This window comes from Pseudoduganella sp. (assembly GCF_041914865.1).
GTDB lineage: Bacteria > Pseudomonadota > Gammaproteobacteria > Burkholderiales > Burkholderiaceae_D > Rugamonas.
In genome coordinates this window covers 1-52,458 of the sequence record NZ_JAYSCO010000039.1, presented here as the reverse complement: position 1 = coordinate 52,458, position 52,458 = coordinate 1, and the positions used below count along the sequence as shown (strand labels likewise).

At 63.6% G+C, this 52,458-nt stretch carries 44 protein-coding genes; 19 read left to right on the top strand and 25 right to left on the bottom strand.

From position 1 onward, the window contains the following. The first annotated feature begins 49 nt into the window (after positions 1 to 49). Positions 50 to 1,966 carry a DUF4214 domain-containing protein gene (locus ACE3TQ_RS17790; RefSeq protein ID WP_374583625.1) on the top strand — a complete coding sequence of 639 codons (1,917 nt, stop codon included), beginning with the start codon at positions 50 to 52 and terminating at the stop codon, positions 1,964 to 1,966. Positions 1,967 to 2,025: 59 nt separating this feature from the next. Further along, complete coding sequence (locus ACE3TQ_RS17785; RefSeq protein ID WP_374583624.1) at positions 2,026 to 4,032, top strand: DUF4214 domain-containing protein; 2,007 nt, start codon at positions 2,026 to 2,028, stop codon at positions 4,030 to 4,032. Positions 4,033 to 4,044: 12 nt separating this feature from the next. On the opposite strand, the gene ACE3TQ_RS17780 is transcribed toward ACE3TQ_RS17785, so the two are convergent. Next, a complete protein-coding gene (locus ACE3TQ_RS17780) occupies positions 4,045 to 6,558 on the bottom strand; it encodes an alkaline phosphatase (protein ID WP_374583623.1) in 2,514 nt (837 codons plus the stop codon). 217 nt (positions 6,559 to 6,775) lie between these two features. Between ACE3TQ_RS17780 and ACE3TQ_RS17775 the strand changes: the two genes are divergently transcribed. From ACE3TQ_RS17775 to rng, 9 genes are all read left to right on the top strand, one after another. Continuing rightward, complete coding sequence (locus ACE3TQ_RS17775) at positions 6,776 to 7,591, top strand: DUF4214 domain-containing protein (protein WP_374583622.1); 816 nt, start codon at positions 6,776 to 6,778, stop codon at positions 7,589 to 7,591. 62 nt (positions 7,592 to 7,653) lie between these two features. Next, complete coding sequence (locus tag ACE3TQ_RS17770) at positions 7,654 to 8,379, top strand: YebC/PmpR family DNA-binding transcriptional regulator (RefSeq protein ID WP_374583621.1); 726 nt, start codon at positions 7,654 to 7,656, stop codon at positions 8,377 to 8,379. Positions 8,380 to 8,385: 6 nt separating this feature from the next. Continuing rightward, entirely contained in the window at positions 8,386 to 9,657 is a 1,272-nt protein-coding gene (purD, locus tag ACE3TQ_RS17765) for a phosphoribosylamine--glycine ligase (protein ID WP_374583620.1), read from the top strand. Positions 9,658 to 9,783: 126 nt separating this feature from the next. Continuing rightward, positions 9,784 to 10,695, top strand: coding sequence for an oxygen-dependent coproporphyrinogen oxidase (gene hemF, locus ACE3TQ_RS17760; protein WP_374583619.1), 912 nt, complete (start codon positions 9,784 to 9,786; stop codon positions 10,693 to 10,695). Beyond that, complete coding sequence (locus ACE3TQ_RS17755) at positions 10,692 to 11,339, top strand: nicotinate-nucleotide adenylyltransferase (protein WP_374583618.1); 648 nt, start codon at positions 10,692 to 10,694, stop codon at positions 11,337 to 11,339. Before hemF ends, ACE3TQ_RS17755 begins: the two co-directional genes overlap by 4 nt. Before the next feature lie 3 nt (positions 11,340 to 11,342). Then, the gene (gene rsfS, locus ACE3TQ_RS17750) at positions 11,343 to 12,047 is read left to right on the top strand and encodes a ribosome silencing factor (RefSeq protein WP_374583617.1); all 705 of its coding nucleotides are present in this window, start codon (positions 11,343 to 11,345) and stop codon (positions 12,045 to 12,047) included. A gap of 3 nt (positions 12,048 to 12,050) precedes the next feature. Continuing rightward, a complete protein-coding gene (gene rlmH / locus ACE3TQ_RS17745; RefSeq protein ID WP_374583616.1) occupies positions 12,051 to 12,521 on the top strand; it encodes a 23S rRNA (pseudouridine(1915)-N(3))-methyltransferase RlmH in 471 nt (156 codons plus the stop codon). 15 nt (positions 12,522 to 12,536) lie between these two features. Next, the gene (locus tag ACE3TQ_RS17740; protein ID WP_374583615.1) at positions 12,537 to 13,157 is read left to right on the top strand and encodes a nucleoside triphosphate pyrophosphatase; all 621 of its coding nucleotides are present in this window, start codon (positions 12,537 to 12,539) and stop codon (positions 13,155 to 13,157) included. Further along, positions 13,157 to 14,623 (top strand): ribonuclease G, encoded by a 1,467-nt coding sequence (gene rng, locus ACE3TQ_RS17735; protein ID WP_374583614.1) that lies wholly within the window; start codon positions 13,157 to 13,159, stop codon positions 14,621 to 14,623. Before ACE3TQ_RS17740 ends, rng begins: the two co-directional genes overlap by 1 nt. 70 nt (positions 14,624 to 14,693) lie before the next feature. Here the strand turns inward: rng and ACE3TQ_RS17730 are convergent, their stop codons facing one another. From ACE3TQ_RS17730 to ACE3TQ_RS17720, 3 genes are all read right to left on the bottom strand, one after another. After that, positions 14,694 to 16,535: a beta-galactosidase family protein gene (locus tag ACE3TQ_RS17730; RefSeq protein ID WP_374583613.1), complete on the bottom strand. Its 1,842-nt coding sequence runs from the start codon at positions 16,533 to 16,535 to the stop codon at positions 14,694 to 14,696. Positions 16,536 to 16,639: 104 nt separating this feature from the next. Beyond that, positions 16,640 to 18,259, bottom strand: a complete 1,620-nt coding sequence (locus tag ACE3TQ_RS17725) for a VWA domain-containing protein (RefSeq protein ID WP_374583612.1) — start codon at positions 18,257 to 18,259, stop codon at positions 16,640 to 16,642. A gap of 6 nt (positions 18,260 to 18,265) precedes the next feature. Then, on the bottom strand, positions 18,266 to 20,254 hold the full coding sequence (locus tag ACE3TQ_RS17720; protein WP_374583611.1) for an AAA family ATPase: 1,989 nt from the start codon (positions 20,252 to 20,254) through the stop codon (positions 18,266 to 18,268). 196 nt (positions 20,255 to 20,450) lie between these two features. On the opposite strand from ACE3TQ_RS17720, the gene ACE3TQ_RS17715 reads away from it, so the two are divergent. Further along, the gene (locus ACE3TQ_RS17715) at positions 20,451 to 22,022 is read left to right on the top strand and encodes a methyl-accepting chemotaxis protein (protein WP_374583610.1); all 1,572 of its coding nucleotides are present in this window, start codon (positions 20,451 to 20,453) and stop codon (positions 22,020 to 22,022) included. On the opposite strand, the gene ACE3TQ_RS17710 is transcribed toward ACE3TQ_RS17715, so the two are convergent. From ACE3TQ_RS17710 to waaF, 4 genes are read right to left on the bottom strand one after another with little or no spacing between them, the layout of a single operon-like run. Next, on the bottom strand, positions 22,023 to 22,379 hold the full coding sequence (locus ACE3TQ_RS17710) for a winged helix-turn-helix domain-containing protein (RefSeq protein ID WP_374583609.1): 357 nt from the start codon (positions 22,377 to 22,379) through the stop codon (positions 22,023 to 22,025). Between the two features lie 23 nt (positions 22,380 to 22,402). Then, positions 22,403 to 22,942, bottom strand: a complete 540-nt coding sequence (locus tag ACE3TQ_RS17705; protein ID WP_374583608.1) for a hypothetical protein — start codon at positions 22,940 to 22,942, stop codon at positions 22,403 to 22,405. Beyond that, positions 22,936 to 23,634: an alpha/beta fold hydrolase gene (locus tag ACE3TQ_RS17700; protein WP_374583607.1), complete on the bottom strand. Its 699-nt coding sequence runs from the start codon at positions 23,632 to 23,634 to the stop codon at positions 22,936 to 22,938. The genes ACE3TQ_RS17705 and ACE3TQ_RS17700 overlap by 7 nt, the downstream gene beginning before the upstream one ends. Further along, a complete protein-coding gene (waaF, locus tag ACE3TQ_RS17695) occupies positions 23,631 to 24,668 on the bottom strand; it encodes a lipopolysaccharide heptosyltransferase II (RefSeq protein WP_374583606.1) in 1,038 nt (345 codons plus the stop codon). The genes ACE3TQ_RS17700 and waaF overlap by 4 nt, the downstream gene beginning before the upstream one ends. Before the next feature lie 140 nt (positions 24,669 to 24,808). Between waaF and ACE3TQ_RS17690 the strand changes: the two genes are divergently transcribed. After that, positions 24,809 to 27,064: a glycosyltransferase family 9 protein gene (locus ACE3TQ_RS17690; RefSeq protein ID WP_374583605.1), complete on the top strand. Its 2,256-nt coding sequence runs from the start codon at positions 24,809 to 24,811 to the stop codon at positions 27,062 to 27,064. Here ACE3TQ_RS17690 and ACE3TQ_RS17685 read toward each other — a convergent pair. After that, positions 27,061 to 27,669 carry a response regulator transcription factor gene (locus tag ACE3TQ_RS17685; RefSeq protein ID WP_374583604.1) on the bottom strand — a complete coding sequence of 203 codons (609 nt, stop codon included), beginning with the start codon at positions 27,667 to 27,669 and terminating at the stop codon, positions 27,061 to 27,063. The two genes, ACE3TQ_RS17690 and ACE3TQ_RS17685, sit on opposite strands and share 4 nt — an antisense overlap. Further along, on the bottom strand, positions 27,666 to 29,225 hold the full coding sequence (locus ACE3TQ_RS17680; RefSeq protein ID WP_374583603.1) for an ATP-binding protein: 1,560 nt from the start codon (positions 29,223 to 29,225) through the stop codon (positions 27,666 to 27,668). The genes ACE3TQ_RS17685 and ACE3TQ_RS17680 overlap by 4 nt, the downstream gene beginning before the upstream one ends. Before the next feature lie 189 nt (positions 29,226 to 29,414). Between ACE3TQ_RS17680 and ACE3TQ_RS17675 the strand changes: the two genes are divergently transcribed. Both ACE3TQ_RS17675 and ACE3TQ_RS17670 read left to right on the top strand, forming a co-directional pair. Continuing rightward, positions 29,415 to 30,317 (top strand): VirK/YbjX family protein, encoded by a 903-nt coding sequence (locus tag ACE3TQ_RS17675; protein ID WP_374583602.1) that lies wholly within the window; start codon positions 29,415 to 29,417, stop codon positions 30,315 to 30,317. Between the two features lie 61 nt (positions 30,318 to 30,378). Beyond that, a complete protein-coding gene (locus ACE3TQ_RS17670) occupies positions 30,379 to 30,609 on the top strand; it encodes a DUF6139 family protein (protein WP_374583626.1) in 231 nt (76 codons plus the stop codon). A 103-nt stretch (positions 30,610 to 30,712) separates the two neighbouring features. Here the strand turns inward: ACE3TQ_RS17670 and ACE3TQ_RS17665 are convergent, their stop codons facing one another. The 4 genes from ACE3TQ_RS17665 to ACE3TQ_RS17650 all read right to left on the bottom strand — a co-directional run bounded on the left by ACE3TQ_RS17665 (position 30,713) and on the right by ACE3TQ_RS17650 (position 35,245). Then, on the bottom strand, positions 30,713 to 30,976 hold the full coding sequence (locus ACE3TQ_RS17665) for a KTSC domain-containing protein (RefSeq protein ID WP_374583601.1): 264 nt from the start codon (positions 30,974 to 30,976) through the stop codon (positions 30,713 to 30,715). Positions 30,977 to 30,986: 10 nt separating this feature from the next. Then, positions 30,987 to 34,523, bottom strand: coding sequence for a DNA polymerase III subunit alpha (gene dnaE / locus ACE3TQ_RS17660; RefSeq protein WP_374583600.1), 3,537 nt, complete (start codon positions 34,521 to 34,523; stop codon positions 30,987 to 30,989). Positions 34,524 to 34,586: 63 nt separating this feature from the next. After that, positions 34,587 to 35,006 (bottom strand): type II toxin-antitoxin system VapC family toxin, encoded by a 420-nt coding sequence (locus ACE3TQ_RS17655; protein ID WP_374583599.1) that lies wholly within the window; start codon positions 35,004 to 35,006, stop codon positions 34,587 to 34,589. Further along, a complete protein-coding gene (locus tag ACE3TQ_RS17650) occupies positions 35,003 to 35,245 on the bottom strand; it encodes a type II toxin-antitoxin system Phd/YefM family antitoxin (protein WP_374583598.1) in 243 nt (80 codons plus the stop codon). Before ACE3TQ_RS17650 ends, ACE3TQ_RS17655 begins: the two co-directional genes overlap by 4 nt. A gap of 145 nt (positions 35,246 to 35,390) precedes the next feature. Between ACE3TQ_RS17650 and ACE3TQ_RS17645 the strand changes: the two genes are divergently transcribed. Further along, positions 35,391 to 35,693, top strand: a complete 303-nt coding sequence (locus tag ACE3TQ_RS17645) for a c-type cytochrome (protein ID WP_374583597.1) — start codon at positions 35,391 to 35,393, stop codon at positions 35,691 to 35,693. A 15-nt stretch (positions 35,694 to 35,708) separates the two neighbouring features. On the opposite strand, the gene ACE3TQ_RS17640 is transcribed toward ACE3TQ_RS17645, so the two are convergent. Beyond that, positions 35,709 to 36,311, bottom strand: a complete 603-nt coding sequence (locus ACE3TQ_RS17640) for a MaoC/PaaZ C-terminal domain-containing protein (RefSeq protein ID WP_374583596.1) — start codon at positions 36,309 to 36,311, stop codon at positions 35,709 to 35,711. A gap of 491 nt (positions 36,312 to 36,802) precedes the next feature. On the opposite strand from ACE3TQ_RS17640, the gene ACE3TQ_RS17635 reads away from it, so the two are divergent. Further along, positions 36,803 to 37,261, top strand: a complete 459-nt coding sequence (locus tag ACE3TQ_RS17635; protein ID WP_374583595.1) for a RidA family protein — start codon at positions 36,803 to 36,805, stop codon at positions 37,259 to 37,261. A 224-nt stretch (positions 37,262 to 37,485) separates the two neighbouring features. Here the strand turns inward: ACE3TQ_RS17635 and ACE3TQ_RS17630 are convergent, their stop codons facing one another. Beyond that, positions 37,486 to 38,112 carry a hypothetical protein gene (locus tag ACE3TQ_RS17630; RefSeq protein WP_374583594.1) on the bottom strand — a complete coding sequence of 209 codons (627 nt, stop codon included), beginning with the start codon at positions 38,110 to 38,112 and terminating at the stop codon, positions 37,486 to 37,488. Between the two features lie 70 nt (positions 38,113 to 38,182). Next, entirely contained in the window at positions 38,183 to 38,377 is a 195-nt protein-coding gene (locus ACE3TQ_RS17625) for a hypothetical protein (RefSeq protein WP_374583593.1), read from the bottom strand. 138 nt (positions 38,378 to 38,515) lie between these two features. Between ACE3TQ_RS17625 and ACE3TQ_RS17620 the strand changes: the two genes are divergently transcribed. Then, positions 38,516 to 39,397, top strand: coding sequence for a sulfurtransferase (locus ACE3TQ_RS17620; RefSeq protein ID WP_374583592.1), 882 nt, complete (start codon positions 38,516 to 38,518; stop codon positions 39,395 to 39,397). A 40-nt stretch (positions 39,398 to 39,437) separates the two neighbouring features. On the opposite strand, the gene ACE3TQ_RS17615 is transcribed toward ACE3TQ_RS17620, so the two are convergent. From ACE3TQ_RS17615 to ACE3TQ_RS17590, 6 genes are read right to left on the bottom strand one after another with little or no spacing between them, the layout of a single operon-like run. Then, positions 39,438 to 42,032, bottom strand: coding sequence for a DEAD/DEAH box helicase (locus ACE3TQ_RS17615; protein ID WP_374583591.1), 2,595 nt, complete (start codon positions 42,030 to 42,032; stop codon positions 39,438 to 39,440). Further along, entirely contained in the window at positions 42,029 to 44,011 is a 1,983-nt protein-coding gene (locus ACE3TQ_RS17610) for a hypothetical protein (RefSeq protein ID WP_374583590.1), read from the bottom strand. The genes ACE3TQ_RS17615 and ACE3TQ_RS17610 overlap by 4 nt, the downstream gene beginning before the upstream one ends. Beyond that, positions 44,004 to 45,293 (bottom strand): hypothetical protein, encoded by a 1,290-nt coding sequence (locus ACE3TQ_RS17605; protein ID WP_374583589.1) that lies wholly within the window; start codon positions 45,291 to 45,293, stop codon positions 44,004 to 44,006. Before ACE3TQ_RS17605 ends, ACE3TQ_RS17610 begins: the two co-directional genes overlap by 8 nt. 23 nt (positions 45,294 to 45,316) lie before the next feature. Further along, on the bottom strand, positions 45,317 to 47,023 hold the full coding sequence (locus ACE3TQ_RS17600) for a LeoA/HP0731 family dynamin-like GTPase (protein ID WP_374583588.1): 1,707 nt from the start codon (positions 47,021 to 47,023) through the stop codon (positions 45,317 to 45,319). Further along, positions 47,023 to 49,218 (bottom strand): hypothetical protein, encoded by a 2,196-nt coding sequence (locus tag ACE3TQ_RS17595; RefSeq protein ID WP_374583587.1) that lies wholly within the window; start codon positions 49,216 to 49,218, stop codon positions 47,023 to 47,025. Before ACE3TQ_RS17595 ends, ACE3TQ_RS17600 begins: the two co-directional genes overlap by 1 nt. A gap of 25 nt (positions 49,219 to 49,243) precedes the next feature. Further along, positions 49,244 to 49,939 carry a hypothetical protein gene (locus ACE3TQ_RS17590; protein WP_374583586.1) on the bottom strand — a complete coding sequence of 232 codons (696 nt, stop codon included), beginning with the start codon at positions 49,937 to 49,939 and terminating at the stop codon, positions 49,244 to 49,246. A 213-nt stretch (positions 49,940 to 50,152) separates the two neighbouring features. On the opposite strand from ACE3TQ_RS17590, the gene ACE3TQ_RS17585 reads away from it, so the two are divergent. Then, positions 50,153 to 51,151, top strand: coding sequence for a DUF4214 domain-containing protein (locus ACE3TQ_RS17585; protein WP_374583585.1), 999 nt, complete (start codon positions 50,153 to 50,155; stop codon positions 51,149 to 51,151). 60 nt (positions 51,152 to 51,211) lie between these two features. On the opposite strand, the gene ACE3TQ_RS17580 is transcribed toward ACE3TQ_RS17585, so the two are convergent. Together ACE3TQ_RS17580 and ACE3TQ_RS17575 are read right to left on the bottom strand one after the other, a co-directional pair. Then, positions 51,212 to 51,721 carry a hypothetical protein gene (locus ACE3TQ_RS17580; RefSeq protein WP_374583584.1) on the bottom strand — a complete coding sequence of 170 codons (510 nt, stop codon included), beginning with the start codon at positions 51,719 to 51,721 and terminating at the stop codon, positions 51,212 to 51,214. A gap of 20 nt (positions 51,722 to 51,741) precedes the next feature. Next, positions 51,742 to 52,017, bottom strand: coding sequence for a hypothetical protein (locus tag ACE3TQ_RS17575; protein WP_374583583.1), 276 nt, complete (start codon positions 52,015 to 52,017; stop codon positions 51,742 to 51,744). Between the last annotated feature and the right edge of the window lie 441 nt (positions 52,018 to 52,458).

Sequence of the window (52,458 nt, the reverse complement as noted above, 5' to 3'; positions counted from 1 at the left end):
CTCCTTCCACTCCCCGCCCTGAAGGACGGGGTTTCTCGGAGCACATCTGATGAAGCAGCACATCGGCACCAAACAACGGCCGCAGCAGGGCACCAGCGGCAACGACATCCTGCAGGGCACCAGCGACAACGATTTCCTGTACGGCGCGGGCGGCAACGATGAAATTTACGGCGGCGACGGCAATGATTCGGTGCGCGCCGGCATGCTGTGGAATGGCAGCGCCTGGGTCGACGACCCGCTCGGCGACAAGCTGTTCGGCGGCAACGGCGACGATTACCTGGAAGGCGGCGCCGGCGACGATGTGCTGGACGGCGGTGCCGGACACGACGAGCTGTACGGCGGCGCCGGCAACGACCACTACATCATCCGCGACCGCTTCGACCTGGTGCGCGACTGGCGCGGCAGCAATACCGGCACCATCCTGGCCGACTGGGTCAAGCCGGCCAGCAACGTCAGCTGGACCTGGGGCGACGGCGTGCAAAAGCTGCCCTACTGGATCGACGCGCTCGGCTTCAATGCCCTCGGCTATATCGGCGGCGCGCTGGGCGGCACGCCCACCGTCCCGTACACTTTTGCGCAGCAGCCCACGGCCTGGTTCTCGGCCGAGGACAAGAACAAGTTCACGCCCTTCAATACGGCGCAGCAGGGCGTGCTGAAACAGGTGATGGGCTACATCAGTTCCGTCGTCAATGTGCAGTTCGTGCAGGTCAGCGACCCGGAAACGCCGTACGCCATCGTGTTCGGCAACAACGAGCAAACCAATTCCGGCGGCTACGCCTCGCCCATCGACTCCGACCATGGCTCGGTGCTGCTGCTCGACTACTACCGCAGCTACCAGGACCCGGGGCGCGACGGCGGCACGGCGCTGACCCAGGTGCTGCTGCATGAGATCGGCCACAGCCTGCACCTGAAGCACCCGTTCGGCCACGGCGACGCCGATGGCAATGTGGGCGACGGCCCCTTCCTCACCGATGCCGAAGACATGAAGTCGGTCTCGGTCATGAGCTACACGCGCGACGCCGCCTCCACCGGCTTCACCAGCTATTCGCCGTTCGACCTGGCCGCGCTGCACTATGCTTATGGCGTGGCGCCCACGGCGCGCGCCGGCAACGACAGCTATGTGCTCGACCCGCTGGCGATGAACATGCTGTGGGACGGCAATGGCATCGACACCGTGGACGGCGCGGCGCTGGCGCAGGACCTGGTGCTCGACCTGCGCCCCGGCTACTGGAGCCATATCGGCAGCAAGGCCGGGCTGATCACCGCCGCCGGCCAGGTCACCATCAACTTCGGCACCCGGCTGGAAAACGCGCTGGGCGGCCAGGGCCATGACCGGCTGACCGGCAACGAGGCGGCCAACACCCTGTCCGGCGGCGCCGGCAACGACGTGCTGGCCGGCCGCGAGGGCGACGACACGCTCGATGGCGGCAGCGGCATCGACACCGCCGTGTACAGCGGCAAGCGGGCCGACTACAGCATCACGCGCGGCCATGGCAGCGCCAGCGTCGGCAGCGCCGCCGAAGGCAAGGATGTGCTGGCCGGCGTGGAGCGCCTGCAGTTCGCCGACACCGCCGTGGCGCTCGACGTAGACGGCATCAACGGCCAGCTGTTCCGCCTGTACCAGGCCGCCTTCGACCGCAAGCCCGACGCCAGTGGCCTGGGCTACTGGATCGCCGCCGCCGACCAGGGCTTCAGCCTGGGCCAGATCGCCTCGGCCTTCATCGCCAGCCCGGAGTTCAAGCAGAAGTACGGCGCCAACAGCGACGACAGCACCTTCCTGACCCACCTGTACACCAATGTGCTGCACCGCCAGTACGACCAGGACGGCTTCAACTACTGGATGAAAACGCTGCAGGACGGCTATTCGCGCGAACTGGTCCTGGCCAACTTTGCCGACAGCAAGGAGAACATCGACAACGTCGCCAGCCTGATCGCCAACGGCTTCGACTACACACCGTTTGTTTAAATAGTTCAGGTAAATATGGTAACTTTGTAAAGTTATCATTTTTACATCGAAACTATTCAATGGCTATCCAGCGCATCGGCACCCCCGACAAGCCGCAGCAGGGCACCAGCGGCAACGACATCATGCACGGCACGGCAGGCGACGATTACCTGTACGGTGCCGGCGGCAAAGACGAACTGTATGGCGGCGACGGCAACGACGAGCTGACCGCCGGCATGATCTACGCCGGCGGCACCTGGCGCGACGATGCCAACGGCGACAAGCTCGATGGCGGCGCCGGCGACGACAAGCTGCGCGGCGGCGCCGGCAACGACCTGCTGCTGGGCGGCGACGGCAACGACACCCTGAACGGCGACTTCGGCCACGATACGCTGGAGGGCGGCGCCGGCAACGACCTGCTGTACGGCGGCGAAGGCGATGACCGCCTCGATGGCGGCACCGGCTACGACCAGTTGTTCGGCGGCGCCGGCAACGACATCTACACGGTGCGCGACCGCAATACCGTGATCGAGGACCGGCAGGGCATGAACAGCGGCACCATCCTGGCCGACTTCGTCAAGCCGGCAGCGGGCGTGGCCTGGACCTGGGCTCCCGGCGTGCAACAACTGCCCTACTGGATCGACGCCCTCGGCTACAACACGCTGGGCGCCATCGGCAGCATGCTGGGGCCGCGCCATACCGTCTATTACAGTTTCGCGCAGCAGCCGGCCAGCTGGTTCAGTGAGCTGGACCGCAAGCAATTCTCGCCGTTCAACGCCGCGCAGCAGGAGCTCACGCGCAAGCTGCTGGCCTATGTCAGCTCGGTGGCAAACATCGAGTTCGTGCAGACCAGTAACCCGGAGCAGGCCTACTCCATCGTGTTCGGTAACAACGAGCAGGCCGGCTCGGCCGGCTACGCCACCGCCGTCCACGCCGCGCACGGCGCGCCGCTGATGCTCGATTACGAGGCGCGCCTGCAGGACCCCGGCCGCGACGATGGCCTGGCCTTCAGCGGCATCGTGCTGCACGAGCTGGGCCACGCGCTGCAGCTGAAGCATCCGTTCCGCCATGCCGACGCCGGCGGTGACCAGGGCGACGGCCCCTTCCTGCCGGCCGCCGAAGACGTGAAATCGCTCTCGCTCATGAGCTACAACGCCGAACCCGGCGCGCGCGGCTACAGCAGCTACGCGCCGTTCGACCTGGCCGCCCTGCACTACGCCTACGGCGTGGCGCCGAGCGCGCGCGCCGGCAACGATACCTATGTGCTCGATGAAACCAGCATGAACATGCTGTGGGACGGCGCCGGGCGCGACACGATCGACGGCGCGGCGCTCACGCGCGACCTGGTGCTGGACCTGCGCCCCGGCTACTGGAGCTATATCGGCGCGCAGGCCGGGCAGATCAGCGCGGCCGGGCAAATCACCATCAACTTCGGCAGCGTGTTCGAGGCGGCCATCGGCGGCAGCGGCAACGACCGCCTGACCGGCAACGACGCCGACAACAGCCTGACCGGCGGCGCCGGCAACGACACCCTGTCCGGGGGCGCCGGCCGCGACACTGCGCTGTACAGCGGCAAGCGCGCCGACTACGTGGTCGCGCGCAGCGGCGCCAGTGCGACCGTCACGGCCGGCTCCAGCGGCGAAGGCAAGGACAGCCTGGAGGGCGTGGAGCGCCTGCGGTTCGCCGACGGCGCGCTGGCGCTCGATGTGGACGGGGCGATTGGCCAGGTGTTCCGCCTGTACCAGGCCGCCTTCGACCGCAAGCCCGACCTGGAGGGCCTGGGCTACTGGATCCACGCGGTGGATGGCGGCACCACGCTGCAGCAGGTGGCGGCCGCGTTCACCGGCAGCACGGAATTCAAGGGACTGTATGGCGCCGCGCCGAGCAATGAAACCTTCCTCACGGCGCTGTACCACAATGTGCTGCACCGCCCCTACGACCAGGACGGCTACAACTTCTGGCTGGGGGCGCTGCAGGCCGGCTTCAGCCGCGAGCATGTGCTGCTCGAGTTCGCCGACAGCAAGGAAAACGTGGCCAATGTGGCCACGCTGATCGCGAACGGCATCGACTACCTGCCGTTCGCGTAGGCCGGGCGCCGCTTAGCTGATGGCCACGGCCACCTGGCCGGCGGTCACGGTGGCGGTGGTGATCTTGGCGATCACATTCACCGGCGCCGTGCTGCCGACCAGCTTGTTCACCTGCTTGAACTGCGCCACCAGCGAGCCCGGGGTCAGCGTCACCACCGTGTAGCCTTGCGCGTCGGTGTTGGCATGGCGCAGCCACGGGTTGCTGTTCAGGCCAGCCAGCTGCTGCGCCAGGCCGACCAGCTGGCCGAACTCCGGGCTGGCCTTGATCAGGCCCAGCATGCTCTCCACCGGCAGGTCGATCGCGTTTTCCGGCACGCCCAGCGCCGCCAGCTGGCCGCGCATCTGCACCGCCAGCGTCGCCACCAGGGAGTCGGCGGTCGGCGCCGCCTTGCCCAGCGTGTAGTCGAGCAGGTTCACGTTCAGCTTGGCCGTGCCCAGGCCCGGCACCGGTACCGGCAGCGGCACCGACACCAGGTTGGACAGGTCGCCCAGCTTGCCCGCCTCTTCGCGCAGGTAGGTGAAGAAGGAATCGGAGCTGACGCCGGCCGACACCAGGTCCACCATCACCGGCGTGCCGCCGCCGGCGGCGTCGTAGTTGTCGTGCACGGTGCCGGCGAAGAAGGCGTGGATGTCGCCGGTCAGCGCCACCACATTGCCCACCTTGTTGGCTTTCAGGTGTTCCATCAGGGCCTTGCGCTCGGCATTGAAGCCGTCCCATTGGTCGCAGTTGACCAGGAACTTGCGGAAGTACGGCGCCAGCGCCGCGGCCTTGCCGGAAGCGACCACGAACGGCGACTCCACCTTCTTGGCGATGATGTCCGGCTTGACGTAGCCGATGGCGATGGCCTGCGCCGCCGCCGTCGCCTGCGCCGTGGCGTTGCCGCCGGCCTTGGCCGAGGCTTCCGCCTGGCTGAAGGCCGCAGCCGCCACGCCGGCCTGGGTCGCGCTCAGGCCGGCCGTCACGCCGGCCGTCACGCGCGCCGTCATGTCGCCGCCGGTGGCGGCCGCCGTGGCGATCGCCACCGCGCCGGCCTGGGCCAGCTGGGGCGCCGCGCCGGCGGTGACCGCGCCGACGATGGCGCCGGCCAGCGGCACCTGGCCGCCGGCCTGGGCCGCGGTGCTGCCGATATTGGTGGCCAGGGTGGCGACCGCCTGCAGCGCCACCAGGGTGGCGATGGCGTCGGTGCCGTTCAGGCCCATGCGCAGCAGCGAGACTTCATTGCCCCACAGCTTCCAGGTGGCCTTGGAATCCTTCATGGTGTTTTTCCACCAGTCGCGCTGGGTGGCGCCCAGCACGCTGACGGCGGTCAGCGGGTCGGCGCCGGCCGCGGTGGCCGCGGCGATCTTCTGCTGCTCGATGAAGGTGTGCATTTCCTGCGCCACCAGGTAGCGCGAGCCGATGCTGCCGAACGGCACGCCGGTGGCCGGGTTCGGCGTGGTTTCCGGCACCACGTGGTCGGCGCGGTACAGGCGCTCGTCGGTCATCACCAGCTGCATCAGGTTGCCGAACTTGAAGTCGCGGTAGATCTTGATGTTCTGGAAGCCGGTGGCATTGGCGTCGAACGTGACGTCGGCCGGCATGTATTCGAACCAGGCCTGGTTGGCGTTGCGACGGCGCCCCGTGTCCTTCTTCTCGCCGTCGGAATAGGTCTGGGTGTCGCCCCAGGAATCGTCGCTGAACTCGTGGTCGTCCCAGATCGCGATGAAGGCGAAGCGCTCGTGCACCGCCTGCAGGCGGCTGTCGGTGCGGTATTTCTTGTACAGGTAGCGGTAGTCGGCCAGGGTGGTGGCGTACTTGGCGCCCGCGTTGCCGCTCTTGAAGGCGCCGTTCGGCAGCGCCAGCGGGCCGTGGCGCGACTCCACGCTGCCGACCTGGAAGGCTTCGCCCACGGTCTCGTAAATGTAGTCGCCCAGGTGCACGATGAAGTCCAGCTTCTCGTTGTTGGCGATGTGGTCCAGCGCGCCCCAGTGGTTGATGCTCCAGTCCTGGCAGGTCAGGTAGGCAAACTGCAGCTGCGACACGCTGGCGTCGGCCGTCGGCGCGGTCTTGAAGCGGCCCACGTTGGAGCGCACGTCGCCGGCCGTGAACTGGTAGAAGTAGGTCTGGCCGGCCTGCAGGCCGGTGACCTTGTGGCGGATGGTGTTGTCGAAATCGGGATTGAGCGTGATCTGGGCATCGACCACGGTGGCCCCTTCCAGCGCCTTGTTGCTGCCCAGCGCGCCGGCATTGTCGGCCAGGGTCACCTGCAGGCGCACTGATACTTCGGCCTTGCCGCTGGCCAGCGCCACATCGTCCAGCGACGACGGCACCACGCGCGTCCACAGCATGATGCTGTCGGCGCGCGGATCGCCCGAGGCCACGCTTTGCGGGAATTTCCAGTTGGCGCCGGTGGCCGGCGGCAAGGTGCTGCCGCCCGGGCTCGGGGTCGGCGGCGTGTAATCGCTGCCGCCGCAACCGGCCAGGCCGCCGCTGGCGACCGACACGGTGATGAAGCCACCGAGCTTGATAAATTGACGACGATCCATAAGTCTCCTTGGGTCTAAAAGTTATTGTTTTAGGATATTAACTTTACAAGCCGATGAATTTTCTTGAGATTCCCCGAGGAAAGCTTCTAATTCGCCGTTTTCGGCCCGCCAATCGTGCGCGGTCGCACGATTGGTCGCGCTGGCGCGACATTTCCTGTGCTTGGGCGTACCTTTCCCCTACCGGACAAAACCATTCACTTTGGAAGGGGGGATCATCATGGCAGGCATCATTCTTGGTGGCACGGCAGGCGATAACTTCCTCAACGGCACCGGGTCGGACGACTCGATTTACGGCAACGGCGGCGCCGACATCCTCAACGGTCTGGAAGGCGACGACACCATTTCCAGCGGCTCGGTGTACGACGCATCGAGCGGCGCCAACCTGCCGGACACGGTGGGCGACCTGCTGGATGGCGGCCCGGGCAACGACCGCCTGCTGGGCGGGCATGGCCACGACCGCCTGTTCGCCGGCCCCGGCAACGACACCATGGATGGCGGCCCCGGCATGGACACGGCCTATATCCAGGTCGCCAGCACCAGCGCCACCATCACCCGCAGCGGCAACACCGTCACCATCCAGAGCAGCCTGGGCACGGACACCCTGCAGAACGTGGAACGGGTGGTGTTCAACGACAGCGCCATGGCCTGGGACATCGACGGCAATGCCGGCATGGTGTACCGCCTGTACCAGGCCGCCTTCGACCGCAAGCCCGACGCCGAAGGGCTGGGCTTCTGGATCGACGCGGCCGACCATGGCTTCAGCGGCGTCGCCATCGCCGGCGGCTTCACCAACAGCGCCGAGTTCGCGCAGCGCTACGGCGCCAATTCCAGCAACGACGTCTTCCTGACCGCCCTCTACAACAACACCCTGCACCGGGCGCCGGACGCGGAGGGTTACCAGTACTGGATCGACGTGCTGAACAGCGGCTATTCGCGCGAAATCGTACTGCTCGGATTCTCCGAAAGCGCGGAGAACAAGGCACAGGTGATTGGCGCCATCCAGAACGGCTTCAGCTACGATCCCTGGGGGTAAGCCAGAGGGACGGTATGCTAGAATATCGCCCTCGATTGCATACCGTCTAAGGAAGATTGAACATGGCTGGACACAGCAAATGGGCCAATATTAAGCACAAAAAAGCTGCAACAGACGCGAAACGCGGCAAAATCTGGACTCGCCTGATCAAGGAAATCACCGTGGCGGCGCGCATGGGCGGCGGCGACATCGCCTCCAACCCGCGCCTGCGCCTGGCAATCGACAAGGCGGCCGACGCCAACATGCCGAAGGACAATGTGAACCGCGCCATCCTGCGCGGCACCGGCGGCGGCGACGGCGCCAACTATGAAGAAGTCCGCTACGAAGGCTACGGCATCGGCGGCGCGGCGATCATCGTCGACTGCATGACCGACAACCGCGTACGCACCGTGGCCGAAGTGCGCCATGCTTTCAACAAGTACGGCGGCAATATGGGCACCGAGGGCTCGGTGGCCTTCATGTTCCAGCACACCGGCCAGTTCCTGTTCGCGCCGGGCACCGATGAAGCCAAGCTGATGGACGCCGCGCTGGAAGCCGGCGCCGAAGACGTGGTGACCGACGAGGAAGGCGGCATTGAAGTACTGTGCGGCCCGCATGATTTCGCCAGCGTGAAAGACGCGCTGGAAGCGGCCGGCTTCAAGGCCGAAGTGGCGGAAGTGATCATGAAGCCAGCCACCGAAACCGTATTCACCGGTGAAGACGCGGCCAAGATGCAAAAGCTGCTGGATGCACTGGAAAACCTGGACGACGTCCAGGAAATCTATACCAACGCTGTCATCGAAGAATAATCCCTTATGAAGATCCTGGTAGTCGGCTCGGGCGGCCGTGAACACGCTTTGGCTTGGAAACTGGCGCAGTCGGAGCGCGTGCAGATGGTCTATGTTGCGCCTGGCAACGGCGGCACTGCGCGCGACGTGCGCCTGCAGAACGTGCCGATCACCGACCTGGAGCAGCTGGCCAGCTTCGTCGAGCAGGAAGGCATCGCGCTGACCGTGGTCGGCCCGGAAGTGCCGCTGGCTGCCGGTATCGTCAACCTGTTCCGCGCACGCGGCCTGAAAGTATTCGGCCCGACCCGCGAGGCGGCGCAGCTCGAGTCGTCCAAGGACTTCGCCAAGGCCTTCATGAAGCGCCACGGCATCCCGACCGCCGAATACGAAACCTTCGCCGACGCCAAGGCGGCGCACGCCTTCGTCGACAAGATGGGCGCGCCGATCGTGATCAAGGCCGACGGCCTGGCGGCCGGCAAGGGCGTGGTGGTCGCCATGTCGCTGGAAGAAGCGCATGGCGCGGTCGACCACATGCTGTCCGACAACGCCTTTGGCGACGCCGGCGCGCGCATCGTGATCGAAGAATTCCTGGCCGGCGAGGAAGCGTCCTTCATCGTCATGTGCGACGGCAAGAACGTGCTGCCGTTGGCCACCTCGCAGGACCACAAGCGCCTGCTGGACAACGACCAGGGCCCGAACACCGGCGGCATGGGCGCCTACTCCCCGGCCCCGATCGTGACCCCGGCCATGCATGCGCGCGTGATGCGCGAGATCATCATGCCTACCATCCAGGGCATGGCCAAGGACGGCATCCAGTTCACCGGCTTCCTGTACGCCGGCCTGATGATCGACGCCGCCGGCAACCCGAAGACGCTGGAATTCAACTGCCGCATGGGCGATCCGGAGACGCAGCCGATCATGTCGCGCCTGAAGACCGACCTGGTGAGCGTGATGGAACATGCCGTCAACGGCACCCTGGACCAGGTGGAACTGGAATGGGACCGCCGCACCGCCGTAGGCGTGGTGCTGGCCGCCGCCGGTTACCCGGATGCGCCGGTCAAAGGCGCGCATATCCACGGCATCCCGGCCGAAACCAGCGACTCGGTGACCTTCCATGCCGGCACCGCCGACGATGCGGACGGCAAGCTGGTCACCTCCGGCGGCCGCGTGCTGTGCGTGGTGGGCCTGGGCGACAACATCAAGATGGCGCAAAAACAGGCATACGAAGCGGTCGACAAGATCGGCTTTGAAGGCGTGCAGTTCCGCCGCGACATCGGCTGGCGGGGATTGAAGCACTAACCCCGGCAAAGCGGGTCCGACCCAAGGGTCAGACCCCAGGCATGCCGAAGCCGCAGACCGCCGGACAGACAGGGTCTGACCCTTGGGTCAGACCCAGGTTTACCGGGTTTAAAGAAGAAAGAACAAATGACCGCCCCTAACCCACAAGACGTCAAAGCCTGGCTGCTTGGCCTGCAGGACCGCATCATCTCCGCCCTGGAGAATGCGGACGGCAAGCCCTTCCTGCGCGACGCCTGGGAACGCCCGGAAGGCGGCGGCGGCATTTCCCGCCTGATCGAAGAAGGCAACGTCTTCGAGCGCGGCGGCTGCAACTTCAGCCACGTCACCGGCGCCAAGCTGCCCCCCTCCGCCTCCGCCCACCGCCCCGAGGTAGCCGGCCAGGCCTGGGAAGCCATGGGCGTCAGCCTGGTACTGCACCCGCGCAACCCCTACGCACCCACGGTGCACATGAACGTACGCTTCTTCAGCACCAGCAGCAAAGACGGCACCCCGGTCTGGTGGTTCGGCGGCGGCATGGACCTGACGCCCTACTACGGCAACCAAGAAGACGCGCGCCACTTCCACCGCACCTGCCGCGACGCCCTGGCGCCGTACGGCGCGGAGCTGCACCCGAAATTCAAGGCCTGGTGCGACGACTACTTCTACCTGAAGCACCGCAAGGAAGCGCGCGGCGTCGGCGGCATTTTCTTCGACGACTTCAACGCGCTCGGCTTCGAGCAGAGTTTTGCCATGACCCGCAGCGTGGGCGACGCCTTCCTGGCGGCCTACCTGCCGATCCTGCAAGCGCGCAAAGACACCCCGTACGGCGAGCGCGAACGCGACTTCCAGTCCTACCGCCGCGGGCGCTACGTCGAATTCAACCTGGTATTCGACCGCGGCACCCTGTTCGGCCTGCAGTCCGGCGGCCGCACGGAAGCGATCCTGATGTCGATGCCGCCGCTCGTCAAATGGCGCTACGACTGGCATCCGGAAGACGGCAGCGCCGAAGCGGCGCTGTACAGCGACTTCCTCCCGCACCGCGACTGGCTGGCCGAGTGAAACGCTGCATCGCACTGCTGGGAGGCAGTTTCGATCCGGTACACAACGGCCACATCGCGCTCGGCAAGCTGTTTGCCGGCAAGCTGCAGGCCGACGCGTTACTGGTGATCCCCGCCCTGCCCTGGCAAAAGGGCGCGCTGGTGGCCACGCCCCAGCAAAGGGTGGACATGCTGACCCTGGCCTTCCAGGGCCTTTCCTGCCCGGTCACGATCGACTGGCAGGAACTGGCGCGCGGCAGCGCCACGTATACGATCGAAACGCTGCGGGCGATCCGCGCCGATGTGGGGCCCGACGTGTCGCTGGCCTTCCTGATGGGCGCCGACCAGCTGCAGCGGCTGAACACCTGGCACGAATGGCGTTCCCTGTTCGACCTGGCCCACATCTGCGTGGCGGCCAGGCCCGGCTTCGAGCTGGACGACGCCCACGTGCCGGCCGAGGTGGCTGCTGAATTCCAGCGCCGCCTGGCCACGCCGGATCAGGTCAGGAACACCCCGGCGGGCAGGACCATGCTGGCGGCCGAAATGGCCGTCGACATCTCGGCCACTGCCATTCGTGCTGCATTACAACGGGGGGACGGGGCGCACTCGCTTATCCCCCCGGTAGTGCTAGACTATATTGAACAACATAATTTGTATAAGAACTAAATAATGGATATCAAAAAACTGCAATCCCTCGTCGTGGACGCCCTGGAAGACGTGAAGGGCCAGGAAATCGTCCTGTTCGACACCACCGGCCTGACCAGCCTCTTCGACCGCATCTGCATCGCTTCCGGTACCTCCAACCGCCAGACCAAGGCCCTGGCGGCTTCGGTGCGCGACAAGGTGAAGGAAGCCGGCGGCGACGTGATCGGCATCGAAGGTGAAGACACCGGCGAATGGGTGCTGGTGGACCTGGGCGACATGATCGTGCACATCATGCAGGCCCCGATCCGCGCCTACTACCGCCTGGAAGAAATCTGGGGCGAAAAGCCGGTGAAACTGGGCGCCGCCAAGCGCAAGTCGACCGCCGAAGGCAAGGCCGCCGCCGAGAAGGAAGCCGCGCCGAAGAAATCCGGCCACCTGGCCGCCACCAAGGCCGCCAAAGCCGCCGAAGCCGTGGTCGAGAAGAAGCCGGCCGCCAAGAAGCCGGGCACCGCCAAGGCCACCGCCGCCGCCGGCGCCGTCGCCAAGAAAGCCGCCGCCAAGAAAGCCGCACCAAAAGTCGTGGCGCCGGAAGGCAAGAAAGTGAAGGTCGCTTCCACCAAGACCGCCGAGGCATCCGCCAAGGCCGCCAAGGAGAAGAAAGCCGCCGCTGCCGCCGCAGCACCGGCCAAGACCGTCATCAAGCGTATCAAGAAGCCTGCGGCTGAGTAATCAGTGCAGCTGATTATCGCTGCGGTCGGCCACAAAATGCCGGCCTGGATCGAAAGCGGCTTCACCGAATACGTGAAGCGCATGCCGCCGGAACTGCGCATCGTGCTGAAGGAAATCAAGCCCGTTGAGCGCTCCGGCAGCAAGACCGCCGCCACCGCCATGGCCCTGGAACGGGAACGCATCGAGGCGGCGCTGCCCAAATCGGTGCGCATCATCGCGCTCGACGAACGCGGCAAGGACCTCACCAGCGTTGGGCTATCCCAGCAGCTGGAAGCGTGGCAGCAGGACGGGCGCGATACCGCCTTCCTGATCGGCGGCGCCGACGGCCTCGATCCCGGCCTGAAGGCCAGGGCGGAAGGCATGATCCGCCTGTCCAGCCTGACCCTGCCGCACGGCATGGTACGCGTGATGCTGGCGGAACAGTTGTACCGGGCGTGGACAATTACACAAAACCACCCTTATCATCGGGTCTAAACCATAAGGCTGACGATGAAACTGGTCGACAAAAAGATCTACCTCGCTTCCAAGAGCCCGCGCCGGCGCGAATTGCTGCGCCAGATCGGCGTGGACTTCGAACTGCTGCTGCTGCGCAGCGACGGCCCGCGCGGGCCGGACGTCAGCGAAGAAGTGCTGCCCGGCGAAGAGCCGCTGGCCTACGTCGGCCGCGTGGCCCAGGAAAAAGCCGATTTCGCCTGGGACATCATCCAGAAACGGCGCCTGATCCTGCGCCCCGTGCTGTGCGCCGACACCACCGTCACCATCGACGGCGAAATCCTCGGCAAGCCGGCCAATATGAACGAAGCGGTGACCATGCTGCACAAGCTCTCCGGCCGCACGCACCAGGTGCTGACCTCCGTCGCCGTGCATGCGCAGGACTTCTCCGGCCACATCACCCAGGTGTCCGACGTCCGCTTCGGCAAATTGAGCGAAGCCGAGATCAAAGCCTATTGCGCCACCACCGAGCCTTACGACAAGGCCGGCGGCTACGGCATCCAGGGCCTGGCCGCCCTGTTTGTAGAACACATCGAAGGCAGTCATTCCGGCATCATGGGCCTGCCGCTGTATGAAACGGCGCAGCTGCTGCGCCAGGCAGGATTGAAACTCCCCTGATGAACGAAGACATCCTCATTAATATCACCCCGCAGGAAACCCGCGTCGCCCTGGTAGTGCAAGGCGCCGTGCAGGAACTGCACATCGAACGCACCCTGACGCGCGGCCTGGCCGGCAACGTCTACTCCGGCAAGGTGGTGCGCGTGCTGCCCGGCATGCAGTCGGCCTTCATCGACATCGGCCTGGAACGCGCCGCCTTCCTGCACGTGGCCGACATCTGGGAAGCGCGCCCGCACGACGGCAACCAGAACGCCACCCCGACCCCGATCGAAAAGCTGCTGTTCGACGGCCAGGTGCTGACCGTACAGGTCATCAAAGACCCGATCGGCACCAAGGGCGCGCGCCTGTCGACCCAGATTTCGATCGCCGGCCGCATGCTGGTCTACCTGCCGCAGGACGGCCACATCGGCATCTCGCAGAAGATCGAAAAAGAGTCCGACCGCGAAGCCCTGCGCGCGCGCATGCAAAGCCTGCTGCCGCCCGAGGAAAAAGGCGGCTACATCGTGCGCACGCAGGCGGAAGAAGCCTCCGACGCCGACCTGCAGGCCGACATCGAATACCTGCGCAAAACCTGGGGCGCCATCTGCCACGGCGCGCGCACCCTGCCGCCGACCTCCCTGCTGCACCAGGACTTGAACCTGGCGCAGCGCGTGCTGCGCGACTTCGTGCACGACGAGACCGCCACCATCCAGGTCGACTCGCGCGAGAACTTCGTCGCCCTGACCGAGTTCGGCAGCGTGTACACCCCGTCCGTCCTGCCACGCCTGGCGCACTACACCGGCGAGCGCCCGCTGTTCGACCTGTACGGCGTGGAGGAAGAAATCCACCGCGCGCTGGGCCGCCGCGTCGACTTGAAGTCCGGCGGCTACCTGATCGTCGACCAGACCGAGGCCATGACCACGATCGACGTCAACACCGGCGGCTTCGTGGGCGGACGCAATTTCGCCGACACCATCTTCAAGACCAACCTGGAAGCCGCGCACGCCATCGCCCGCCAGCTGCGCCTGCGCAACCTGGGCGGCATCATCATCCTCGACTTCATCGACATGGAAAACAACGAGCACCGCAACGCCGTGCTCGCCGAATTGAAGAAAGCGCTGGCGCGCGACCGCACCAAGGTATCGGTGTCCGGCTTCTCCGCCCTGGGCCTGGTCGAGATGACGCGCAAGCGCACGCGCGAATCGCTGGCCCACATCCTGTGCGAACCCTGCCCCGCCTGCGAAGGCAAAGGCCAGGTCAAGACCTCGCGCACGATCTGCTACGAGATCCTGCGCGAGCTGCTGCGCGAAGCCAAACAGTTCAACCCGCGCGAATTCCGCATCCTCGCCTCGCAGGAAGTGGTCGACCTCTTCCTCGAAGAAGAATCGCAGCACCTCGCCATGCTGGGCGACTTCATCGGCAAGAAAATCTCCCTCCAGGTAGAAACCAGCTACCACCAGGAACAATACGACGTCATCCTGATGTAATAGAAAAAAATGGGGACGTACCCTATTTTTCCGCTCGGCGGAAAAATAGGGTACGTCCCCATTTTTTTTCTCACGGCGTAGCGAAGACCGGATCCGGCAGGCCTTGCAGGCTTGGGGCTTCGCGTGCGCCGTCCAGGTCCAGGACGATGACTTCGTTGTCGCCTTCGCGCAGCCATGGCGCCGGCAGGAACAGGCCCTGTTGCGGGCCGACGCGCCAGTAGCGGCCGAGGTGGTGGCCGTTCACCCATACGTGCCCTTTGCCCAAGCCGCGCGTATCGAGGAAGGTGCCGCCCTTGCCATCCACGCGGAAGCTGCCGCGCCAGAACGTGGGGGCGGACCGCTCGGGTACGCCGCGCCTGAAGCGCAGGCCGGACAGGTCGGCCAGCGGCAGCGTGTACACCTCCCAGTCCAGCAGCGCCTTGCCGCCAAGGCTGGCCTGGCGCACCAGGCCTTTGCGCTCGTCCGCCAGTTGCGGGCCGAAGTTGATGCGGCCCATATTCTCCACCAGCACATCGAGTACGCCGCCGGCCTTCAGGTCGATCTCGGTGCTGCTCTCATTGCGGCGGCGGTCGAGCGTGGCGACGGTGCTGCCATCGGCCAGCACATGGGCGTAGTCGCGCACCACGCCCAGCTCCAGCTTGCCCGCTGCGGCGGTAGCGAAGCGCTTGCGGTACAGGATGAAGCCGTAGCCCTGGCCATACGCCTCCATATTGCGCGTCAGGCGTGAGTGGACCGGCGCGGGCAGCGCTTCCAGCATCGGCGCCGATTCCTGCAGCGTAAAGCGCGGCACGGCAATGGTCGGCGCGCTCGCCGGCAGGTCGGGCAGACGCTCGCCGGGCGGCAAGTGGCGCGTGATGGCGGCGCGGATGGCGTGGAACTTTGCGGTCGGCCGGCCGGCTTCGTCGATGGCGGCGTCGTAGTCGTAGCTGGTGGTGTCGGGCTGGTAGGTGGTGCCGCTGCTGTTCGCGCCGGGCATCCAGCCGAAACTGGTGCCGCCGTGCGCCATATAGAGGTTGAAGGAAATGCCCTGCCCCAGCATCCAGTCCACCGCTTCCGCCGCCATGGCGGGCCTGGTGGTGTGGTGCCGCTCGCCCCAGTGGTCGAACCAGCCAGCCCAGTATTCGCCCGACATGCGCGGCACGCCTTGGCGGAAGGCGTCCAGCTGGGCAAAGGCTTCCTTCACATCGCTCACGCTGCCGGCAAAATTCACCACTGCGGTCACGCCGGGCAGCGTGCCACGGTCCAGCAGGGTGGGATCGGGGCCGTCGGAGGTGAACAGCGGCAGGTCGAAGCCGGCTTCGCGCAACTGGCGCTGGATGGCGTTCATGTAATCGCGGTCGTCGCCGTAGGAGCCGTATTCGTTCTCCACCTGCACCATCAGGATCGGGCCGCCGCGCGAGGACAGCAGCGGCGCCACTTCCTGCGCCACGCGCTTGAAGAAGCGCCCGGTCGCGCTGAGGAAGCGCGGATCCATGCTGCGCACGCGCAGGCCGGGCGTCCGCAGCAGCCAGGCCGGGAAGCCGCCGAAATCGAGCTCCGCGCACACATAGGGACCTGGCCGCAGGATCACTTTCAGCCCCACATCGCGCGCGGTGCGGATAAAGGCCGCGAGGTCGAGGTTGCCGCTGAAATCAAAGCGTCCCGGTTCCATCTCATGCTGGTTCCAGAACACATAGGTGGTGACCGTGTTGAGGCCCATGGCGCGCATTTGCTGCAGCCGCTCGCGCCACAGCTGGTGCGGGACGCGCGCGTAATGCATTTCGCCGGAACGGATGACGTAAGGTTTGCCATCCAGCTCGAAATGGTCGCCCACCGGCGCGAAATGCGGCACGGCCCTGGGTGCTGCCTGCGCGCCCATGGTTACCGCCATCAAGGCCAGCGCGGCCAGGCGCTTTACCCCTGTGTAATGCATTACGGTCTCCCCAGGTTTTCATTTATCTGGAAAGTGTAAGCAACGAAAGGTAAAACGTAAATAATTATTTCAGATACGAAAGTTGGCGACCAAGGTCCTTAGCTTTACAGCACAACGACTTCGTCACTGAAGCCATCTTCGATCCTGGCGCCGGCACAGAGCACCGAGTAGATTGCACAGCCCAGCTTTTCTTTCTCCTGCTTGAGCGTGGAGAGGAATTCCGCCGACAAGGTGCAATCGCCGTCCGAAATCATCAGGATGTCGGCTTTGAGATAATCGTTTTCCGACGCCACCACGTGCAAGGCTTTCCTGAGCGGTGTTTCGAAATCGGTGCCGCCGCCAAAGCCCTGCCGCAGGAAGCGCAGCAATCCGGCGGCATGGTTGCCAGCGTCCATCGAGAACGCCCGCACCTCGTTGGCGGCGCCGAACAGCAGCACATGCAATGAGCGATTTTCCCTGGCGAGAATGCGCGCGATCGCCAGCAGCAAGGCTTTCGCCTTCAGCATCGGCGCTCCCTGCATGCTTTGCGACGTATCGAGGCAGGCGACGACAGGGCCGGTACGCTGTTTACTCTCCTCTGCCTGCGCGACTTCAGCGGGCATCGTGCCTTTCAGCTCGTAGGACAGGAGATTCCCCTCCAGCAGGCGGGCGTAAAACAGTACTTCCAGCGTATCGTCTTCGAGGTTCAGCAGTTCGTTTGGCAGCATGCGCATCACATCGTCGCTGCGGTGCGTACCATGCACCTCGCTGCGGCATGCGGCGGGTACTCTGGACTTTTTCTTCTTCTCTTCCGATATGTAGTTGCGCCCCAGCTTGTGCACCAGGTCTTTGATCCGGTTATTGGCCTGCATGGTTTGCGCCAAACCCGTGAAATCCTCATCGCAGGCGATCAAGTCCTCATACGAAAACTGTGCGCCGGGACAGGCGGCAAGGAAGGCCTTGGCCTGATCGTATTTGGCCGAAATATCGGACAGCGTCCCGCGCAGGCTTGCAAGACGCTGGCGCACAGGGGCCGGGATGTCTTCGTCTGCAATTTCCGCCTCGTAGGCCTGCATCGCCGCCAGCTCCGAGCGGATTTGCCGGATGCTTTCCTCATTCAGCGCCTGCTTGCGGAAATGGTCTGCCTGCGCATCCCAGTCCGGTTCGGGCGCGGAGTCTTGCGCGCCGTCCCAGTCCCACAGGCGCCATTTCGTTGCGCCGAGTTTCAGGCTGGCGGTACGTTTAAGGGCAGCCATCGTTGGCTCCCACGTTTCATTCGGCAAAAGCGAAAGGGCGCGGTCGACCAGGCTATTCGTGCGGAAATCCTGTTCGCTGTAGTTCACGCATTTGGTCGCAAATGCGTGGCAATTCTTGAAGACCAGGCCATAGAAGCTCCGCTCGCCGACGTGGGTGTCGGCGCCATGCGCGACCTGGCCGCATCCTACGGCGCCATTGCTATCGCACGATACGTAAATCCGCCGCCCCAGCATACTCTTCGAGGTAAAACTCTGTGCGCTATCCAGGCATACGGAGCTCTCCGCGAAGCCGTCGACCACGATGTTCGAGATCTTGCCGTCGCCAACATAAATCCCGGAGTGTTCCGCAGCCACCCACAGGTCGCAGTACAGCACACTGCCCGGCACCGGCTGCACCTTGTCGCGGAATGTACTGTCGATGAAGTACTTGACCGCTTTGAGGCCGATGGAACTGGCCAGTTTCCCGGCCAACCAAAGTGGGTTCATCATGGTCGCTTACAGCCAGATGTTATCGGCTACCTGCTGCGCAAAAAGGCTCAGCGAATCGCCGCGCGCGACCGGTTCGGCGGCGCGGCCTTGCGACTGCATGCGCAGTGCCGGACGGTTCTCCTTCGCGTCCCATTGCCAGGTTGTGGCGAAATCCCAATGCAGTGAGTTTTCAAAGTATGACTGCTTGTACAACGCCTCATCCAGGGTCTTGCCATCGCCGCCGCCAGGTTCATCGATTCCCAAAAACTCGTTCCATGCGACGTTCTGGGCTAAGTGGTCCATGTTGCCAGCCGCGATCCGCCGGAATCTATTGTTGAGGAGGAATGCCCCGAACCTCGAGCCGGTCGACATCTCAAATTTGGCCAATGCACACTGCTTGATGGAGGAACTCCCATCCTTCTTGCCAACGCCAGCAAAATCGCCGCCCCCGCCAATATCGAAACTCAGTTCCCCGGTAACGAAACAGCGCTCGACCACGCAACCATCTTTGAGGCCGCCGGCAATCCCACCGCCGGTATCCCGCCCCGCATCTTTCGCATTCCATTTGGAGTTCAGCACAGCCAGGCAGTCGGAAATCCGGGAAGCTGCAACGTCTCCCGACAACAGGAAGGACCCGGACTGGCAGCTGGAAATCACGCAGTTGCGCACATTGCCGCGAACCAGTTCGACGTCGGTCGAGATGCGCGCAATGGATGCGCCTTCCGCCTGCCTGGTAAGACACAGGCCATGCAGGACAAGGTCGCTGATCCCGGAGTCGTCGAGGATGGCGTCGAAAAGCGCATGCGCCGCCTTCCCATTGTGGCGATAGGTAACAGCGTGCCCGCCGCCATCGTAATGCCCCCGGAAGCGGACCTTGAGCCAGACAGCGATATCGCTGCAGTCGATATCAGCGGTTTGGCGGAAGTGGAAGCCCGCGCCTCCCACATCGGCATCCGTAAGCCGCTCCAGGTCCTCGTAGGACGCGATCAAGAATGGATCCAGCTTGCTACCTGAACCAGACAAACCCTTGACCGCCAGCGCCTGGCGTGGGGACAGCGCAGCGCTATCCGCCTGGATCGCTGGCGCGAGCATATCCGCGCCCCCGCCGCCGGAAGTGGCAACGCTATGCGCCCTCAAGCGGTTAAGGATCAGTTCCGCCACCTTGCCCTTGTTATCGTGGTGGTTCCACAAGCAGTCCTTCAGCAGGAGCACATCGGAGTAATCGACACACTCGCGCCCATTGGTGGCGGCCGATACGCGCAACAGCTTGATCACCTTCCGCAGACGCCTGTCCGACAGGCTTTCGCGGTTGTCCTCCTTGAAGGTGGCCTTATGCTCGATCCAGATGCGCTGCACCAGCTCCGCGATCTCCTGCGGGATTTCGACGCGCGCACTGCGGTCCTGGATAGTCTGCAGGTCGTCGTCATTCAGCCGCACCTCGACCGGCTTGTCCACGTGCGGCGCGAACAGGCGCAGCAGGCCGTCGTCGCTGACATAGTCGACAAAGCCGCGCAGCAGGAAGCGGTCGTACAGCGCATTGAGTTCATCCTGCCCGACCGGAAGCTCGTTGGAGGCGCCGATCAGGGCGCGCAAGGGCACCTCCATGGCCTCTGTGCCGTTGTGGTAGCGGCGCTCGTTCAGGATCGTCAGCAAGGAGTTCAGGATCGAGGAACTGGCCTTGAACACCTCGTCCAGGAAGGCCAGCTTCACGGAAGGCAGGTAGCCTGCCGTATTGCGCCGGAAGCGGTCCGCTTTCAACTCGCTGATCGAGAGCGGGCCGAAGATTTCCTCGGGCGTCGAGAATTTGGTCAACAGGTATTCGAAATGGCCGCCCTCCCCGCCATCCAGGCTGGCGGCAATGCGCCGCGCGATCAAACTCTTACCGGTACCGGGTGGCCCGACCAGGATCACATTTTCGCCGGCCAGCACCGCAAGCAGGGCGAGACGAATGACACTTTCGCGCTCGACGAGTCCATCATTTAACTGGTTCAATAGGGCCTGGATTCTGGTTTTCATTCGGTGCCGATTTAATAGTTTCAAATAGGGAACAGTTAATACTATAAATACATTTAACAGCCCAACGCAAACGAAAGAATTAATCTGCTTTGCTTGCAGGTTTAAATGTTTCAATTTGTATTGAGACAATTTATTTGTTCAGTACTGATATTTTTAGAGTTACCATGGTGAAACATTCTGGAGGGGAGAACTCACAATGAAGAACCTGAAAATCGGCACACGTCTTGGCTTGGCGTTCGCTGTGGTGCTACTGCTGCTGGCGGTGATGACGGTGGTGGGCATCCTGCGCCTGCAAAGCGCAAGCGTGAAGACGGAGGCGCTGGTGGCGGAGAATGTGCGCAATGAGCGCCTGGTCGCCGAGTGGCAGAAAGTGGTCGAGGTGAATGCGGCGCGCACCACGGCGGCCTATATGGTGTCCGACCCGGCGCAGCAGAAATCGATTGAAGCACAGATGGCGGCCGCCTCCGGCCGCGCCACCGAAATCCAGGACTTGCTGGGCAAGATCCTGACCCACCCTGCTTCGCGCGCGGCGTATGAAAAAGTGCTGGCCAACCGCAAGGCCTACGTCGACCAGCGCAAGGCCGTCTACAAGGCCAAGGCCGAGGGCGATATGGAAACCGCCGCGCGCCTGTTCGTGGACATGGAGGCGCGCCGCGTGAGCTACCTGGGCGCGCTGGATGAAGTGACGGAAGCGGAACACAAAAACCTGGATGCGATTGCCGACGAAATCCAGGCCGGCAACCGCAGCGGTCGCAACCTGCTGATCACGCTGGGCGTGGCGGCAGTGGGGCTGGGCGTGGGCTTTGCGTGGATGACCACGCGCTCCATCGTCAAGCCGCTCAACGTTGCGGTGGAGATCGCGCAAACCGTGGCCAACGGCGACTTGAGCCGCCGCATCGAGGCGCATGGCGAGGACGAGCCGGCGCAGCTGCTGAAGGCGCTGAAGTCGATGAACGACAGCCTGGCCGGCATCGTGACCGAGGTGCGCCAGGGCACGGAGAGCATTGCCACTGCGTCGCAGCAAATCGCGTCCGGCAACCACGACCTGTCGTCTCGCACTGAGCACCAGGCCAGCACGCTGGAGGAAACCGCGTCGTCCATGGAGCAGCTGACTTCCGCCGTGCGCAATAACGCCGACAATGCGCGCACCGCGCGCGAGCTGGCGGCGACGGCTTCGGACGTGGCGACGCGCGGCGGCACGGTGGTGAACGAAGTGGTGAACACCATGGGTTCGATCAACGCCGCCTCGACCCGCATCGTGGACATCATTTCCGTGATCGACGGCATCGCGTTCCAGACCAATATCCTGGCCCTGAATGCGGCGGTGGAAGCGGCGCGCGCCGGTGAGCAGGGGCGCGGCTTTGCGGTGGTGGCAAGCGAAGTGCGCAACCTGGCCCAGCGCAGCGCGCAGGCGGCGGGCGAAATCAAGGACCTGATCAACGATACGGTGCAGCAGGTGCAGGCCGGCAGCGCGCTGGTGAACCAGGCCGGCAGCACCATGAACGAAGTGGTGGCCAGCATCCAGCGCGTGACGTCGATCATGTCCGAGATCGCCACCGCCAGCAGCGAGCAGACGGTGGGCATTGAGCAGGTCAACCAGGCGATCGTTCAGCTGGATAATGTGACGCAGCAGAACGCGGCGCTGGTGGAACAGGCGGCGGCTGCGGCCAGCGCCATGCAGGACGAAGCGGGCCGCCTGACCGGCCAGGTGGGCCGCTTCAAGCTGGCCGGCCAGCCGGCCCAGGCGCGCGCGCGCCTGGCCATCTGATCAGCTATTGCTGGCTGCCTGCACCAGGCAGCTGGAGAGTTTGTCGAAGTGCTGCAGCGCCGCTTGCGTGAGTTCGATCTGCTTGCGGCGCGAGTCTTCGGTATCGCTCAGCATGATCCAGCCTTTTTCGCGCATCGAGGTCAGGCGGTTATGCACCGTGGCCGGCGCACCCAATTCCTTATGGCCCAGCATATCGCGCACCGACAGGCGCGCCTGTTCCTGGCCGGCGCGCGCGATGATGCCAAGGATGCGCTCCTCCAGCGGGTCGAGCGCCGGCAGGGACGGCAAGCCGCGCAGCGCTTCGGCCAATTGCAGGAAGCGCAGGTAGATGTCAGCGGGTCGTTTCGGGCCAGTCATAGCGGGCAAATTTTAGCATGCGCTCATGCCGGGCGCGGCACGCGTAACAGCATGGCCTTGGCGGTATAAATGACGATCAGCGTGCCGGCCAGGTCGCCGATGAACATGACCAGGAAGCCGCTGACGATATTGGCGTCCCCGCGCAAGGCGAACCACAAGTGGTGCAGCAAGGGGCTGGCCAGCGCGCAGCCGACGGCGCACAGCAGTAACGTTTTCGGCGTGAGGTTGGCCAGCGAGGCGCGCAGGCCGTGGCGCTGGCTGGCGGCCAGGTACACCAGGTAGGGGCCGACGGCGCCAGCAAAAGCGCCCATGGTGGAGCGCAGCACATCGCCCGGGAAGTAGTACAGCATGCAGGCGATCCAGCCCGAAACCAGCAGGCCCAGCGCGCCGGCGCCGCCGAACAGCAGCGTGCAGAGCAGGCGCGTGCCGGCTGGCAGGTAGATCCAGCCTATCCCTTGCAGGAATTCGGTTTGGCGGAACAGCGGTTCGTTGAGCGCCATCATGCTGCCGTGCATGGCCATGGCTGCCAGGAACATGAAGAAACGCAGGCGCAGGTTCAGCATGGGCTTTGCGTGGTCAGCATCGGCGCGAGTGCTTGCGCCAGCAATTGCGGCTGCTCCAGCGGGATCAGGTGCCCTGCCCCGGCGATTACCTGCAGGCGGGCGCCGGGAATGCCTTGCGCCAGCTCCTGCGCTTCGTCCAGGCTGCGCAGCTGGTCCTCGGCGCCGTGCAGCACCAGCGTCGGGCACGTGATGTCCGACAGCTGCGCGGTATCGGTGCTGCGCACGATCAGCGACTGGCGGATGAAGACTTCCCGCCCCAGCCTTTCGCCCATGGCGCGCACTTGCGCCACCAGCGCTTCATTCGCGGCATTGGCGGGATGCAGCGATTGCGCGATGGCGGCGCGGCCCAGGCCCCGGAAAGGGCCGAGCGGCGTCGCGCGCGCGGCCTTGCCGCGCTGCTCGGCCATCAAGGGCGGGTCGGCGCGGCTGGAACTGGCCACCAGCGCCAGCGCTGTCACCCGCTGCGGCGCCAGGCGCACGATCTCGCGCGCCACATAGCCGCCCATGGAAAAGCCGAGCAAGGCGAAACGCCCAGGGCAGCGCGCCAGCACCGCCTGCGCCATGGCGGCAATGCTGTCGCCTTGCGCCAGGCTGGCAAAATGCAGCGGCGCATCCGGCGGCAGGTGGGGCAGCATGCCGTCCCACAGCGCGTCGTCCAGCATATAGCCGGGGACCAGGACCAGTGGCGTCATCGCGGCGCCAGCATCGGTTCCAGGGTCTGCCAGACCTGCCCGGCGCTGATGCCGTGCATGCAGTTCTGGTGGCCGAGCGGGCACTCGCGCTGGCGGCACGGCGAGCATTCCAGGCGCAGCGAAATCGAGGCGGCCAGGTCGGAGAACGGCGGCGCATGATCGGGGTCGGTCGGGCCGTAGATCGCGATCACCGGGCGGTTCAGCGCGGAGGCAATGTGCAGCAGGCCGGAATCGTTGCTGACCACCGCCGCCGAACGCGCGATCAGGGCTACCGCGTCGGCCAGGCTGGTCTTGCCGGCCAGGCTGGACAGGCCTTCGGGAGCGCCTGCCGCTGCGATGACTTCATTGCAGGTGTCGGCATCCTTGGGCGAGCCAAGCAGGGCCACCTGCGCCTGCGGGTCGCGCGCCAGGATGTGCCGCGCGAGCTGGCCGAAATGGGCCGGCGGCCAGCGCTTGGCGCCGCCGAACTCCGCGCCCGGCGCGAACACCACCAGCGGCCGCGCCGGGTCCAGGCCGACCTTGGCGCAGGCCGCCGCCACCTGCCCGGCGCTGGCGGCCATGCGCGGCTTGGGCAGGCCGGCGCGCAGCGGCGCGCGCGGCGCGTCCGCCAGCGCCGCGTAGAACGGCACCATGGGGCGCGGCGGCGTATCGTCGAAATGCATCACGTTGACCAGGCCATAGCGGCTTTCGCCCTTGTAGCCGACGCGGCGCGGAATGCCGGCCAGCCAGGGGATCAGGGCGTACTTCAGGGTATTGGGCAGGATGTAGGCATCGACATAGCCGCGCTGGCGCAGCAGCCGCGCATAGCGCCAGCGCTCCTTCAGCTGCAGCGCGCCATGGCGGAACGGCGTTTCCAGCACCTCGGCCACTTCCTCCATCTGGCGCCAGACCGGCGACACGGCGGGCGGCGCCAGCACGTCGATCGGGCGCCCGGGGTGGGCCGCCTTCAGCAGCTGCAGCAGCGGCTGCGCCATCACGGCGTCACCGATCCAGTTGGGCGAAATCACCAGCGTACGGCCGGAATGCAAAGTCATGTTGTCCATTTTTCCAAATGCAGTAACCAGCCATTATTACCGATTGCAGCAACGGCAACAACACGCGCCGGCCCGCGGCGCCACAGGGCCGGCTGCTATAATCAGGCACTTTTCAGTCCCCACCATTATTGCGCAGTCCCATGCTGGAAACACAAGATCTAACGCCCGCCAAGACACGACTGCACGCCAATCTGCTGGCCTTCGCCCTGCCGGCCCTGGCCCTGACCACCTCCTTCGGCATCGGCGCCATCCAGGCCCTGGCGCTGATCCTGTTTGCCTGGCATTTCCGCCACGGCGTGTTCGATTGCTACCGCGACAACTGGCGCAGCGTGCGCCCGCTGGTGCTGGCGTTTGGCGCCTTCTTCCTGTTTTCGCTGCTGCGCATGGTGCTCGACCAGCAGCCGCTACGCACGCTGGACGGCCCCTCGCGCATGCTGTTCGGCCTGGCCTGCATCGGCGTGTTCTGCCACCTGCGGCCGCAGCCGCGCCACTTCTGGCTCGGCCTGTGCTATGGCACCCTGGCCGCCGCCGCGCTGGCCGTGCTGCAGACCCAGTTCTGGGGCATGCCGCGCGCCGAAGGCTTTACCCATCATGCGATCACCTTCGGCGACCTGGCCCTGGCCATGGGGCTGATGTCGATCTGCAGCCTGAATACCTCGCGCGAACTGCGCTACCTGCCGGCCCTGGCCCTGCTGGCCGGCATCGTCGCCTCCGCCCTGTCGGCCTCGCGCGGCGGCTGGCTGGCCTTCCCGCTGGTGGCGCTGCCGCTGGCGCGCTACGGCTACCAGATGCACGGCAAGCGCATGCTGGTGGCGCTGGGCATGGCGGCCGCCCTGTGCGTGCTGGCCTACCTGGTGCCGGCCACCGGCGTGGCGCAGCGCGTGGCGGAAGCCGTGTCCGACATCCAGGGCTACCTGGCGCGCGGCGACGCCACCACCTCGGTGGCGATCCGGCTCGAATTGTGGAAAGCCTCCTGGCTGATGTTCATCGACAACCCGTGGCTGGGCGTGGGGCGCGACAACTTCGACATCGCCCTGCACGCGCTGGCCGCCCAAGGCATGATCCAGAACTCGCCCGCGCTCGGCTTCAGCAGCAGCCATAACGACGCGCTGCACTTCCTGGCCACCGGCGGCCTGCTCGATTTCAGCCTGCTGCTGGTGATGTACGCGGCACCGTTCCAGTTCTTCCGCCATATGCTGCACGCCAGCGACCAGGGGCAGCGCCCGCTGGCCCTGGCCGGCATGGTGATGGTGCTGTGCTTCGTCGGCTTCGGCCTGACCGACACCATGTTCTGGCTGATGGCGCCCAAGCTGTTCTACGTCACCATGGTATGCAGCCTGGCCGGCATCTGCCTGCACCTGACGCGCGGCGCCAGTGCGCCGCGCCGCATCCTGGTCACGCGCACCGACAATATCGGCGACGTGGTGCTGACCCTGCCGATCGCCGGCTGGCTGAAACAGCGCTACCCGGGCGTGCACATCACCTTCCTGGTGCGGCGCTACGCGGCCCACACCGTGGGCCAGTGCCGCCACGTGGATGAAGTGGTGGCCGTGGAAGACCATCCCGACCTGGCGCAGCACTTGCGCAGCGCCGGCTACGATACGGTGCTGCTGGCCTTCCCCAAACGCAGCATCGCCATGGCCGCCTGGCGCGCCGGCATCGGCCACCGCATCGGCACCAGCCACCGCTTCTACCACTGGTTCACCTGCAACGACATGGTGCGCTTCAGCCGCGTCAAATCGCAGCTGCACGAAGCGCAGCTGAATTTCGAACTGCTGCGTCCTTTGGGCTTGCAGCAGGTGCCGCCGCTGCAGGAAGTCTGGCCGCTGTACGGGCTGCAGGCGCCGGCCAGCGACAAGGTCGACGCCCTGCTGGGCGGGCAAGGCTACCACCTGATCCTGCACACCAAATCCAACGGCAACGGCCGCGAATGGCCGCTGGCCCATTTCACGCAGCTGGCGCGCCTGCTGCAGGCCTACGGCGATGTGAAGCTGTGGCTGACCGGCAGCGCGGCGGAAGGCGAATTGCTGGCGCAGCAGGCGCCCGCGCTGCTGGCCCTGCCCAATGTGAACAATGTGTGCGGCAAACTGGACCTGCGCGAGCTGCTGGCCCTGATCGGCCGCGCCGACGGCCTGGTGGCCAGCGGCACCGGCCCGCTGCACCTGTCGGCAGCGCTGGGCCGCCCTACCCTGGGGCTGTTCCCGCCGATCAAACCGATTGATATTGCGCGCTGGGGCGCGCTGGGCGCCCAGGCCGAAAACCTGGCCGCCGCCCAGGCCTGCGGCCAATGCCAGGACAAGGCAGCCTGCCGCTGCATGGAAGCGATCACCCCGCAGCAGGTGTGCGATGTGATCGTGCGCTGGCGCCGGCAGCGCCAGGAGCGCCAGAGCGCTTAGTCGCGCAGCGCCACGCGCACCAGGTCGGCCACGTTGTCCACGCCCAGCTTGGCCATCAGGCGTGCCTTGTGGACTTCCACGGTGCGCACGCTGATGTTCAGCTCCGGCGCGATTTCGCGGTTATGGCGGCCCATCACCACCAGTTCAAACACCTCGCGCTCGCGCGGCGTCAGCTCGGCCAGCAGCTGGTCGCGCTGGTTGCGGCGGTCCTGGTCCTGGCGCTGGCGCTGCTGCATCGAGAACGCCTCCTCGATGGCGGCGATCAGCTTATCCTCATCGAACGGCTTCTCCAGGAAATCCACCGCGCGCGCCTTGAAGGCCTCGCGCGCCGAACTCACGTCGCCATGGCCGGTCACGATAATCACCGGCAGCAGGCACTCCATCTCGCTTAGCTTGCGCTGCAGCGCCAGGCCGTCCATGCCGGACATGCGGATGTCGGCCACCAGGCAGCCCGCCCACTCGGGCTGGTAAGCCTGCAGGAAAGCCTCGGCGCTGGCGAAAACAGCGGTGCGGTAGCCGCGCACGCCGAGCAGCAAGCCCAGTGCATCGCGCAGCGAAGGATCATCGTCAACGATGAAAACGGTAAGGTTGGGGGACACGTTCATTCTCCAGAATCCAGCGCCGGCAGTATAAAACGAAAGACGCCATGCGCGGCAACTTCGGCCCACAAAGTCCCGCCGTGGGCCTCCACAATGGCGCGGCTCAGCACCAGGCCCAGGCCCATGCCGCTGGCCTTGGTCGAGACGAAAGGCTCGAACAGGCGCGCCGCCGCCTCCTCCGTCAGGCCGCTGCCGCTGTCCTCCACCGTGAAGCGCAGCCTGCCGCCCACGTTCTCGGCCACGATGCTGATGCTGCGCTGTCCGGCCGGCTGCGCGCGTACCGCATCCAGCGCATTGGCCAGCAGGTTGCGCAGCACCAGTTCAATCTGCAGGCGGTCCACCTGCACCGCCAGCGCCGGCGCCGGCGCCACGGCCAGCTGCACCCCATGCTCATGGAACTGCGGCCGGAACTGCTGCACGATGCCCGCCATCAAAGCCGCCGCGCCCACCGTTTCCAGCTGCATGGCGCCGGTACGGAAGAAATCGCGCAGGCGGCGCACCACCTCCGCCGCGCGCGCCGACTCGTTGATCATCTGGCCGATGGCGTTCCTCAGCAGCTCGCCCGTCTCGCCGCGCGCCAGCAAATGTTCGCACGCCTTGCCGTACACCGCCAGCGCCGTCATCGGCTGGTTCAATTCATGCGCCAGCGCCGCCGCCATCTCGCCCGCCGCCGCCAGGCGCAAGGTCTGCTTCAGCTCCTCCGCCACCTGGCGCCGCTCGTCGACCACGATACCGATAAAGAAGCCCACCAGCGCCAGCACCGCGTCCAGCAGCTGCAGCTCCGACACCGTGATGTTGTTGGCCTGGTTAGCCTTGACCAGCGTGACGATCGCCAGCTGCAGCACGAACACCACCAGCGCCGCGCCATGCACGCCCTGGCGCGAAGCGGCCCAGATCAAAGGCAGGAACAGGAAATAGAAGTGCTTGAACTCGGACGTCATGATGTAGCCGAACACCGCCCACAGCACGAAGATGGCCAGCGCCAGGTAACCCAGGGTCTCCGGCCGCCAGGTCGCCGCGCGCAGGCGCGCCCGGCCCTCCGGGGTAGCGAGCTTCAGCAGCAGCGGCATGCTGACCACCACACCCACCATATCGCCGAATCCGAAACGCCAGGCGGCACGCAGCCAGACCTCCCACGGCACCAGTCCCTGCCAGGCCAGCAGCGAAATATGGATCACCGCATTCAGCATGGTGCCGGTCGCCACCAGCGCCAGCCAGCGGTAGAAGCTGCGGCGCGAGGCGAAGATCGAAGCCCCCGCCAGCGCCTTGCGCAGCGCCTCGCCCAGCAAGCCGTAAGCGCAGGTCAGCCAGCCCGCCGTCAGGACGGTGCCAAGCGGCCCGCCCGGCATGCCGCGCACCAGCACGTCGCCCGCCACCAGGGCCAGGAACCAGGGCAAGGCCGCGCGCCGCCCATACACCAGCCAGAACACCAGGCCCAGCGCCGTATCCGGATTCCAAGGCGTGATGTTGAGCCCAAGCAAGGGTTCGACATAGCTCAGCCAGTCAAAAAGCAGGTAGACCAGTATAAAACCAGCTGCCGGCAACAGAGGAGGAAAGCGCATGGGAAAAATTCGCAACTAAGTGTTTTACGTAACCGACAGACGTGAAGCAGGAATCACACATGAAGCAACACGCATTGATTCACAGCAACACATAAGCGGAACGCGTACGAAAACCTACAGTATTGCCGCACCAATGCGGTGCAATTAGCATTGTCGGATTGTAACGCACTGTTTCGCTTTTATAACACCATGTATCAGCACGCTATCACCCTGCGTTCCGGGCTGGAACCCAAATCGCCGCTGTCCCGTTTTACGGCAGGGCTGAAGCTGCACATGCGCGCCCTGGGCGCCCCGCGCCTGACGCGCGGCTGGCTCGACCTGCTCAATTCCCACGCTGCCTTGCGCGAGCTGGCCGCCCTGCAGCCGCGCCTGATCCACAAGATCTACCGCCCCTGGCTCAGCAAGCGCTACTGCCAGCACGGCCGCCTGGCCGCCCTCGCCGACCACTACCGCTTCATCCTGCAGCAAGGCTTGGGCGAAGCCACGGTGCAAGCCGCGCGCCACGGGCTGGAGCTGGCCAGCTTCACGGGAAAATCGGGCGCACACTATACCATCGAACTGCGCGCCGTCGTGCCGATGGAACGGGAGGGCGAGCTGGTGCTGCAGCTGCTGTGCCAGGGCACCCTGGTGTACTCGCTGGCCTTCTCCTTCATGCAGGAAGGCCAGGCGCGCCAGATCGGCATTGGCTGCGTGCAAGGCCCGCAATGCGGCGGCGGCCTCGAACTGGGGCGCGAGGCGACACGCGACCTGCACGGCCTGCGCCCGAAGAACCTGCTGATCAAGCTGGTCAGCCAGCTCGGCCACGCCTGGGGCTGCGAGCGCCTGGTCCTGGTGGGCAACAGCAACCGCACCGTGTGCGGCAAATCGATCCGCAAAGGCAAGGTCAAAGCCTGCTACGACAGCCTGTGGCAGGAAATGGGCGCCGCCAGCCGTCCCGATGGCGACTGGCAGCTGCCGTGCAGCCCGCTGCAGGCGCCGGACATGGAACAAATTCCATCGAAGAAACGCGCCGAAATGCGCCGCCGCCACGATTTGATGACCCAGATCAATCTTTCGGTACTGGCGAAAATGGCGCCTGCAAAAGTGGCATAAGCGGGTGTAGAATCGAAGCGTTACGCAGCCTGTGCGTAGGACAAGTTGAAGGGAGATGAAGATGCGCCTGGATATCTATCGTCGCGCCGAACACAACGGCATTTTTTCCTACCTCGCCGTGCCCGAGGGCAAACCCATCCCACAAGAAGCCATCAATACCGACTGGCTGCCAGCTGAGCAATCACTGGAAGTAGAAGACGACGTGCAAGCCCTGCCCGACTACCACATCGACAAGCTGACCCAGCAGATGGGGAGCAAAGGCTACGCCATCACCTCCCTGAAAGACATGTAAAGGAAAAAATGGGGAAAAAAAATGGGGACGTACCCCATTTAATTGGCAACTTTTTCCCGCAGGAAAAAAGTTGCCAATTAAATGGGGTACGTCCCCATTTTTTTCAGCCGAACAGATCGTCGAGTCCAGGGGGGCGGGTGCTGGCTTGCGGCTTGGCGCGGCCTTTGCGGCCGGTGAACTCTTCTTCGATGTTGTCGCGGTAGAAGCTCCAGGCGCTGCCGGTGCTGGAGAAGCGTTGCCAGATGTCGCGGCTGACGCTGTCGTAGTCGATCGCGCTGCCGTCGTCGAACTCGACGCGCAGCACGCGCGTGCGTTCGTCGTAGCCAATCGCGCGCAGCTTGCCGGCGTTGATGCGTTTCATCTCCATGGGCGCCTCCTTAATATTCGATGGCGACTTCCTGCGCGCCCAGCGCTTGCTCGAGCGCGGTCTTCAGTTCGTCCGAGGGGGCGACGCGCCAGTCGTCGCCCAGCTGCAGCACGCAGTCGATGCCTTGCGGTTTCACGCGCATGGAGACCGGCAGGCCGTAGGTGTCGCGGTGCGGGCCGAGTACTTCGGCCAGCTTGGCCGAGGGCACGGCTTGCGGTAGCGCGAGCCCGATCTGGCGCCCGAACTGGATGCGCGCGGCGGTGATGTTGTACACCTTTTCGGCGGAAATGCGCAGGCCGCCGGAGAAGCGGTCTTCCGATACCTTGCCCGTCACGCACAGGAATTCGTCTTCCTTGAACATGTGCTTGTTCGGTTCAAAGACTTCGTTGTAGACGGTGACTTCCACCACGGCGGTCTTGTCGTCCAGCGTGACGATCAGCAGCTTGCCGCGCTGGGTCATCTGGGTGCGGATGCCGGAAATCACGCCGCACATCATGCGCGGTTCGCGCGATGGTTCGAGTTCGGACAGCTTGGTGCGGGCGAAGCGGCGCGCTTCGGCCTGGTAGGAGTCGAACATGTGGCCGGACAGGTAGTAGCCCAGCGCGATCTTCTCCTCCGCCAGCTTTTCGCGGTCGGTCCACGGCAAGGCCTGCACATAGTCGGGCGGCGCCACCAGGTCGGAATCATCGCCGCCGAACAGGCTGACCTGGTTGGCCGATTTGGCTTCCTGGTCGGCGTATTCCATGGCGAAGCTGACCGAGGCAAACAGCACCGCGCGGTCGACGCCGAAGCAGTCGAACGCGCCGGCACGGATCAGGGCTTCGATGGTGCGGCGGTTCATCTGCTTCTTGTCGACGCGTTTGCAGAAGTCGAACAGGCTGGTGAACGGGCCGCCGGCGGTGCGGGCGGCGATGATCGCTTCGATCGCGTTCTGGCCGGCGCCCTTCACGCCGCCCAGGCCATAGCGGATCTTGGTGGCTTTCTTGCCCGGCTCGCCGTCCGGGCGGAAGTGGTAGGCCGACTTGTTGACGTCCGGCGGCAGGATGGTCAGGCCGCAGACGTCGATCGAGTCTTCCACCAGAATCTTCACCTTCTCCGTATCGTCCATGGCCAAGGACATGTTGGCTGCCATGAACGCTGCGGTGTGGTGGTGCTTCAAATACGCGGTGTGGTACGACAGCAGCGCATACGCAGCCGCGTGCGATTTGTTGAAGCCGTAGCCGGCGAACTTCTCCATCAAGTCGAAGATCTCGTCGGCCTTCTCGATGGTCAGGCCGCCCTCTTGCGCGCCCTTGCGGAAGATCTCGCGGTGCTCCGCCATCTCTTCGGCTTTTTTCTTACCCATCGCACGGCGCAGCATGTCCGCGCCGCCCAGCGAGTAGCCGCCGATGATCTGCGCCATCTGCATAACCTGTTCCTGGTAAACCATGATGCCGTAGGTTTCGGACAGGATGCCCTCGGTGCGGGGATCGGGGTAATCGAATTTCTCGCCGTGCTTACGCTTGCAGAAGTCCGGGATCAGGTCCATCGGGCCCGGGCGGTACAGCGCCACCAGCGCGATAATGTCTTCGAAGCGGTCAGGACGCGCGTCTTTCAGCATGCCCTGCATGCCGCGCGATTCAAGCTGGAACACGGCGACGGTCTTCGCCTTGGTCAGCAGCTCGTAGGTCGGACGGTCGTTCAGCGGCAGCTTGGCCAGGTCGAAATCGGCCAGCGCCGGGTCGAGGTCTTTGATGTAGTTGACCGCGCGGTCCAGGATGGTCAGCGTGGTCAGGCCCAGGAAGTCGAACTTCACCAGGCCGATGGCCTCCACATCGTCCTTGTCGAACTGCGATACCACGCCCGAGTCGCCGGACTGGGTGTACAGCGGGCAGAAATCGGTCAGCTTGCCGGGCGCGATCAGCACGCCGCCGGCGTGCATGCCAATGTTACGGGTGATGCCTTCCACCTGCTGCGCCAGGTCGAGCAGCTGGCGCACTTCTTCTTCGTTCTCCTGGCGCTCTTTCAGCAGCGGCTCCTCTTCGATCGCCTCGGCGATGGAGACCGGCTTGCCCGGCTTGAACGGAATCAGCTTGGAGACGCCGTCGCAGAAGTTGTAGCCGAAGTCCATCACGCGGCCCACGTCGCGGATTGCGCCCTTCGCCGCCATGGTGCCGAAGGTGGCGATCTGCGACACCGCTTCGCGGCCGTACAGGTCCTTCACGTGCTGGATCACCAGTTCGCGCTTCTCCTGGCAGAAGTCAATATCGAAGTCGGGCATCGATACGCGCTCAGGGTTCAGGAAACGTTCGAACAGCAGGTTGTATTTCAGCGGGTCCAGGTCGGTAATCTTCAGCGCATACGCCACCAGCGAGCCGGCACCGGAACCACGGCCCGGGCCGATCGGCACGCCATTGTTCTTGCCCCACTGGATAAACTCCGCAACGATCAGGAAGTAGCCCGGGAACTTCATCTTGATGATGGTGTCGTTCTCGAACTTCAGGCGCGCCTCGTAGCGCGGGCGCTCCTTCTCGCGCTTCTCCGGATCGGGGAAGAGCTGGATCAGGCGTTCTTCCAGGCCCTTGGTGGTTTCCGCGACCAGGAATTCGTCGATGGTCATGCCCGGGGTCGGGAAGTTCGGCAGCTGCGGCTTGCCCAGCACCAGGTTCAGGTTGCAGCGCTTGGCGATCTCCACCGAGTTTTGCAGGGCAGCAGGCAGGTCGTGGAACAGCTCCGCCATTTCCGCTTGCGTGAGGAAGCGCATCTGCTCGTTGAAGCGCTTGACCCGCTTGGCGTTGGCCAGCATCTCGCCTTCCGCGATACAGACGCGCGCCTCGTGGGCGATGTACTCGTCCTGCGACAGGAACTGCACCGGGTGCGTGGCCACCACCGGCAGGCCAAGCTTGGCCGCCAGCGCCACCGACTGGCGCACCTGCACTTCCTGGTTGGCCTGGCCGGCGCGCTGGATCTCGATGTAGAAATGGCCGTTCGGGAAAATCTCGGCCCACTTGCGGGCATTGGCTTCCGCCAGCTCCAGGTTGCCGTTCTCGATGGCCTGGCCGATGTCGCCGAAGTGGGCGCCGGACAGTGCGATCAGGCAGTCGCGCGGGTCAACGCCCGGCAGCAGCGGGTACTCCTTGTTCGGCAGGTCGCGCAGCCATTCGGTGCGGATTTCGGCGCGGCCCTTGTACTGGTTGTTCAGCCACGCTTCCGACAGCAGCTCGCACAGCTGCAGGTAGCCCATGCGGTTCTTCGCATACAGCATGATGCGGTGCGGCTTGTCGCGGTTTTCGTCGTTGGTGATCCAGGTATCGACACCGATGATCGGCTTGATGCCCTTGCCGCGCGCCGCCTTGTAGAAGCGCACCATGCAGAACATATTGGCCAGGTCGGTCACGGCCAGGGCGCCCTGCCCGTCCTTGACCGCCTTCTTGATCATGTCGTCATAGCGCACCAGGCCGTCGACAATCGAATACTCCGTGTGCACACGCAGGTGGACGAATTGCGGTCCGGCGGGCGCCTGGGCTGGCGCGGCGTCTACTGGCTGGTCGATTGTTTCAATGCTCATTGGGCGGGCGGTCGATGGATAGTCGGATATCCCGCTATTTTACCGCCTGAGCTCGGGCTACCGCTATTCGTATACCTTCCCGCCCACCGCCCGCATGGCAGCGGCCAACTGGCGGTCAAAGGTTGCCAAAATTGCTCCTGTGCGCAAAGCCAGATCCAGATAGCTCGCGCCATAGACAGTCAGCCCGCACAATCGCGCCCGATGCAATACTTGCCGTCTTTGCACGACTGGTGAAATAGCTTCCATCACCAGGGGGAGCGCATCCACCAGCTGTAAAAACGCTTCGGCTTGGGCAACTGTCAGCATCCCCCGCCGCTCCCCCACCAACAAACCGTTGGCAAGCTCCAGATGCAGGAATGCAGGCGCCAATAGTTCGAAGTCGGCCAGGTGATCGCGCAGGCGCGCTGCACAAGCCTGCTCAATAGCATCCTGCCGCGCAAATTGCCATGCCAGGACCATGGAAGCATCCAGCACCAGTTTCATTGCCGGCCTTCGCGGATCCAGTCCCGGATTTCGTCGTCGCCAACCCCTTTGATCAGCTCAATCTTGCGCAACGCATCGATCGTGGCCTGAATGTCCTGCCGAGCGTTGGCTTCGGAAGGGACAAGGTCGGCCACCGGCTTTCCACGCACAGAAATGGTGAAACGTTGTCGCTCCGCGACCTCACGCAACAGCTCCGAAAGGCGGGCTTTAGCATCGAACGCGCCGATTTCCCTATACATGTTGGGCCTATTAGAACTAGTTCACTAACTAGTTCAGTATAGGTCGCCTCCTGACCTGTACAAGCAGACACAGATGGTTGCAAATTGCGCGGGATTTCGGCAGGAGCCGGTTTAGAATGGGCTACACATTCCTTCGGAGAACACCATGAAAATCGTCGCTGCCGCCTTGCTGATGTCCGCCGCGCTGACCGCCCAGGCGAACGACGCCGAGCAACTGGCCAAATCGAAAAGCTGCTTCGCCTGCCACGCGATGGCCAAGAAGCTGGTCGGCCCATCCTTCAAGGATGTCGCCGCCAAATACAAGAGCGATAAGGGGGCCGAGGACAAACTGGTGCTCAAGGTCCTGCAAGGCGGATCCGGCGTCTGGGGCGCGGTGCCGATGCCGCCCAACCAGGTGACCGACGCTGAGGCGCACCAGCTGGTGCGCTGGGTGCTGGCGCAGAAGTAAGCGCTAACGGAAGCATCAGCGCCAGCTTCCCTCCACCGCCAGCGCCGCGCCCGCGCGGAGCTGGTAAGTACCCGCTTCCCCCAGCCGCAGCTCCACCTGCGAGCCGAGCGGAATCGGCGCCTTGAAACGGGCCGAGATCGCGCCCAGGCGGCGTCCTTCCGCCTGCTCCAGCAAAGCGCACGCCTTGGCCACCGAATGCATGCCGTGGATTATCGGCGCCTTCATCCCCAGCAAGCGCGCCGACCATGGCCACAGGTGGATCGGGTTCCAATCGCCCGACACCGCCGCATAGCGCCGTCCCGCATCCGCCGCGAGTAACCACTCACCCACCGCGCGCCCTTCCGCCACTGGCGGCACTGCGGCGCGGGCCCCACCTTCCGCCCGCCGCCTGCCGCGCACCGCCAGGTAGCGGCTGCGACACTCGAACACGGTCTGCCCCTGCTGCGTGCCCACCGTCAGCAGCTCACAATAGCGCGCCCCATTCTCCGCCGGCGGCTCCACCACCACCCGCGTGGCCAGCTCCATCGGCAGCGCCAGGTCGGGCCGCTGCTGCTCACGGATGTCGTTCTCCACGTGCACCATGCCCGCCAGGCGGAAGGGAAACTCCGGTCCCAACATCGTCGCCAAATGCGCCCGCTGGGTCGGCAGATAGTAGAAGGTAATCGGCAGCGCATCGGGCGCAAAGCCGAGCAAGGCGTTGTACCGCTTCAGCGAATCGGCATCGATCTTATCGAGCGAAAAGGTCGAGGTCATTTCGACCGGCGCCCGGCTCGACCGCGCGCCCTTGAACAGAGCCCGCAGCAAGGTCGCCGGCCCGGCCGGAGGAAGGTTGGGGAAAGTTGTCATCCCACTATTTTGCCTTATGCCAGCAAGCAGCGCTCAAGTGTAGTGGCTCAAACTTGATCTGATATTGACTGTCAGATGGGATAGAGTCTCGCTTGGTCCGAAAACGTCCAGTTGCGGACGTCCAGGTAGACGCGGTTCTTTTCCCTCCCTCTAATTAGGGATGCGGTTTTGGATTCGCTCGCTGAAAATTGCACTGTATGTGCTTGCGAACCGAAGAGGTCGCGCAAACGGAAGCGAAGAGACTAACTAACCAGTGGACCACTATGACGAGAACTCTCAATAAAACATTTGCCAATCATGGCGTTGCCTGGGAAGGCATCTACGGGTACAACCAGGCGGTCAAGGTAAAGGACGTCATCTACGTGTCAGGCCAACTGGGCCATGACCACGAGGGTGTTCTAGTTGCCCCGGCGACACTCGATGCCAATGGCAAGCCAACTGACTTCTCCGGCATGGAACAACAGATGCGGCAGACCTACTTGAACACGATCGCCTTGTTGGCTCAATTTGGTGCGACGCTAGATAACGTCGTCGAGGAGACTCTTTATGTTCTTGATGTCGATGCAGCGTTTGAGGTAGCGGGAAAAGTCAGGAAAGCGGTCTATGGTAATGATTTTCCGCAATGCGCAAGTAATCTGATCGGCGTTAGCCGGCTTGCGTTTCCGCAGCAGCTTATTGAGATAACGTTTCGTGCGGTTCTCCCAGATGACGTAACCGTTTAGAAAACCATCGATGAAGCGCTGGACTTTGAAAGGCAGCCCACGTTAAACCCGTTGGTCGAAAGTTCGATCAATGAATTGCCGTGGGCGAACACGATGACTGAGGCGATCATACCGAGCTACATTGGTCGAGGTCAGATACGGCGATGAATTGGGCGGCCGCAAGGGGGGCGGAAGCCGCCTCCCAACTAGCACGCGGTGTCATATTAAGTCTGAGCTAGTACAGCTCAAGTGAAAAAGGACGCCACCATGGCCGTGATCAGAATACCAACCATTAACCTGAACCAAAGCCGCATCTCCCGGCGCCACTCATCAAACTTCGCATCATTTTCTTTGCGCCACTTCTCGAGCTTGGAATCGTTCTCCTTACGCCAGGTCTCCAGCTTTGAATCCCCCTTCCCGCTCAACGTCTCAAGCTTTAAATCGTTCTCACGGCGCCACGTCTCGAGCCTTGAATCATTGTCCTTGCGCCAAGTTTCGAGCTTTGAATCGTTGTCCTTGCGCCAAGCTTCGAGCTTCGAATCGTTCTTCTTGCGCCACGTCTCAAGCTTTCGATCATTCTCAGCCCGCCACACCTCGAGCCTGGCTTCAATAGCCATTCTAAACTCTTCGTTTCCCAGAATATGTGCTTCGTTCTGGGCGGCGAGCTTTTCAGTCAATTCTGCGCTCACAACCGAGAGAATTTGCCCAGGCAATGCATCGATACGCGCGTTCTGCGCAGCAAAACCATCCTCGACTAACTGCCTGAGCAATTTAAGCTCAACCGAAAGGTCTTGCACACGCACCTCCAGCTTGGTGATCCTCGATTCATGATCTGGAGGGCTTTGATCATCATCAGGACGTGGAAGTTCCATGTGGCCTCACAAAAAGACTGCGATTCCTTATTGTTCCCCTGCAGCTGAGGCGCGCATTGATGCACCTCAGTCAGCTCCTCTTAGGCATCCGCTCAAAGATGTCCGCCTGGAGACGAAGAACCGTCATCTCTGCCAAATGTTTGGATTGCACGTCTTGCATCGTAAATCGGTGATCCATCTGGTTCGCATGCATGCGCAATACGTGCAGGATCTCCTGCAACTGCTCTTCCATACGCTTAAACCGCTGCTCATCAATCGAGTCCATGATCATTCCTCCACTGCTTAAGGAAACGATTGGAAAACAGCGAACCGGAAAAGTTCCGTCGACCTGCCCAATATTTGAGCAGAAGCCAGAGAGCAGCTATAATGTCGGCTGTTCCGGTTTTAACCTCATACCAACCCCATGCAAGCAACCATCGAAAACGCGCCTGCAACGCCCGGCGCGGCACCAGCCGTTTACGTCAACATCGCAGCCTACAAGTTCATCACGATGGACAAGCTGGACGAACTGCGTCCGCAATACCAGGAAATCTGCGCCCGCCTGGGCCTGAAAGGCACCATCCTGCTGACCCCGGAAGGCATCAATATGTTCCTGTCCGGCACCCGCGCCAATATCGACGAATACCTGGCCTGGGTCCGCAGCGACGCCCGCCTGGCCGACCTGGAAGTGAAAGAAAGCCTGTCGGCCGAGCAATCGCACCGCCGCATGCTGGTGCGCATCAAAAAAGAAATCATCACCATGCGCATGCCGCTGATCAAGCCGGAAGAAGGCCGCGCCCCGCATGTGGAAGCCAAGACCCTGAAGCGCTGGCTGGACCAGGGCCACGATGACAACGGCAAGCCGGTGGTCATGGTGGAAACCCGCAACGACTACGAAGTCGACGTCGGCACCTTCAACAACACCGTCGACTACCGCCTGAAGAAATTCACCGAATTCCCGGAGATCATCGAAAAGCACAAAGCCGATTTCGAAGGCAAGACCGTGGTCACCTTCTGCACCGGCGGCATCCGCTGCGAAAAAGCTGCGATCCACATGCAGAACATTGGCTACGACAACGTGTACCAGCTGGAAGGCGGCATCCTCAAGTACTTTGAGGAAGTCGGCGGCGCCCACTACACCGGCGACTGCTTCGTGTTCGACTACCGCACCGCGCTCAACCCGCAGCTGCAGCCGACCGAAACCACCCAGTGCTTCGCCTGCCGCGCCGTGGTCACCCCACGCCAGCAGCTGGCGCCGGAATACGTGCCGGGCAAATCCTGCCCAGCCTGCTTCGACAAGCACTAAGCCACCACCCGCCCCGCCACAGCGGGGCGGCGGCGTTACTTCATCGCGGCGAAAAATCCGGGGCGGCGGCGTTGATCTCGCCGATGAGGCGCAGGCCTTCCTCATCGCCTTCTGCCGTTCCCTGCGGAATCGGAATGCCGTGCAGTTGCGCCCGCAAATCCTGCCAGCGTTCCTGCAGCACTTCCCAATGCCTGGCGTCGTAAGTCCCTTCGAAGATCACTGACTTCACCATGATGCGCGGGAAGTGCTGCGGCTGCGTGCCATCCTCCAGCGCTTTTTCAAGCAGCCTGCTCCAGCAGCTTCCGACCCGGTCAACCCGTCCGATCTGCTGTTCCACCACACCCGGGTTCCACTCAGGATGCATCATCACCACCGTGCGGCATTCACGGTGCAGGTTCAACCCTTCACGTCCCACCATCGACTGGGCAACCAGTACCTGCGGGAAGCTGTCACGGCGGTTGAATGCTTGCTGCAGCATCTGGCGCGAATGTGGCCTGGTGCTGCCATCCATCAAACGTGCGAAGCCGCCTTCTGGCCGCAGGAACTCGTCCGACAGGCGCTCCGCTATGTCCGGCCACGCATTGCCAGCCTCGATTTCCCCATCCATCGCTTCCGGATCGTCGCGGTCCATGGCGCCGCGCAGGACTTCGATGAAGGTGTCCGCCAGCTCGTGCGCTTGCGGTTCAGCGGTGAGGAACTCGGGGCGCAGGTTCAGCATGGCGCGCGAGACGGCCGCCAGGCTGCCATGCTCGGCGGCATCCTGTGCGTGCGCACGGAACGCCCGGAACAAGGAAATCGTCGCCGCGCTCCTGTTCTCCAGCGCGCCTTCGAGACGGTCCATCAGGTGCGCCCGGAAGCGCTTGCGCGCCGCTTCAAGCTGCTCGTACTGGGTGCGCAGCTGGCTGGCGATGCGGCGCTGGTCTTCTTCGGTCATGTCCCTTTTGTGGACCCAGCGGTAAGCCGCGCTGACCGCCGGCCACTCGCCACGCTCGCCATCCGTGTCGCCCTCGTGGATTTTCGATTGCGGCCAGGATTTGCCGCTATTTAAGCGGCGCAGCATTTCACAGGCGTTCAGGAACTTGACCAAGGTCTCCATCGGCTTGGTAAAGCGGCCAAACACCAGTACTTTCTCGCCGTCGGCGACCAGCTTCTCGATACACGCTGCCGTTGCCTGGATCGCGGGGTGCTCGTACAGAACGTCTTCACTGTTCCCGGCAAACGCATTGGCGATCACGCCAGACCACCATTGCGCGCGCTGGCTGCGCTTGTCGTCCGCAGAAACGGCTTTTTCGACAATCGCCTCGCTGCCCTCCTCCTCGTAATTGAGCTGCGCCTGGTCAGCGGCACTATCCTGGTTGAACTGGTCGATCAGGCCCGCAATGCCATGGCCATTACCGAAGGTCAGGCGCAAACGCTTGCCGCGCGTGCCGATCGCCCCTGGTTTGATGACGGAGAGCGCCTCCGCCGCGCAAACTGCGCGCTTCCAGGAAAGCGACAGGCTGTCCAGCTTGACGTGGATGTGGCGGTCCACCTCGCGGTAGGTATCGGCCGGCAATCCGGTCTTTTCGGCGTAGCGCCGGATGGTGGCGTCGCTCCGCTTGTCGCGCCGCAGTACATAGGGCGACAGGGCCTCCTGGAAGGCCTTCGCCGCCGCCGCATACTCGGCCCTGACCTGCGGATTGGCGCGCCAGGCGCCACGCAGCTGGCGCACGGCATCCGCATAACGCTTCACTTCGCCGAAAGTCTGCTTCACGCCAACGCGCGCCAGCGTGTCCTGCCACTGCTCTTCATTCAGTTCGACCGGCGTCGCCGTGATAGCAACCCGGCGCATGTCCGGCGCGCGCAAAACCACATGCTCCAACAACTGTGACAGCATGCTGATCTCGCCACGGCTCTTGTGGGCTTCGTCGATCAGGAGCAGATCGAACATGCCCAGGCCCAGGCCCACTGCACGGGCCAATTCCGGCCGCAGGTCGCCGTGCTTCTGGTAGTGCTCCGCCTTCTGCAGTTGGGGATAGGTGTATTTTTCAGTGATTTCCTGCAGCCATTTGAAGGCCGGGTGCGCCGGGTCCCTCGGCACTGCTGCAACGATATCCGGCGCCGTCTGGCCGCCCCACAAACAGGTCTTGGCGTCCTCCACCGAGTGGCCGGGGACCCGCCGCTTATCGGCCTTCTTCCAGCAAGCGTATACCTCCGGCAGCAGGGCAAAGCGCTGGGTGCCGGATTTCATGTTCCAGTTGCAGAACGAGTGCGAGACCATGACGATATCTTCCTCGTACCACGGTGTTTGCCCAGCACCGCGCCAGCGCTGGTGGAACATGTCCAGGCTGCGCAGGACTTCCGGCACATCCCGCCCGAACACGCGGAACTCGGCTTGCCACTGGAAGCCCAGGCCCGGCGGAATCAGCACGCCAACGCGCCCGCCGCATTTGACGACGCAATGCGCCAGCGCGGCGGCAATGCGCGTTTTCCCCATCCCGACTTCGTCGGCGATCAGCAGGCCATGCGCGGCGATACGGTCGGCGATGGCGCGCAAGCTGGCGCGCTGCCCATCATTCAGGTTTTCCTCGCTGCTGCCGGCAAGCGCGCGCAGCTCGCGGGCAACGGCTGGCCAGCCTTTGAATTGCTGTTTCATGCTGAAGCTCCCATCGGTTCAAAACCTGCCACACCCCAGGCCTGCTCGACCCGGCGCAATACGCCTTCATACAGGAGGCCCGCTTCCGAATCGCTCTTTTCCGCAAACACGGGCCGGAACGCCGGCAGGTAGAGCGGACTGAAAGGGTTCAGCCCCAGCCGGGAGAATTCCTCCAGCGCCGCACTGCGGCGGGCCTGTACCAGCACCTGCTCCAGGCGATAGCACCAGGCCTGCCAGTCCGCCTGCCTCAGGCCGCACTGCGTTTCGGCGATCTGCTCGACCAGCGCCATCATCCTGCGCATCGCGTATTGGCCAACGCCGCCACTGCGCCGGCCGCCGCCCGGTTCCTGGCCTTGGTCCGGATCGGCCGGATCGTCCTCGGGCGGGTCTTCCTCGTCGCCGGTGCCGGGGAAGCGGCTCAATTCCCAACTGGCGGCATCCAGGTCCAGGTCGGCCAGCTTGCCGCCGGCAACGCGGCCAAACTGGTCGATCACCGGCACCAGCGCTTGATGCGCGCCAGCCCCCCACAGCAGCATGACCTGACGCGGCATAGCCGCCGGCCACCAATACCCTTTGCCAGGCTGCGGCTCGATGCACTCGCCGGTGCTGGTGGACAGTTGCGTGCCCGTCAGCTTTTCCGGCAACTCCGGGCAGAGCCAGCCGCCGCCATCGTCCGCGCGCCAGTAAAGATAGCTGAGCGGAAGTTCGGCAAACTCCGCTTCGCGCTCCTCCATGCCGGCGCCTTCCCGCAAGGCGGCGACGTCTTCCAGTTTGCGATCGCGCTGGACCGGCAACACGTTACCCAGCACGCAGGCCGGGTCCACGTGCTTGCCGCCTTCCCAATACAGCTCGTCCGGGACCAGCACGATGCCGGCTTCCAGGTTGCCGCCGTTGGCCGACGCGCGGCTGGTGAAGCCCGGCGCCGTCAGATTGCCCGAGCCCATATACAGCCACGGACTGCTGCAATTGTTCGATGTGGAGCGCAGGTTCGCGCTGAAAATGAACTTGGCGTGCAGCTTGCGCTCAGGCTCGCTGGGCTGGCCGGCGGCACGGATGGTCCAGCCGTTATCGATCATCGTTTTCGCCGTCGCCGACACGGCCTGGCAGGCCGACGGGTCGACAAAAACATCCGCATACGGGTTCTTCGTCAGCATGCCCTCGTCCTGCAGGGTGGTGACGATCTGGCGCAGCACTGCCGGCTCTTCGGCGTTGCTGCCCTTCCCTTCGAAGAAGCCTGAGCCCAGCGCAATATAGTTGCGCGAGACGCGCTCGCCCCTATCCGGGAACGTGCCGACCATGGCGTCCAGCAGGGACATGCCTCGGTTATCGATAAAACGTGGCTGCACGTCTTTGCCGCGACGGCTGGCGGCGGCGATCCAGCGCTCCAGTTCCCGGGCCGCCAACTGGCCGGGGGACTGCGCGCCGGCTTCGTCCTGAATGCCGAAGATGTCGGCATCGTAGCGCTTGCGCAGCCAGCGCAGCATGTCCCACGCCGCGGCGATGTCGGCGCAGTCAAGCCGCTCGTCATCGTCCGGTCCCGGCAGCGCCGCGCTGTCCAGGTCCACCCGCCAGGCAAGGTCCAGGCTATCGCGCAAGGTCTGGCAAGTCCAGTTACCGGTCGAAACCACAAGGCGCAGCAGCCAGCGGCCTGCCTCCTCCTTGTGCCGATAGCCAAGCAGCGCGACCTTGGCGTGCATCAGGCGATAGGGCCCCACCCTCTTCAGCGCGGCGATATGCAGGACACCGGGCGCCGCCACAGGCGAGATCTGCCGGCTGCCGGAATCGAGCATCAGGGCCAGGTACAGGCGTCCGGCAGCGGCCCGGGCGGCGCTGGTCAGCCCGGTAAAGCGTTCCGCCGCAATGTCCATGAATTCGGCGTCGGCGGAATAGCCGCACACCCAGCCAAAGGCACCGGTGAAACCGTCCGGTGCGGTGAAATGCTGCGACAGCGACAGCGGGGAAAAATCGGGATCAGCCATTGCGTTGTTCTCCTTCGCTTGCCAGGGCGGCATCCAGGACGCCATTCAAGTCAAGGTTCAGCAAGTAGAGATTGTTGATGCGATAGGACACTCCCGCCGGTACCAGCGGCGCCTTTGCCGGCAGTCCTTCCTCTTCTGCCGCCTCGCGGTTCGCCAGGCGGGCGTCCGCCGAGAATGCGGCACCCGGCACGATGCGCCCGTCGCGCATGCGCAATACGCGCTCGTCAAGGCTGACCAGCTTTTCGATCAGGCGCGCATCGGAAGTGTCGGTGCAGGCGCCCGCAAACGTGCCGGCCCCGGTGCCTGCCTTGTCCTCGTAGCCATGTTCAAGGTAGGCTGCGGCGGCGTTGCGCAGGTTCTCCAGCGCCGAGTGCACTGGCGCCTGGGTCAGGCTGGATGGCGCGATTTCGTGCGGCGTGAGCTGCGCCAGCAAGGCTTCGATCGTCTCAAGCAATGCGTAGGCGGCCGCCTGCAGCGCGAAGAAAAGGCGCCCGGCTTGCACGTCGTGCCAGTGCGTTGCACTCAGCTGCCGTGGTTGCTCGTCCGGCTTGACCCGGCCATGGCGCAGGTCTTCCATCCATTCCAGCAGGTTGCGGCGGCGGGTGGCCTCCTCCCCCACCCCGTTGACCAGCAGGTGCCGCAGTTGCTCGCGCGCCGGCAACGGCAAGGGCTCCACCGGCGACAGCAGCTTGCAAGTCGCAGTCGAATTCAGTTTGCGCTCATGACCGCAAACCCATTGCTGCAAGGCTGTCAGATGCGCCGCACCGTACGGGAGCGGAAGTTCGCGGAATGCCGCATCGAGGAAGGCGCGCCCCGCCGGGGTCATCGCATAGCTGTTGAAACGCTGGCCTTTCGACGTGACCAGGCCAAGCTCCAGCAAGGCCTGCACGGATTGCATGCGCATGGGCTGGGTGATGTAGAAGCTGGGGCGGCTGATGTTGGCAAAGCTGAAGTCTTCCAACACTTGCGGCAGCGTGTCGCTGCCTTTGATCCGCTCATCGCGCGCGCGCCCGCTCCGGTCCAGTGCGTGCCAGCAGCCGAAGGCTTCCAGCGCGTTCGCGACCTGGATATTGCTGGTCCGGCTGCCCGCCTGCCGGGCCAGCTCGTTGACGGCAACGCCGAGCGTGGCCAGGAAGACCTGGCGGGCAAACCAGACCCCGCCCAGACCCGGCACCGCCAGTTCGTTGAAATTGCGGACAGCGGCACCCAGCCCAAGGGTACGCACACGCCGCACCGAGCCGAGCGACTCACGGCCCAGCAAGCCCCACACCATAGTTCCCATTCAGCGTTCCCTTATACGTTCACTTATGCGTTCACTTCGCGGAACTCGACATCGATCGCCTGGCCGGCCTCGCGCCAGGCGTGGAAACGCGAGCGCTTCTCGCGCTGCTCCACCACCTGCTTGTTCAACGCGACGACATCGTTTTCCAGCTCCACAAAGTTCGCGAAGAAGCGCTTCTCGAAATCTTCGCTGTTGAGCATGTCGAGCAGCTCTTTGCGCTGGCTTTCGAATTGATGGACGATATCCTCACGCGCCTTGGCAAAGGCTTGCTCGCGTTTGACTTGCTCCCAGGAGTCCCACGCCTCCATCGCCAGGCCGAACACAGCCAGTGCGCCGTTCAGGTTTTTGGCCAGGTTGGTGGCGCCCCACGGCTTGAACTTGAGGACTTTGCCCAGGTCGAAGCCGACAAATTTTGCCGCGCCGACCAGGCCATCGCGCGTGGCCAGCACGGTGGTGTTGTTGATCAATTTGCTCTGCACCAGGTAGTCCAGGCCCTGCTTGCCCATGACTTTGACGGCGGAATTGAAATGGCTCACTTCCGCATCGAAGCTGATCCGCATATTGCCGATGTCTTCCGTCACGGTCTTCAACTGGCGTTCAAACTCATTCTGCAAACGGGTGGAAACAACAATGCCCTCGCTGCCGACTTCGCGCTCAAAGAAGTCCATGAACGTATCGATGCTGACGCCCTTGGCTTGCATTACCAGGCCGGAGAAGTAGCGCACCACGAAATCGCGCAGCGAGATGCGCACATCTGAAATCTGGCTCCTGGCGATGTTCAGCTGCTTGTCCAGGCGCTGGCCCATGTTTTCGAGCTTCTTTACTTCCTCGGCGATGCGTTCATCGTTCTCGATGGCGATGGGCAGCTGCTTGGACAGCACATCGCGGATTACGCTGCGCTTCATTTCCTGCACCACCGCCAGCGCGCCGCCGTTGGCCGCGATCTTGTTGCGGGTTGCATCCTGCAGGGTGTGAATGTGCGACAGGGCTTTGAACTGTTCCAGGTTCGACAGCCAGTGTTCGGTCCCCAGGTCAAAGGGGTTGGCGGCCACGCCGACGATCGACAGGGCTGCGGCCTCCTCCGGCTGCAGCGCGATCAGGTCGATCAGGCGGCCGGTAACGTTGGCCTTCTTCACCTCCATGCCGCGCGCGTAGTCGGCTTCGTCCTCGACGTCCGCCACCTGGTCGAAGCGGCTCAGTACAAACACCGTGCGCGGCAATAGGTTCAGCGTGCGGAACAGCCACACCAGGTCGTCCTTGTGGCTTTCCTTGATCGGGTTTGCCGGGTCCATCACGTACAGGACCAGGTGCGCTTCACTGACGTACTTCTTGGTGATGTCCTTGTACTTCTCGATTTCATGGGTGGAGCTGTTCTCCTGCTCCTTGAAGCCGAACAGGCCCGGCGTGTCGATCAGCACAAAGTCCGAGCTCACATCGTACAGGCGCACGGCGTTGGACGATTCCTGATGGCTGATGTTCATGGTCGACTTATCCAGCCGCTCCATCCAGGCTGCCGCGATGGAAGTTTTACCGTCCGAGAAGCCGCCCACCAGGGCGACCCGCAGTTTCTCGCCAGCGACCGACTGGATCGCCGATTCCAGCTTGCTCTGCAGTGCCGGATCGATCGCCACGCCAACCGCTTCGCCCTGCTGCAGGAAGTCCTTCAGTTTGTTCAGCAGTTCCAGCGACTGCGCCTGCTGCGCCTTGAACGCGTCCAGGGTGTGTTCCATTACAGGGCTCCTTCCGTTTTGATGGTGTTCGAAATATTCTTCAGTTGGCGCTCGGCCTGCTTCAGCAAAGCGGCCATTTGCTCGATCTGCTGCGCCGGCAGCTCCAACGCTTCCTTCACAGCGTCGAGTTTTGGCTGCAGTTGCGGCAACGCGGCGTCCAGCGTTTCACGCAAAGAGTCGCGCAGCCTGCTATCAATGTTGCTCAGGTTGGAGTCGGCGGATTTGCGTTGCTCCGATTTTTTGAAGTCCGAGCTGAGGAAACCGCGGAACGCCTTCCAGGCGCCGACCACCAGGCCGGCGGCGCCCAGTGCCAGCATGACCCAGCCGGAAGGGTTCCACGCCAGCAGCGCCCCACCGGCGAGTGTGCTGAGCAGACCCACGGTGTTGATGCCGCTATCGAGTTTGATTTTCAAGTCGAATTTTTCGCCGAAGCTGGTGTTCGACAGGTTGCTGTAAGTGTCCATCAGGTCAGTGGCGAAACTCTCGAACCGTTCGACCACACCGCTGATCTGCTCCTGGAATTTTTTGACCTCACCCTGCATCTTGTCCGGCAGGCCTTCGACCAGCATTTCCTTTTCTCGGCGGATGATGCGCTCGAAATCGTCCTTGAAGTCATCGTTGCTGATGTCGCCGTCGATCTTCCGGTAGATGGCGCTGCGCACGCTTTCGGTGAATTCAGTGACGGCGTTTTCCCCTTGCGAGATCAGGCGGCCGCGCAGGGCGTCAAACGACATGTCCAGCTGTTTCTGGGCCTGCGCGGCGTCTTTCGCCAACTGGCTGGCCAGCGGTTCGAACGAGTCCTTCAGGGTGCTTGACACGCGGTCGGTCGCATCGGCAACCGCACCATGCGCCTTATTGAAGTTGGAACGGACGATCTTGGCCTTGCTGTCTTGCACCAGCTTATCGACCACGATATCGTGGAACTCTGCCATGCCCGAGCGCTTGAGCAGCTCGTCCTCGCTATACTTGGCGCCGAACTTGGCCTTGTTTCGCGCTTCGTCCGACTCCGGCACCAGGCAGGTGGCGCTGGCCAGGAAGGCGGGGAATGCGCTCAACGCCAGGTGCCCACGGTAGTTCTCGCCGAGGACGCTGGCCATCTTTTCATCGACATCGCGCAGGCTGGCTTCCTCGTCGCCCTCAACAAGTTTGGCCTTTTGCAGTGCGATCGGATTGGTGACGCGCTTGTTGTAGATCGTCCAGACCTCGGTCTGGGCGCCCAGCTGCTGCTTGATCTTCTCCAGGGTGCCGGCATGCGTGCCATCGCCCTTTTGCGGCGCGGCGGCCTTGCCGGTCACGTAGAACACTGCATGCGCTTTTTTGACGCCCGCCCAGACGCCGTCGAGGACCAAGGCCTCTTTCCCTTCGATGCCGGGCAGGTCGAGCAAAGCAAACTTCTGGTTGTTGGCAGTGAACTCATAAGCCGTCGATTCACGTGTGAAGTCGCTCCCGCCCTTGCCAATGATCGCACCATCGGCATGCTGCGCCAGTTGCGCCATGGACGCATTGGCTTCCGCCAGCACCTGCTTGCTGGCCTCATACTTCTGCTGCGCGTCGGCGTGCTGTTGCTGCAGGCCGGCCGTCTCCACACGGCGGGTATTCTCACGCGTGCGCAACTCGATGGCCAGCGCCTGGCTTTGCTTCTCCTCCGGACGCTTGATGAACAGGTCGAGCAATTTTTGCCAGAGCGAGGCAGCCTGCTTGTGCTCCTGGATGATCTCCTGCAGCACCTTGATCTGGGCGCCGAGGCGTTGGATCTCGCCGCTATGCGCAGCGTCCGCCTGGTCGAGTTCCTGCTTGAGCTTTTCGGTTTTCTGCTCGGCCTCCGCCACCGCAGCGGCCATCGCCTGCAGCCGCGCCGGGGTAATGCCAAGGCGTTCCTGCAGGGCCTTGAATTCAGCCTGCTGCTTCACTTTGCCCGGCTCCTGCAACATCATCCGCATGGTCTCGATGATGGAGGACTTGCCGGCGTTGGTCTCGCCATAGAACGCGATGGTGAAGGTGTTCCACTCCGCGTTGCGCTTTAAGGACTCGATATTGTCTTTCAGCTCAACGCTCAGCGCTCCAAAGATCTCCTCGGCCTTTTCCTTGGCGCTCGCAATTTCCTTGTCGGACGAAAGCGTTTTCAACTTGGCGAGGATAACGTCCACCTCATTCGATACGCTGGCGTAAATATCCTCTGGCGACTTCAACTCCATAAGCTCTCAGTTCCTTTTCGTTGATTTATGCTGTGTAAAACTGCAGGGCGGCCCAGCAGGCCAGGAAAAACAAACTCAATGCAAACAAACCCACGGCCCCGTTCGGGCGCAGCACGCCAAAGTAGCCCAGCGCCACGGTGGCAATACCCTTCTTGACCGGTTCCATGGCGCGCCAGCGCTGGATCACTTTCAGCAGGCCGAGTACGGCGGTGAACGTGCCACAGCCTGCCACCATCACGCGGTAGACCAAGAATGGATCCAGTTCGCCGGCAGCAGTGCGGCGGTAGATGAAACTGAGCACGGCGACCAGGGCGGCCAGGCCGAATGAGATCGCTGCATTGACATAGAGCGCGCGGCGGCTGGCAACGGCGGCCAGCTCCAGCTCTTTTTTGACCTTCTCGGTCTTCTCGTTGATCAGGTCCGAGACTTCCGCCTTCATGAGCGCGATGCGCTGGTCGAGCATGACGCCGAACTTGTCCGCCGAATAATCGATCAGGTTGCGAATCTGTTCCGCCGTGATCGAACGATGGTTGTGGACTTCATTTGAAAGGACGGTGACGTTGTGCTCCACCCGTTTGCTGGCATCCTCAATCGAGCTTTTCACTTCCGCGCTCAACTGCTTGATCGACTTTTCCACCAGCGGCTCAACACGGCTATCGAGCAGGCGCTCGCCAACGGATTCCAGCTTTGAGAGGGCTTCTTTGAGATTAAGAATGTCCATATTACTTGCATTATAGAATCATTATTTCATTCCGAAACTAACCATTTGTCACAGACAATTGTGGTTGTTTAAGAGAAATTATGATTATGCGTGCGACAAGCCGTGTCGCAGCTGCGCGCGCGGCCGAAAGTGACTTGCAGGCAGGAAAATTTGTTGAAGTGGCAATAGAAAAATGCCAAAATCGCAAGCTGTGTAAATTCCTTGAGGAAGAATATGTTGCGATACCTAGTCCCCCTGCTGCTCGCGCTTGGCCTGTCGGCCTGCGGCGGTGGTGATACCTCCACTGCCGAGCACAAGACCCAGCAGATGCGCCAAGGCTCCGCCGTCGCCGTCGACTACGGACCTGTTGTCCAGCAGCTCTACATTGCATACTTCGGCCGCCCCGCGGACGCCGGCGGCCTCGCCAATTTCAAGCAGCAGCTGCAGATCATCAACAAGGGGGAAACCGCGCAGCACCTGAATGCCGCGTACGCGGGCAGCAGCGCTTTGCAAACGGTCGTGAACTCCTTCGCCGTGAGCGCCGAATCGCAAGCCCTGTACACCGGCGACACCGGCGCCTTCGTGCGATCGATCTATGTGAATTTGCTGAACCGCGAGCCGGACAGCGAAGGAAAGGCCTACTGGGTCAACGCAATCAACAGCGGCCAGCTAACGCGTGCCAAAGCCGCGCTGTCGATCCTGACTGGCGCGCTGGACAACAAAACCCCGCAAGGCCTGCTGGACGCGCAGGTGATCAACAATAAGACGGCCAACAGCGCCGTCTTCACCCAGCTGGTGGGCGTTAACGTCTACTCGGGCGATGCCGCCGCCGCGCTGGCGCGCGACATGCTGCGCAAGGTCAAAGCCGACACCACGCTGGAAGGCTTCCGCGCCACCATCGACAGCACCGTCCAGGCGATGACGCCGACCGCCCCGGCATCGAACTTTGCCGGCAACTACGCGGGCAACTACGACGGCTCCGACCTGGGCACCTTCACCTTCACCGTAGCCAGCAACGGCAAGATCACCGGCAACGGCAGCTCGACCACTTCCGGCGTGACCCTGGTCATTACCGGTGACCTGGGCAATGCCAGCGGCACATCGGTACCACTGGCCGGCAGCATGGGACCATTGAACTTCAGCGGTACTTTGACCGCCAGCGGCACCTTGACCGGCATCTGGAGCGGCCTGGGCATGTCCGGCTCGCTGCGCGCCAACCGCACCAGCCGTTAAGGCAGAGAAAGGCATGGAGCGGCGCCCCGCGCCGGGCGCAAGCCGCGCCAGCCATGCATGCTAATGCAATGACAAGGACGAGCCGGCGCCAGCGGCGCCGGTTTCGCCCGTCAGCCAGGCAGGCCATTGCGGCAACTGCCAATTGGCGGCCCGGTCGGCCTGGTAGAGGATGTGCAGCCACTGGCGCAGATTCTCACTGGCCAGCGGCAGGCTGAAGGACTTTTCGCCGCCATCACGGAAGGTCAGCAAGACGCCGACCTCGGTCTGGCCGATATCTATGGCACTTGCCAGCAGCACCTCGTCATCCTGCGCCGCAACGACCGGCGCCGATTCCCCTAAGGCGCTGCGCGCCGTCTGCTGCGCAAACTCCTGCATGGTGTCGCGCAATTCGGGCGGCGTGCTGGCGAACTGCCCGTCCAGGCGCTGCAGCAAATGCGGCAGCAGGAAGCCCAGCAAACGCCTGGTCACCCAAATCACCACCTGCTGCCCATCCTGCCGCGCGCCGGCAATGCGGATGCGGTCCTCTTCCGGGCTGAAGACGGTGGTGACGCGTTCCAGAATATGGGCCATGACCAGGCGATCCCCGCTGATTACTCTGCTTTAGCCTTAGGCTTGCGCGGTGCGCGCGGCTTCTTCGGCTTTTCTTCCTTGGCAGCGGCGGCCTCGCCGGCCTTGCCCTTCACCGCCTCGATCAGCGCCGCCGAATAGGCGTTGCGCGCGGTCTGGATGAAGGCGATCTGCTGCTGCAGGCGCGCCAGTTCGGCATCCACCGCCTGGATGTTCACCGCCTGCTGCTTGGCAGCGTCGGACAGTTTTGCGGATGCGTAGGAGGTGCCATTGATCGTAATGTACTGCGGGAGACTCACGTTATTTCCTTTATATGGTTTATGCCGTAAATCGGCCAGAGGGCCATGATTGTAGCCCAAACGCGCGGCATCACAAATTGCGGGCAGCGTGCATCCAGCCGTTTGACACAGGCGCCCCGGAAAGAAAGCTGGCGGATTTTGCTGGGTTAGCTTCACCTTGCTCGATTCCAGGATCCGCCACTTGGTAACTTTTTCGTTACCCTAGTCGAATGAAGATCGACATTGTGGAATACGTTCGCGAGGATCAGTCCGTCCAAAGATCCCGGGCGCGCAAACTTAAAAAGAAGAATACATCATGGCACTGCCCCCCAATTTCAAAGAAACGATCCTGGAGCGTGCCGAACGCGATCCTCATTTCGCCAAGACCTTACTTGTTGACGTCCTCACCGCCCTAAAGGGCGGGGATTCCTGCAGCCAGCGTCGCACGTCCGCGACGGAGAA

Bases quoted from the DNA above. Each gene is read 5' to 3' on its own strand.
- ACE3TQ_RS17790 (WP_374583625.1), top strand. From the start codon at position 50: ATGAAGCAGCACATCGGCACCAAACAACGGCCGCAGCAGGGCACCAGC.
- ACE3TQ_RS17785 (WP_374583624.1), top strand. From the start codon at position 2,026: ATGGCTATCCAGCGCATCGGCACCCCCGACAAGCCGCAGCAGGGCACC.
- ACE3TQ_RS17780 (WP_374583623.1), bottom strand. From the start codon at position 6,558: ATGGATCGTCGTCAATTTATCAAGCTCGGTGGCTTCATCACCGTGTCG.
- ACE3TQ_RS17775 (WP_374583622.1), top strand. From the start codon at position 6,776: ATGGCAGGCATCATTCTTGGTGGCACGGCAGGCGATAACTTCCTCAAC.
- ACE3TQ_RS17770 (WP_374583621.1), top strand. From the start codon at position 7,654: ATGGCTGGACACAGCAAATGGGCCAATATTAAGCACAAAAAAGCTGCA.
- purD (WP_374583620.1), top strand. From the start codon at position 8,386: ATGAAGATCCTGGTAGTCGGCTCGGGCGGCCGTGAACACGCTTTGGCT.
- hemF (WP_374583619.1), top strand. From the start codon at position 9,784: ATGACCGCCCCTAACCCACAAGACGTCAAAGCCTGGCTGCTTGGCCTG.
- rsfS (WP_374583617.1), top strand. From the start codon at position 11,343: ATGGATATCAAAAAACTGCAATCCCTCGTCGTGGACGCCCTGGAAGAC.
- ACE3TQ_RS17740 (WP_374583615.1), top strand. From the start codon at position 12,537: ATGAAACTGGTCGACAAAAAGATCTACCTCGCTTCCAAGAGCCCGCGC.
- rng (WP_374583614.1), top strand. From the start codon at position 13,157: ATGAACGAAGACATCCTCATTAATATCACCCCGCAGGAAACCCGCGTC.
- ACE3TQ_RS17730 (WP_374583613.1), bottom strand. From the start codon at position 16,535: ATGCATTACACAGGGGTAAAGCGCCTGGCCGCGCTGGCCTTGATGGCG.
- ACE3TQ_RS17725 (WP_374583612.1), bottom strand. From the start codon at position 18,259: ATGATGAACCCACTTTGGTTGGCCGGGAAACTGGCCAGTTCCATCGGC.
- ACE3TQ_RS17720 (WP_374583611.1), bottom strand. From the start codon at position 20,254: ATGAAAACCAGAATCCAGGCCCTATTGAACCAGTTAAATGATGGACTC.
- ACE3TQ_RS17715 (WP_374583610.1), top strand. From the start codon at position 20,451: ATGAAGAACCTGAAAATCGGCACACGTCTTGGCTTGGCGTTCGCTGTG.
- ACE3TQ_RS17710 (WP_374583609.1), bottom strand. From the start codon at position 22,379: ATGACTGGCCCGAAACGACCCGCTGACATCTACCTGCGCTTCCTGCAA.
- ACE3TQ_RS17705 (WP_374583608.1), bottom strand. From the start codon at position 22,942: ATGCTGAACCTGCGCCTGCGTTTCTTCATGTTCCTGGCAGCCATGGCC.
- ACE3TQ_RS17700 (WP_374583607.1), bottom strand. From the start codon at position 23,634: ATGACGCCACTGGTCCTGGTCCCCGGCTATATGCTGGACGACGCGCTG.
- waaF (WP_374583606.1), bottom strand. From the start codon at position 24,668: ATGACTTTGCATTCCGGCCGTACGCTGGTGATTTCGCCCAACTGGATC.
- ACE3TQ_RS17690 (WP_374583605.1), top strand. From the start codon at position 24,809: ATGCTGGAAACACAAGATCTAACGCCCGCCAAGACACGACTGCACGCC.
- ACE3TQ_RS17685 (WP_374583604.1), bottom strand. From the start codon at position 27,669: ATGAACGTGTCCCCCAACCTTACCGTTTTCATCGTTGACGATGATCCT.
- ACE3TQ_RS17680 (WP_374583603.1), bottom strand. From the start codon at position 29,225: ATGCGCTTTCCTCCTCTGTTGCCGGCAGCTGGTTTTATACTGGTCTAC.
- ACE3TQ_RS17675 (WP_374583602.1), top strand. From the start codon at position 29,415: ATGTATCAGCACGCTATCACCCTGCGTTCCGGGCTGGAACCCAAATCG.
- ACE3TQ_RS17670 (WP_374583626.1), top strand. From the start codon at position 30,379: ATGCGCCTGGATATCTATCGTCGCGCCGAACACAACGGCATTTTTTCC.
- ACE3TQ_RS17665 (WP_374583601.1), bottom strand. From the start codon at position 30,976: ATGGAGATGAAACGCATCAACGCCGGCAAGCTGCGCGCGATTGGCTAC.
- dnaE (WP_374583600.1), bottom strand. From the start codon at position 34,523: ATGAGCATTGAAACAATCGACCAGCCAGTAGACGCCGCGCCAGCCCAG.
- ACE3TQ_RS17655 (WP_374583599.1), bottom strand. From the start codon at position 35,006: ATGAAACTGGTGCTGGATGCTTCCATGGTCCTGGCATGGCAATTTGCG.
- ACE3TQ_RS17650 (WP_374583598.1), bottom strand. From the start codon at position 35,245: ATGTATAGGGAAATCGGCGCGTTCGATGCTAAAGCCCGCCTTTCGGAG.
- ACE3TQ_RS17645 (WP_374583597.1), top strand. From the start codon at position 35,391: ATGAAAATCGTCGCTGCCGCCTTGCTGATGTCCGCCGCGCTGACCGCC.
- ACE3TQ_RS17640 (WP_374583596.1), bottom strand. From the start codon at position 36,311: ATGTTGGGACCGGAGTTTCCCTTCCGCCTGGCGGGCATGGTGCACGTG.
- ACE3TQ_RS17635 (WP_374583595.1), top strand. From the start codon at position 36,803: ATGACGAGAACTCTCAATAAAACATTTGCCAATCATGGCGTTGCCTGG.
- ACE3TQ_RS17630 (WP_374583594.1), bottom strand. From the start codon at position 38,112: ATGGAACTTCCACGTCCTGATGATGATCAAAGCCCTCCAGATCATGAA.
- ACE3TQ_RS17625 (WP_374583593.1), bottom strand. From the start codon at position 38,377: ATGGACTCGATTGATGAGCAGCGGTTTAAGCGTATGGAAGAGCAGTTG.
- ACE3TQ_RS17620 (WP_374583592.1), top strand. From the start codon at position 38,516: ATGCAAGCAACCATCGAAAACGCGCCTGCAACGCCCGGCGCGGCACCA.
- ACE3TQ_RS17615 (WP_374583591.1), bottom strand. From the start codon at position 42,032: ATGAAACAGCAATTCAAAGGCTGGCCAGCCGTTGCCCGCGAGCTGCGC.
- ACE3TQ_RS17610 (WP_374583590.1), bottom strand. From the start codon at position 44,011: ATGGCTGATCCCGATTTTTCCCCGCTGTCGCTGTCGCAGCATTTCACC.
- ACE3TQ_RS17605 (WP_374583589.1), bottom strand. From the start codon at position 45,293: ATGGGAACTATGGTGTGGGGCTTGCTGGGCCGTGAGTCGCTCGGCTCG.
- ACE3TQ_RS17600 (WP_374583588.1), bottom strand. From the start codon at position 47,023: ATGGAACACACCCTGGACGCGTTCAAGGCGCAGCAGGCGCAGTCGCTG.
- ACE3TQ_RS17595 (WP_374583587.1), bottom strand. From the start codon at position 49,218: ATGGAGTTGAAGTCGCCAGAGGATATTTACGCCAGCGTATCGAATGAG.
- ACE3TQ_RS17590 (WP_374583586.1), bottom strand. From the start codon at position 49,939: ATGGACATTCTTAATCTCAAAGAAGCCCTCTCAAAGCTGGAATCCGTT.
- ACE3TQ_RS17585 (WP_374583585.1), top strand. From the start codon at position 50,153: ATGTTGCGATACCTAGTCCCCCTGCTGCTCGCGCTTGGCCTGTCGGCC.
- ACE3TQ_RS17580 (WP_374583584.1), bottom strand. From the start codon at position 51,721: ATGGCCCATATTCTGGAACGCGTCACCACCGTCTTCAGCCCGGAAGAG.